Origin of the sequence: Burkholderia diffusa (genome assembly GCF_902499115.1) — a bacterium.
GTDB classification, from domain to species: Bacteria; Pseudomonadota; Gammaproteobacteria; order Burkholderiales; family Burkholderiaceae; genus Burkholderia; species Burkholderia diffusa.
Map to the genome: position 1 here is coordinate 55240 of NZ_CABVPN010000025.1, position 57671 is coordinate 112910.

Genomic DNA, 57671 nt, shown 5'->3' on the forward strand with positions numbered 1-57671 from the left:
GTAGAGGTCCTGCGGCAGCTTGAAGAGCGGCTCGCCGTACAGACGTGCGAACGCCGCGACACCGTCAACCGTGTCGGGCGTCGAATCGGCGCCCGCGGGCGCGGCAATCGCGTCGTCCTGCCGGGCGGCGCTGGCCTCGTCGGCGGCGCTCACGTCGTCAGAAGTTCTGGTAGTAGACGTAGGACGTTTGCTTCACGCGCGATTCCTGCTGCTCGGCGCGCTCGTCGAGGTCGATCGGCTGCTTGTCCCACAACAGCGAACGGCCCTTGCGCTGCTCTTCTTCGAGCGTCGGCTTCTGTTGCTTGAGCTGGTTCAGGAATTGCGTGACGTCGGACTGGTACGGCATGGCTTGGCTTTCCGTTTCGGGCGGCGCACGACGCGCCGGGTTCGCGATGGCGGGATTTTACCGCATCGCGGGGAACAGCCGGCGGCAATCGCGCGTCGAATCCGCTGGCCGACACCCGCGGCCCGACCGGCCGGGCCCGCGCGCGCTTCGTTGCGTCCTGGCGTCAAAGCGGTGCCCGTGCGGGCAGAGCCGTCGCCCTGTGGTCAAATACGGGGTTTTCCACACAATCACGACAACCGAGGACGAGGTCATATTTGGCGGGTCAGGTGAACCAGCAGGCACATACGGCGCATGAGGCGAGCCCGCGCGCGGCGCTTCACCGCGGTCGTCGCGCGCGGCGCGGCGCCGGCGCGGCGGCCCGGGCAGCCCTCGTGGGCTGTCTCGCCGCGTTCGTGGTGCTGCCGGCTTACGCGAAGTACGACGTCGACATCGACGCGCCGCGCGCGATCCGCAAGCTCCTCGAGGCCCATCTCGACATCGCGCGCTTCGCCAAGCGCGACGACATCAGCGACGACCAGTTCGACTTCCTCGTGACCGCCACGCCGCAGCAGGTGCGCGACCTGACCGCGACGGCCGGCTATTTCTCGCCGGTCGTGCGCACCGACGTGCGCACGCGCGACGGCAAGCGCGACGTGCGCGTCGCCGTCGATCCGGGGCCGCAGACCGTCGTGTCGACGGTCGACCTGGCATTCAAGGGCCCGGTCGGCACCGAGGATCCGAAGCAGGAGGCCGCGACCCGCTTCGCGTTCTCGCTGAAGCCGGGCGACCCGTTCACGCAGTCCGACTGGGACGGCGCGAAGGGGGCGGCGCTCAGGCAGTTGCAGTCGCGCCGCTACCTGGGCGCGAAGATCGCGTCGTCGGAGGCGCGCGTCGATCCACGCACGCAGCGCGCGACGCTGGCCGTCACGTTTGACAGCGGCCCGACGTTTACGATCGGCAAGGTCGACGTCGACGGCGTGCGCCGCTATCCGGAAAAGATCGTCACGAACGTCAATCCGCTGTCGGAAGGCGAGATCTACGACGTGCAGCGGATCACCGAGCTGCAGCGGCAGTTGCAGAACACGCCGTACTACGCGAGCGTCGCGATCGACGTCGGCGACGATACGGCGAAGCCCGAGCGCACGCCCGTGCACGTGAAGGTCAGCGAGTTTCCGTACAACAACATCCGCGGCGGCGTCGGCTATGCGACCGATACGGGCCCGCACGTGCAGGGCTCCTACACGTATCTCGACACATTCGGCGCCGCCTGGCCGCTCACCGTGTCGGGCCGGCTCGACCAGATCCAGCAGTACGGCCAGGTCCAGCTGTCGATGCCGCCAGGCCAGAAAGGATGGACCAACAGCGTGCTCGCGTCGTACACGAACACCAACGTGTCGGACACGCGCATCTACAGCGCGCGGGTCGGCGTGCAGCGGACACGCACCGGCCAGTTCATCGACTACGCGTACTCGCTGATGTTCTACCAGGACCGGCTCGACCAGAACGGCGCCGGCCCGACCACGAGCCGCGCGCTGGTGCCGCAATGGGCATGGACGCGCCGCAACGTCGACGATCCGCTGTTCCCGCGCTCGGGCAACCTGATTCACGCGGAGGCCGGCTTCGCGATCAAGGGCGTGCTGACCGATCAGACCTTCATCCGCGGTTACGCGCGCGGCCAGCAGTACGTGCCGATCGGCAAGCGCGACCTGTTCGTGTTCCGCGCGGAGCTCGGCGGCGTGTTCACGAGCGGCAGCTCGAGCGGCGTGCCGGCGTCGCTGCTGTTTCGCGCGGGCGGCTCGAATTCGGTGCGCGGCTATGGCTACCAGAGCATCGGCAACAGCGTCGACGGCTCCGTCCTGCCGACCAAGTACCTGATGACGGGCACCGCCGAATACCAGCACTGGTTCAACCGCGACTGGGGCGCCGCGACCTTCTTCGACATCGGCACCGCGACCGATGCGTGGGGCGAGCGCGTGTTCTACCCGGGCGTCGGCATCGGCGCGCGCTGGCGCAGCCCGGTCGGCCCGATCAACGTCGACGTCGCGTACGGACTGCGCAACCACAGCGTGCGCCCGTACCTGACGCTCGGCATCGCTTTCTGACCTTGTTGCACGAGCCACGACGAACCGCATGACGAAGGATCCGAACGACACGCCGCCGCCCAACGATCCGGACTCGCCCGAGCGCGCGCCGGACGCGCCGCCGCGCCGCGTGCGTGGGGGCCGGATCGCCGCGTGGGCGCTCGTGACGGTCGTGCTGCTCGTCGTGCTGGCGGCCGGGCTCGTGCTGGCCGCGGCGACGACCGAGCGCGGCACGCGGCTCGCGTGGCAGGCGGCCGTGCGCGTGCTGGGCGGCCGGCTGGCGGGCACGCTCGAAGGCGGTTCGCTCGCAACCGGCGTGCGCGTGCGCGGCTTCGCGTGGACGAGCCCCGGCGGCGCCGGCACCGAAGTGCGGATCGACCGGCTCGACGGCCGCTGGGCGCTCACCCGCGCGCCGTGGCGGTTGTCCGTTGACTACCTTCGCGCGGGCACGATCGATGTACGGATCGCGCCGGGTCCGTCGACGCCGGCCGCGACGCCGCAGGACCTGAGCCTGCCGCTGCAGTTGCGGATCGACGACCTGCGCGTCGATCACCTGGCGATTCACGAAGGTGGGTCGACGACGCAGCTCGACCATCTCGCGCTGAGCGGCCGCAGCGACGGCCGTCACCATGAACTCGCGCTCGACGGCGTCGACACACCGTACGGCGCGCTGACCGCCCGCGCGAAGCTCGACGGCGTGAAGCCGTTCGCGCTGACGGGCAACGCGACCTACGTGGGCAAGCTCGCGAACGAACCGGTCAACGCGAGCGCGAACGTATCGGGTTCGCTCGAAGCGCTCGTCGCCGACGTCGCCGCGAGCGGGATGAAGCTGAACGGGCGCGCGCACGTCGAGGCCGCGCCGTTCGGCGCGGTGCCGCTCACGCGTGCGTCGCTCGCGTTCGATCACGTGAACCCGCAGGCGATCGCGCCGGGCGCGCCGGCCGCCGATCTCGCGGTGCGCGCGGAGCTGGCGCCCGTGACCGCGCCGGCCGGCGCCGCACCGGCGAAGGGTTTCGCGGTGACCGGCCCGGTGTCGATCGTCAACGCGAAGCCCGGCACGCTCGGCGAGCACCTGCTGCCCGTCGTCGACGCCCATGCGACCGTCAATCTCGACGCGCACGCGCAGCGGATCGACGGCCTCGCGCTGAAACTGATCCGCGACGGCAGCGTGACCGGCAACGGCACGCTGACGGGCGGCAAGGGCCGCTTCGACCTGAAGGTCGCGAACCTCGACCTCAATGCGTTCGTCGCCGAATTGCGGCCGATGCGCCTCGGCGGCCCGCTCGGCGTGACGCTCGCCGGCGACGTGACGACCGTCGACTTCAACCTGAACGATCCGAAGCTTGCGCTCGGCGCGCGTGCGAAAGTCGCGCTGACGTCGCAGCAGACGGCGCTGACCGATGCGCGCGTGACGGCGGGCAAGGGCCGTATCGACCTGACCGGCGTGTTCCGTCACGACGCGCATTCGAGCTACGACGCGAAGGCGACGCTGACCGCATTCGATCCGCTGCTGCTCGCCGCGATGAGCGCGCCGGGCGCGGGCGGCGGCAAGCCGGCCGCCAGAACGGCGAAGACAGTAGCGAAGGCGCCGGCCAGGCGCGGCGAGACGCGCGTATCGGGCACGCTGACGGCCTCCGGCGCGTTCGAGCCGCAGGTGTCGACGAAGGCGACCTTCAAGCTCGGCGACAGCCTCTACGACGGCGTGCCGCTGACCGGCGCCGGCGTCGTGCAGCTCGTCGGCGCGCGGATCCTGCCGAGCAACGCGAACCTGACGATCGCGGGCAACCATGTCGACCTGCGCGGCAGTTTCGGCGCGCCGGGCGACCGGCTGCGCTTCGTCGTCGACGCGCCCGAGCTCGACCGGCTCGGCTTCGGCGTGCAGGGCCTCGTGCAGGCGCAGGGCGAGCTGACCGGCAGCTTCGCGCATCCGAACGTGACGGCCACCTACAAGGCCCAGCACGTCGTGCTCGGTTCGAACCGGATCGGTGCCGCGCAGGGGCGCGCCGACATCCGCGACGGCGCGCACGGTGCGCTCGTATTCACGGCCGACGCGACCGACATCGCGCTCGGCTCGCTGCAATTGAAATCGCTACGCGCGAATCTCGACGGCACGCGCGCGAAGCATACGCTCGACGCGTCGGCGATCGGGACGGCCGGCGGCCGCGTGATCGACCTGACGTTCGCGGCGAACGGCGGCGTGGTCGAGAATCGCGACGGGATGCGCTGGGACGGCACCGTCACGCGCCTCGCAAACCGCGGCACGCCGGCAGTGGCGCTGCTCTCGCCGCTCGCCGTGTCGGCCGGGGCCGGCCGCGTGACGCTCGGCGCGACGCGACTCACGCTCGAAGGTGCCGCGATCGACCTGAAGTCGTTCGTGTTCGATCACGGCCAGGTGCGCTCGGCAGGCACCGTGCGCGGCGCGTCGGTCGCGCGCTTCCTCGAGATTCGCCAGGAGCTGACGGGCCAGCGGCCGCCGCTGCGCACCGACGTCGTGCTCGATGCCGACTGGGATTTCTCGCTCGGCGCGAACGCGACGGGCTACGTGCAGGTGAAGCGGCGCGGCGGCGACGTGACGATCGAGACCGGGCGCGGCATCGCGTCGCTCGGGCTGACCGACCTGTCGGCGCGCGCGAGCTTTGCGCCGGGCAACCGGCTCAACGTGGTGGCGCTGGCGAAGGCGAACCGGGTCGGCACGCTCGACGCGAACGTCACCGTGCCGTTCGCGCTGCGCGACGGCGTGTTCGGCGTCGTCGACGACGGCCCGCTGGCGGGCCGCATCGACGCCGACATCCCGTCGCTGAAGGCGACCGGCAACCTGTTCGGGCCGAGCTATCTGCTCGGCGGGCGCGCGGCGCTGAAGCTGACGGTCGCTGGCACGCCGGTGAAGCCGAACGTGTCGGGCATGCTGACGGGCGACGATCTGTCCGCGACGCTCGTCGACCAGGGCGTGCAGCTGAAGGACGGCATCGTGCGCGTGAAGCTTGCGGAGAACCTCGTCGAATTCCAGCAGGTCGAGTTCCATGGCGGCGACGGCACGCTGCGCGCGATCGGCCGTGTGCGTCTCGACGGCGAGGCGTCGGACCTGACCGCGAGCATCGTCGCCGACAAACTCGAACTGTTCGCGGCGCCGGACCGCAAGCTGTCGCTGTCGGGCAAAGCGACCGTCGCGAACGACGGGCCGCGCGGCGCGCTGTCGATCGACGGCAAGTTCGTCGTCGACCGTGCGCTGTTCGACCTGCCGGAAGACGCGGCGCCGCACTTGTCCGACGATGTCGTCGTGGTGCGACCGGACGGGACCGTGCGCGGCGAGACGCCGACCGGCACGGCGGTCGCGAAGCCGCAGAAGGTCGAGGACAAGCCGGCGCCGTCGCTCGCGCCGCGCGCGAACATCGACATCGGCCTCGGCAACAACTTCCGCTTCAAGGGACACGGCGCGGATCTCGGGCTGCGCGGCACGATCACCGTGATGAGCGCGCCTGGCGTGCCACTGCGCGCGATCGGCAACGTGCGCGTGACCGAAGGGTCGACGTATACGTCGTTCGGCCGCAAGCTCGCGGTCGAGAACGGCTTCTTCACGTTCAACGGCCCCGTGTCGAATCCGGGCGTGAACATCCTCGCCATGCGGCGCAACCAGGAGGTCGAGGCCGGGGTGCAGGTTACCGGCACGATCCAGGCTTTGACGGTCAAGCTGGTGTCGGAACCCAACGTCACCGACAACGAAAAGCTGTCGTGGCTGCTGTTCGGGCACGGCACCGACCAGGGCAACAACGTCGGCCAGCAGGGCACGATGACGGCGGCGCTCGCGCTGCTCGGCAGCGTGACCGGCAAGCGCGTCGCGCAGACCTTCGGCCTCGACGAATTCTCGATCGGCCGCAGCGACGTCGGTCTGACCGATCCGCAGGTCATCCAGGTCTCGAAGGCGATCAACGAGCGTTTCGTGCTCGGCTTCGAGCAGGGCCTCCAGTCGGCGAGCAACGCGTTCAAGGCGACGATCAACCTGACGCGCTTCTGGTCCGTGTCTGCATACGGCGGCACGTTCCAGGGCGTCGACCTGAACTACACGCGGCGCTTCGATCGCTGGTTCAGCCGGCGGTGACGGCACGCGCTTCGACGCGCATCGGAATCGTCGTCGCGACTCGCATCGCCGTCGCGCATGAAAAAAGCCCCGCACGCATTGAACTGACCCCGTAAAGTTGGACGGGTTATGACGGCTAGGGCTGAGAGGGCTGAGTTCTGTATTGCACGGGACTCAGCCCTTTTAGTTTCAGTTTGATGCGGTCGTGATTGTAGTAGTGGATGTAGCTTGCCAAGCCGGATTGCAGTTCGTCCAGGTTGCGGAACCGATTCAGATGGAAGAACTCGGATTTCAGCGTGCCGAAGAAGCTCTCCATGGCGGCGTTGTCCAGGCAATTCCCTTTATGCGACATGCTTTGCGTGAGCGCTCGTTGCTGCAGTAGGCGGCGATACGCTGGCATCTGGTACTGCCAGCCCTGATCCGAATGCAAGAGAGGCCGCTCGTGTGACTTCAAGCGCGCCAATGCCTTGCGAAGCATTGCGCTGACCATCTCGAACGCCGGGCGCCTCGCGGTTTCATAAGCAATGATCTCGCCGTTGTACAGATCGAGCACTGGTGACAGGTACAGCTTCTGGCCGCCCACGTTGAATTCCGTGACATCCGTTACCCACTTCTCGTTCGGACGCTTTGCGTAGAACCGACGCTGTAAAACATGAGGTGCAACACGTCCGACGCTACCTTTGTAGGAGCGGTATTTCTTCGGGCGCACACAAGACTTCAGCCGCAACTCGCCCATCAGACGCGCCACAGTCTTGTGGTTAATCACCTGTCCCAGATTACGTAGAGCGAGCGTGATGCGTCGATAGCCGTAGCGGCCCTTGTGCCGTTCGAACAGCGAGCAGATTCTCGCCCTTGTATCGGCATACTTGTCGGCTGCTCCGAGCAATTTCTGATGATAGTAGAACGTGCTGCGCGCCAAGCCGGCAACCTTCAACAAGCCCGCAAGCGGATATTGCTGCCTTAGCTCGAGCACGATTTGCGCTTTTTGCGTTGCGCTGATCGCTGCTGCGCTTGAGCCAAGGCTTCGAGCTTTTTTAGGTACGCGTTCTCCATGCGCAGGAAGTTCAACTCGTCGAGTAGTTCCTGTCGGGAGCGCGTATCGTCCTCGGGTAGCGGCGGTGGCGTGATCGGTGGCTTGGGCATCTTTCTGGGGCGCCCCCGCTGGCGCGGCGACAGTGCGTCTATACCGCCTTCATCATACTGGCGTTTCCACTGGCCGATGGCCGTACGGTTCCTAATGTTGAAGCGTGCAGCCGTCTCACGCGCTGACAACCCCTCGCTACGCATTTGCTGCAGTACAAGCAACTTGAACTCTGCGCTGTAGCGCTCGCACTTCTTCTTCAAGCCTGCCGGACCATGTATGCGATGGGCCGCCACCCACTTGCGGATCGTCGCCTCATCGACGCCGTGGCGCTTGGACATCTCACGGAACCCAGCGTGGCCGGACTCGTACTCCTCTGCAATGGATACCTTGAACTGCTCCGTGTACTTGCTCATGAAAAACACCCCAAAGGTTGGATCGATGTCCAACTTTTGGGGTGCAGTTCACGCATCGTGCGGGGCTTTCGTGCGCAACGGGCGGCGCGTGCTACTTACTTCACGCGCATGCCGGGCTTCGCGCCGCTGTGCGGCTCGAGGATGTAGAGGCCCGGCTCGGCCTTCTCGTCGGCGGCCGACGCGGCGAGCACCATCCCTTCGGACAGCCCGAACTTCATCTTGCGCGGCGCGAGGTTCGCGACCATCACCGTCAGCTTGCCGACGAGCTGCTCGGGCTGGTACGCGGACTTGATGCCCGAGAACACGTTTCGGGTCTTTTCCTCGCCGACGTCGAGCGTGAGCTGCAGCAGCTTGTCCGAGCCTTCAACGGCCTGGCACGCGACGATCTTCGCAATGCGCAGGTCGACCTTCGCGAAATCGTCGATCGAGATCGGACCGTCGTCGGCACCGTTCGCGGCGGCGGCCTTCGCGTTCGCCTTGGCGTTCTTGCCTTCCTTCGCGGCGTTGGCCGCGCTCGCGGCAGCGGCGCCGGTGGCCTCGGCCTGCAGCGAATCGCGGTTCGCGGCGAGCAGCGCGTCGATCTGCTTCGGATCGACGCGCGTCATCAGGTGCTGGTACGCCTTGACCGGCTGCGCGGACGACAGCGGTTTCGCGGCGTCGGCCCACGTGAGCGGCGCGATCCCGAAGAAGGTCTCGACGGCTTCGGCCACGCGCGGCATCACCGGCTTCAGCGCGAGCGACAGCAGGCGGAATGCCTCGAGGCTCACGCTGCAGGTTTCGTGCAGCGCGACCGCGTTGGCCGGATCCTTCGCGAGTTCCCACGGCTTCGCGCCGTCGACGTATGCGTTCACTTCGTCAGCGAGTTCCATCGTCTGGCGCAGCGCGCGGCTGTATTCGCGCGCTTCGTAGTGCGCGGCGATCGCGGGAATCGCATCGCGCAGCTTCGCGACGAGCGGATGGTTCATCGCGCTGTCCTGCACGCGGCCGTCGAAGCGCTTGAGCAGGAAGCCGGCCGCGCGGCTCGCGATGTTCACGTACTTGCCGACGAGATCGCTGTTCACGCGCGCCTGGAAATCATCGAGGTTCAGGTCGATATCTTCCATCGTCGCGTTCAGCTTCGCGGCGAAGTAGTAGCGCAGCCATTCCGGGTTCAGGCCGGTGTCGATGTAGCTCTGCGCGGTGATGAACGTGCCGCGCGACTTCGACATCTTCGCGCCGTCGACCGTCAGGAAGCCGTGCGCGAACACGTTGGTCGGCGTGCGATGGCCCGAGAACTCGAGCATCGCCGGCCAGAACAGCGTGTGGAAATACAGGATGTCCTTGCCGATGAAGTGGTACTGCTCGGCGGTCGAGCCCGACCGGATCCACGCGTCGAAGTCGATGCCCTTGCGGTCGCACAGGTTCTTGAAGCTCGCGTAATAACCGACCGGCGCGTCCAGCCACACGTAGAAGTACTTGCCGGGTGCGCCCGGGATCTCGAAGCCGAAGTACGGCGCGTCGCGCGAGATGTCCCAGTCGGCGAGGCGGGCTTCGCCGGCGTCGCCGAGCCATTCGCGCATCTTGTTGGTGGCTTCGGGCTGAGCGAGGCCGCTGACCCATTCGCGCAGGAACGACTCGCAGCGCGGGTCCGACAGGCGGAAGAAATAGTGCGTCGACGTCTTGCGCACCGGCGTCGCACCGGATACGACCGAATACGGATTCAGCAGTTCGGTCGGCAGATAGGTCGAACCGCACACTTCGCAGTTGTCGCCGTACTGGTCCTTCGCGTGGCACTTCGGGCATTCGCCCTTGATGAAGCGGTCCGGCAGGAACATTTCCTTGACCGGGTCGTACGCCTGCTCGATCTCGCGCTCGGCGATCAGGTCGTTTTCCTTCAGCGCGAGGTAGATCTTCTCGCTCAGCACGCGGTTCTCGTCCGAGTCGGTCGAGTAGAAGTTGTCGAACGACACGCCGAAGCTGTCGAAATCGCGCTTGTGCTCGGTCCACACGCGGTCGATCAACTGCTTCGGCGTCAGGCCTTCCTTCTCCGCGCGCAGCATGACCGGCGTGCCGTGCGTGTCGTCGGCGCCGATGTAGTAGACCTCGTGGCCGTGCATTCGAAGCGTCCGCACCCAGATGTCGGTCTGGATGTACTCGACCAGGTGGCCGATGTGGATCTGGCCATTGGCATAGGGCAGTGCGGACGTAACGAGGATCTGGCGGCTGCCTTGCGGCGCCGCAGCCTGCACGGAAGTGAGGTCGGATGCGGACATAGGGTCTGTAGAAGAACGGCGGAAACGACGGAAACTGCGATTCTAGCAGGGGCGCGGGCAGGTCAGCCGGCGCGGGCGCCATGGCGCGGACGCAGGACGGGGCGGGGCCGCCGTGGCGGCTTGCCCGGTGGCGCAATGCTGCGGCGCAGCATACGAATTCCGGGCAAAAAAAACCGGGGCGGATTCGGCCCCGGAGCAACAACGACAAGAGGAGAATGGTGACGCGCCGGCTGCGCCAGCCGCGTACCGTAAAGACAGACCGCGGGCCGCGACAGAAGTTCGAAATTTTTTTCGATTCGTTACGGATCCCGCTGGAAGCCTTGTGCGGCGGGGGCGCGTGCCCCCGTTTCCTCCTCTCGCGGCGATGCTTACTGCTGTGCTGCGCGCAGGTAGATCTCGACGCGGCGGTTTTGCGCACGGCCGGCTTCGGTCGCGTTGTCCGCGATCGGGTTCGACGGGCCCATGCCTTGTGCCGACAGGCGGCCGCCGGCGACGCCGCGCTGCACCAGTGCGTTCACGACGCTCTGCGCGCGGTTCTGCGACAGCGTCTGGTTCAGCTGTGCCGAGCCCGTGCTGTCCGTGTAGCCGACGATCGATGCCGTCACTTGCGGGTTCTGGTTCAGCGTCGTCGCCAGGTCGTTCAGCAGCGGCGTGAAGGCCGGCGTGATCGCGTACTGGTTCGTCGCGAACGTCACCGAGCTCGGCACGTTCAGCTTCAGCGAGCCGTCCGGCTGTTCGGTCACCTGCGTGCCCGTCTTGGCTGCCGACGGTGCGAGCTTGTTCTTGATCGCTTGCCAGTTGTAACCCGTCACGCCGCCGACCAGTGCGCCGACGCCCGCGCCGATCGCCGCGCCCTTGCCGCCACCGGCCAGCGCGCCGATGCCCGCGCCCAGCGCCGCACCCGTGCCGGTGCCGACGGCCGTATTGCTGCCTTGCTGCGTGGCGCAGCCTGCCAGCAGCGCGCCGGCGAGTGCGAAGACGGACAGGCGAGTCGCGATTTTCATGTTCATCTTGGATTCCTCTCTTGGTTGAACGAGTCGACAACGACGACAAACAACAGTTACGGCTCCCTGCACGGCCGCCCGAAAAAGGAAGGGCAGGCCCGTGCCGCGGCAGCCGCCGAGGCGGCCGCATGCCCTGTTCGTCAGCGGGGCTGTTCCGGACAGGGCGACGCATCAGCCTCTACAATATAGGCGGTTAGTGGCCGATTTGGCCCCATAGCATGCCGCACGCGAAGATTGCTCCGACGCGCGCGTTCGCGCAATGGCGTGCAACAGATTCTTTCACTTTTCCCGATTTTCGCAGCGTTATTTGATATTTCTTGACGTTTGCGCGCGAGAAAAACGTTTTCACGGAGTTTCAATGAGCATTGACCGGGCACAAGTCGACGCCGCACTGGCGGCTGTCGTCGACCCCAATACCGGCCGTCCGTACGCGGCGAACAAGGGCGTGCGCAACGTCGCGATCGACGGCGACGTCGTGGCGGTGGACGTGGTGCTCGGCTATCCCGCGCGCAGCCAGCACGACGACGTGCGCGCACGCATTGCCGATGCGCTGAAGGCCGTGCCGGGCGTGCGCGACGCGCGCGTCGCCGTGTCGCAGGAGATCGTCGCGCACACGGTGCAGCGCGGCGTGAAGCTGCTGCCGAACGTGAAGAACATCGTCGCGGTCGCATCGGGCAAGGGCGGCGTCGGCAAGAGCACGACGGCCGTGAACCTCGCGCTCGCGCTCGCCGCGGAAGGCGCGTCGGTCGGCATTCTCGACGCCGACATCTACGGTCCGTCGCTGCCGACCATGCTCGGCATTCACGGCCAGCGCCCCGAGTCGCCGGACAACCAGTCGATGAATCCGCTGGTCGGCCATGGGCTGCAGGCGAACTCGATCGGCTTCCTGATCGAGGAAGACAACCCGATGGTGTGGCGCGGCCCGATGGCGACATCGGCGCTCGAGCAGCTGCTGCGGCAGACCAACTGGCGCGAGCTCGACTACCTCATCGTCGACATGCCGCCGGGCACGGGCGACATCCAGCTCACGCTCGCGCAGCGCGTGCCGGTGACGGGCGCCGTGATCGTGACGACGCCGCAGGACATCGCGCTGCTCGACGCCAAGAAGGGCCTGAAGATGTTCGAGAAGGTCGGGATTCCGATCCTCGGTATCGTCGAGAACATGAGCATCCACGTCTGCTCGAACTGCGGCCACGAAGAGCACATCTTCGGCGCGGGCGGTGCCGAGCGGATGGCCCGGGATTATGGTGTGAACGTGCTCGGCAGCCTGCCGCTCGACATCGCGATCCGCGAGCGCGCCGACAGCGGCACGCCGACGGTCGTGGCCGAACCGGACGGCGCGCTGGCGCGGCGCTACCGCGATATCGCGCGCGGGGTCGCGCTGGCGATCGCCGAGCGCGCGCGCGATATGACGTCGAAGTTCCCGTCGATCGTTGTTCAAAATACGTAAAACCCTTGCGGGGCGGGGCCTCACGCTGTTTACGGCGCCGCGAGGCGCGGTATCATGGCGACTTTCCCCGGGTCCCTTTACCCGCCCGGCATGGCCGCCGTGTCGAACGGCCGCCAGCCGGCATGAGGATCGAATGAACCAACGACATCACGGCGTGCACGCCGGCCGCGCGCGGCGCGCGCTGCTGGCCGCCGCCGCGCTGGGCCTGCTGGCCGGCTGTACCTCTTTTTCCTCGTCGCACGAAAAGCGCGCCGACGCGCAACTGCAGCCGACCGTCGGCTCGCAGGCACGCGGTGCGGTGACGTTCGTCGAACGCCCGGACGGCGTCCAGGTCACGTACAACCTGGCCGGCCTGCCGCCGAACAGCGATCACGCGCTGCAGGTGCATGAGCGCGGCGACTGCAACGCGGGCGACGGCTCGAGCGCCGGCCAGGTGTTCGCGCCGGCAGCCGACCGGCTGCGCGCGGGTGCGCGCGTCGCCGGCGATCTCGGCAACATCCATGCGGATGCGAACGGCGTGGCGGCGGGTTTCATCGTCGCACCCGATCTGGCCCTCGACGGTGTGCGCTCCGCGCTGAATCGCGCGGCGCTGGTGCACCGCGACCCGAGCGACCCGGCGTTTCCGCAGCACGGCGCGGGGCCGGCGCTCGCGTGTGGCGTGATCCGATGACGGACGCCGCATGCGCGGGCCGATGATCGCGTAAAATGTGCGCCTTTCCCGGCCGCGGCCTCGCGGGTCCGGCCCTCACCGACTGTCACGCAGCGTTTCCAGGCGCCCTGTTATGAGCATCAAGTCCGACAAGTGGATTCGGCGCATGGCCGAAGAACACAAGATGATCGAGCCGTTCGTGCCCGATCAGGTTCGCGCGTCCGAGGACGGTCGCAGGATCGTCAGCTACGGCACGTCGAGCTACGGCTACGACATTCGCTGCGCGGACGAATTCAAGATCTTCACGAACATCAATTCGACGATCGTCGATCCGAAGAACTTCGACGAGGGTTCGTTTGTCGATTTCAAGGGCGACGTGTGCATCATCCCGCCGAATTCGTTCGCGCTGGCCCGCACCGTCGAATATTTCCGCATCCCGCGCACCGTGCTCACCGTCTGCCTCGGCAAGTCGACGTACGCGCGCTGCGGGATCATCGTCAACGTGACGCCGTTCGAACCCGAGTGGGAAGGCTACGTCACGCTGGAATTCTCGAATACCACGCCGCTGCCCGCGAAGATCTACGCGAACGAAGGTGTCGCGCAGGTGCTGTTCTTCGAAAGCGACGAAGTGTGCGACGTGTCGTACGCCGATCGCGGCGGCAAGTATCAGGGTCAGCGCGGTGTCACGCTGCCGAAAACCTGATCTGGTTGCATAACGTCTCACCAGTTTCCGGGTGACCGCTGCGCGTGACGCGCCGCGGTCGTTCTTTTTGGAGAATCGCCCATGAAGTTTCGTTTCCCCGTCGTCATCATCGACGAAGATTTCCGCTCCGAGAACATCTCGGGCTCCGGCATCCGGGCGTTGGCCGAAGCGATCGAGAAGGAGGGCGTCGAAGTCCTCGGCCTCACGAGCTACGGCGATCTGACGTCGTTCGCGCAGCAATCGAGCCGCGCGTCGTGCTTCATCCTGTCGATCGACGACGACGAACTCATGCTCGGCGAAACGGGCCCGGACGGCGAGCTGCCCGAGCTCGCGACCGCGATCATCGAGCTGCGCGCGTTCGTCACCGAAGTGCGCCGCCGCAACGCGGACATCCCGATCTTCCTGTACGGCGAAACGCGCACGTCGCGCCACTTGCCGAACGACATCCTGCGCGAACTGCATGGCTTCATCCACATGTTCGAGGACACGCCGGAGTTCGTCGCGCGCCACATCATCCGCGAGGCGAAGGTCTATCTCGACTCGCTCGCGCCGCCGTTCTTCAAGGAGCTGGTGAAGTATGCGGACGAAGGCTCGTACTCGTGGCACTGCCCGGGCCACTCGGGTGGCGTCGCGTTCCTGAAGAACCCGCTCGGCCAGATGTTCCACCAGTTCTTCGGCGAGAACATGCTGCGCGCCGACGTCTGCAACGCGGTCGACGAACTCGGCCAGCTGCTCGATCACACGGGCCCGGTCGCGGCGTCCGAGCGCAACGCGGCGCGCATCTTCAGCGCGGACCACCTGTTCTTCGTGACCAACGGCACGTCGACGTCGAACAAGATCGTCTGGCATGCGACGGTCGCGCCCGGCGACATCGTGCTGGTCGACCGCAACTGCCACAAGTCGATCCTGCACGCGATCACGATGACGGGCGCGATTCCGGTGTTCCTCACGCCGACGCGCAATCACTTCGGCATCATCGGGCCGATCCCGCGCGACGAATTCAAGCCGGAGAACATCCGCAAGAAGATCGAGGCGAACCCGTTCGCGCGCGAGGCGCTGCGCGAGAACCCGGACATGAAGCCGCGGATCCTGACGATCACGCAGAGCACGTACGACGGCGTCGTCTACAACGTCGAGATGATCAAGGACCTGCTCGGCGACCTGCTCGACACGCTGCACTTCGACGAAGCGTGGCTGCCGCACGCGACGTTCCACGACTTCTACCGCGACATGCACGCGATCGGCGACGGCCGTCCGCGCACGGGCGCGCTCGTGTTCGCGACGCACTCGACGCACAAGCTGCTCGCGGGCATCTCGCAGGCGTCGCAGATCGTCGTGCAGGATTCGGAGAACCGCACGTTCGACAAGCACCGCTTCAACGAGGCGTACCTGATGCACACGTCGACGAGCCCGCAGTACGCGATCATCGCGTCGTGCGACGTCGCGGCCGCGATGATGGAACCGCCGGGCGGCACCGCGCTCGTCGAGGAATCGATCGCCGAGGCGATCGACTTCCGCCGCGCGATGCGCAAGGTCGACGCCGAATACGGCGACGACTGGTTCTTCAGCGTGTGGGGGCCGGACAACCTGTCGGCAGAAGGCATCGGCTCGCGCGAGGACTGGATGCTGAAGCCGAACGACCACTGGCACGGCTTCGGCCCGCTGGCGGAAGGCTTCAACATGCTCGACCCGATCAAGGCGACGATCATCACGCCGGGGCTCGATGTCGACGGCGAGTTCGGCGAAACGGGCATTCCGGCCGCGATCGTCACGAAGTATCTGGCCGAGCACGGGATCATCGTCGAGAAGACCGGCCTGTACTCGTTCTTCATCATGTTCACGATCGGCATCACGAAGGGCCGCTGGAACTCGATGGTGACCGAGCTGCAGCAGTTCAAGGACGACTACGACAACAACCAGCCGCTGTGGCGCGTGCTGCCGGAATTCGTCGCGCAGCATCCGCGCTACGAGCGTGTCGGCCTGCGCGACCTGTGCACGCAGATCCACGACGTGTACCGCGCGAACGACATCGCGCGCCTGACGACGGAAATGTACCTGTCGGACATGGAGCCGGCGATGAAGCCGTCGGACGCGTTCGCGAAGCTCGCGCACCGCAAGATCGACCGCGTGCCGCTCGACGAGCTCGAAGGCCGCGTGACGAGCATCCTGCTCACGCCGTACCCGCCGGGCATCCCGTTGCTGATTCCGGGCGAGCGCTTCAACAAGACGATCGTGAACTACCTGCGGTTCGCGCGCGACTTCAACGAGCGCTTCCCGGGCTTCCACACCGACATCCACGGCCTCGTCGCGGAAGAGGTGAACGGCCGCGTCGAGTACTTCGTCGATTGCGTGCGCGACTGATGGCGACGCAGGGACGAATCCGGACGATGCGTGCGGCGTTGGCCGCGCTCGTCGTCTGGGCGGCAGGGGCGGCCGGGCTGGCGGGCGTGGGTGTCGCACACGCGGAAGTCGCGGCGGCCGATCCGATCGACGTCGCGATGCGGCAGTGTCTCGCGCGGCGCGACCGGTCGTCGACGGCCGGCCAGATCCAGTGTATGGGCGAAGCGCAGCAGCAGTGGCAGGCGGTGATGGACGGCGCGTACCAGCGCCTGTCGAAGAATGCGCCGGCCAACGTGAAGCGCGGCTGGCAGGACAGCCAGCGCCGCTGGGTCACGTGGCGCAAGGATGAAGTTCATCTGCTGAAAGCCGTGTACGACACGACGCGCGGCACCGCGTACGCGATGTCGAGCGCCGACATGCAGTTGCAGCCCGTGCGCGATCGCGCATTGGCGCTGCGCGCGGCGGCCGACCGCTATGCGCTGCCGCCTGCCGCCGTGCCGGTGGCGGCCACGAGCGGTGCGCAAGGCGACACCCAGGGCGGTGCGGGCACGGCGCCGGGCACAGCCGCGCCAGCCGGCGGCAAGCCGGCGAACGCGCCGCGCGATTCGGCGATAAGCCGCGTGCGGCCGTGTGTGCAGGATGCCGCGTGCGAGCACGCGCTGTTCGATTTGAACCGCTATTACCAGAAGCTGCGTCGCAAGATGCCCGCGCATTCGGCCGCGACACTCGTGCGCGCGCAGCGCGCGTGGGTCGCGTTCAGCGATGCGACGGCGCCGCTCGTCGGCGAGGACGGACGCGTCGACCTGATCGGCGCGCGCATCGCGACGATGAAGCGGCTGTCGGAGACGGCCGGCAACAACTGACGATCGCCGCGACGCCGGTCATTCGGCGCGGCAACGGAAAACGGGCACCCGAGGGTGCCCGTTTGCATATGGCGTGCCGCGAGCGGCGCCTACCCGGGCTGCTGCGTGTCCAGGCGGCCGAACCACGACGGCACGAACGCGACCGCATCGTCGAGCGACGCGAGCACGTGCAGGCTCAGCGCGACGATCTCGGGCGTCGGTGCCTTCAGGTCGGGCACGGTGACGACCGATGCGCCTGCGCCGGCGGCCGATTGCGCGCCGAAGTCGCTGTCCTCGAACGCGACGCACGCGTGCGCCGGCACGCCGAGGCGTTCGGCCGCGAGCCGGTACACGGCCGGGTCGGGTTTGCCGCGCGCGACTTCGTCGCCGCCCGCGATCGCGTGGAAGAACGGCAGCACGCCGACCGCGTCGAGCCGCGCACGGATCACGTCGCGCGCGGACGACGATGCGACCGCGCACGGAATGCCGGCCTGCGCGAGCGTCTCGAGCAGCGCCAGTGCGCCGGACTTCAGCGGAAATTTCGGATGAGGTTCGGGCGCGGCGAGCCGTTCGCGCACGAGGGTGCGCACGGCGTCGAACGTGTCGGTGTCGCCGATCAGCCGCGCGAGAATGACCTGGCCCTCGGCGAACGAGCGGCCGACGATCTGCAGGTAGTCGATCTCGGTCAGCACGACGCCGTGCGCGGTCGACACGTCGATCCACGTGTTCATGATGGTCCGCTCGGAATCGACGAGCAGGCCGTCCATGTCGAAGAGCGCGGCGGAGAAGGTCATCGGCGGTATCCGGGAAGCGGGAAGGGCGTCGGGCGGCACGACGGCCGCCCGAGTGAAAGACGGACGCCGAAGGCGCCCGTCCGGGCCGGCAGGCTTACTTGTCGAGCGCGGCGCGAGCGGCCTTGACCGCCGCACGCACTTGATCGGGCGCGGTGCCGCCCGGATGGTTGCGGCTCGCGACCGAACCTTCGAGCGTCAGGTAGCCGAACACGTCGTCGCCGATCAGGTGCGCGACGTTCGGCAGTTCCTGCTTCATTTCGTCGAGCGAGAGGTCGGCGAGGTCGATTCCGCGGTCGTCGCAGATCTTCACCGCGTGCGCGACGGCTTCGTGCGCGTCGCGGAACGGCAGCCCGCGCTTCACGAGATAGTCGGCGAGGTCGGTGGCGGTCGAGAAGCCCTGCAGCGCGGCCGCGCGCATCGCGTCCGGCTTCACCGTGATGCCGGCGACCATCTCGGCGAAGATCCGCAGCGTGTCGGCGACCGTGTCGACCGTGTCGAACAGCGGTTCCTTGTCTTCCTGGTTGTCCTTGTTGTACGCGAGCGGCTGGCCCTTCATCAGCGTGAGGAGCGCCATCAGGTGGCCGTTCACGCGGCCCGTCTTGCCGCGTGCGAGCTCGGGCACGTCCGGGTTCTTCTTCTGCGGCATGATCGAGCTGCCGGTGCAGAAGCGGTCGGCGATGTCGATGAAGCCGACGCGCGGGCTCATCCACAGCACGAGTTCTTCGGAGAAGCGCGACACGTGCGTCATCACGAGCGCGGATGCCGCCGTGAATTCGATCGCGAAGTCGCGATCCGACACCGCGTCGAGCGAGTTCGCGCAGATGCCGTCGAAGCCGAGCGTCTTCGCCACGGCATGACGGTCGATCGGGTAGCTGGTGCCGGCGAGCGCGGCCGCGCCGAGCGGCAGGCGGTTCACGCGGGTGCGGCAGTCGCGCATGCGCTCGGCGTCACGCGTGAACATTTCGACGTACGCGAGCAGGTGATGGCCGAACGTGACCGGCTGCGCGACCTGCAGGTGCGTGAAGCCCGGCATGATCGTGTCCGCATTCTTTTCAGCGAGGTCGATCAGCGCGCCGCGCAGGTCGTTCAGGAGGCCGCCGATGCGGTCGATCTCGCCGCGCAGCCACAGACGGATGTCGGTCGCGACCTGATCGTTGCGCGAGCGGCCCGTGTGCAGGCGCTTGCCGGCGTCACCGATCAGCGCGGTCAGGCGCGCCTCGATGTTCAGGTGGACGTCCTCGAGATCCAGCTGCCATTCGAATTCGCCGCGCTCGATCTCGCCCTTGATCTGCGTCATCCCGCGTTCGATCGCGGCGAGGTCGTCGGCGCTGATGATCTTCTGCGCCGCGAGCATGCTCGCGTGCGCGAGCGAGCCGGCGATGTCGACGAGCGCGAGGCGCTTGTCGAAAAACACCGACGACGTGTAGCGCTTGACCAGCTCCGACATCGGTTCCGAGAAGCGGGCCGACCAGGCCTCGCCCTTTTTGTGCAGTTGGGACGTCATGGCGATTCTTCGAAGGGGAGTTGGGCGGCGTGCGCCGCCGAGGGAATCCCGCAATTCTAGCATTCGCGGGGCTGGCGGCCGGCGCGCGCGTCGGCCGCGAACGGGCGCGGATTAACGGGGCCCGCAGGTCAGCGGTCCGATCCGCGGCAGCGTGCCGTCGTCCGGGCGCCGGTACGCGAATTCGACGGCGCAGTCGCGGCCGCCGCCCGAGATTTCGAGGTGATTGTTCTGGACGAGGCCGTCGACGAAGGTCAGGCCGTCGTAGCCGACGATCGTTCGCTGGCCGCTTTCGACGTGGCGAACGTCGAGGCCGGGCGGCATCGGCGTGCCGTCCGGCGCGCGCAGCGTCTGCGCATCGATCACCGCGACGATCAGCTTCTGAGCCGCTTCAATCGCGCACGAGCACGACCAGCTTCAGGTCTTCGCGGTGCGCGGGCTTCAGCGTGATCTGCTGGTACACGAGGCGGCCGTCGGCCGGATGGTCGAACTCGCGCAGGCCGCCTTCGCGCTCGAACACGTCCTGCGACGCCCAATACTGCGCGAATGCATCGCTGCCGGCCATCAGCGCGTCGATCAGCGCGCGGGTCGGCGCATCGGCGAGGTGGCGGATCGAGTCGGCGCGGAATTCGGCCGCGAGCCGGCGCGCGCGGGTTTCCCAGTCGACGATCAACGTGCGCGCGGCCGGCGCCATGAACGTGAAGCGCAGCAGGTTGCGGTCGTGCTCGCCGTCGAGCCAGCCCGTGAACAGCGCGGCGGCCGGCGCGTTCCATGCGAGCGCGTTCCATTGCCGGTCGAGCACATATGCAGGCGTGGCGATCGCGGCGACGGTCGCCGCGAGCGTGGGCGGCAGGTCGCCAGCCGCGACGTCGGGCTCGGCCGGATCGCGCTGCGCGGCCAGTTCGAACAGGTACGCGCGTTCGGCCTTCGACAGTTGCAGCGCAACGGCGATCCGCGCGAGCGCATCGGCCGACGCCGACACCGGGCGGCCCTGCTCGATCCACGTGTACCAGGTCGGGCTGACGCCGCACAGCTGCGCGACTTCCTCGCGCCGCAGCCCCGGCGTGCGGCGGCGCGGGCCGGGCGGCAGGCCGACGGCCTGAGGCGACAGCCGTTCGCGGTGCGCGCGGATGAATTCGCCGAGGGCGCGGGCGGGCGTGGCGTCGAGCGGCGGGGTGGGGGCGGAGGACGGCTGGTTCATGCGGAAACGGCTGAAACGACAAAAAGGGGCGCGCGACGCGCGGCGTAGATCGGGCCGGAAATCAGGCAGGTGTAACAAATACCAGAATAACTGCTTAACTTGTACTGGTACAAGCGCGGCCCTATTGTAGCGATTCGCGCGCTGGCAGGCAGCGGGCGTCCCACCCAACGAAGGAGCGAACGATGAAACACCACGACCAGGTCGCCGACGCATTCGGCACGACGGCCGCCGCCTACCTGACGAGCACGGTCCACGCGACGGGCGCCGATCTGCAGGCGCTGGCAGACGCCGTGCGCGCGACGCCCGCCGCCGCGGTGCTCGATCTCGGTTGCGGTGCGGGCCATGCGAGCTTCGCGGTCGCGCCGCACGTGCGCGACGTGGTCGCCTACGATCTCGCGGCGCCGATGCTCGCGACCGTCGCCGCCGCCGCGCGCGAGCGCGGGCTCGCGAACGTCCGCACGCAGCAGGGGCCGGCTGAACGGCTGCCGTTCGAAGCCGGCACTTTCGACTGGGTAATCAGCCGGATGAGCGCGCACCACTGGCACGACGTGAGCGCTGCGCTTGCGGAGGTGCGTCGCGTGCTGAAGCCGGGCGGCCGCGTGCTGATGATCGATATCGCGGGCAACGATCATCCGCTGCTCGACACGTATCTGCAGGCCGCCGAAGTGCTGCGCGACGCGTCCCACGTGCGCGACTATCGTGCCGACGAATGGCTCGCGATGTTCCGCGGCGCCGGGTTCGACGCGCACGTGCAGAGCCGCTGGCGCCTGCCGATCGATTTCGACACATGGGTCGAGCGCATCCGCACGCCGGCCGACAGCGTCGCGGGCATCCGCGCGCTGTGGGCGCATGCGCCAGACGAGGTGCGCGGCTACTACGCAGTGCAGCCGGACGGGTCGTTCGAGCACGACGCGCTGCTGATCGACGCGCAATGAGCGTATGGGGCGACACGGCGGCCGGCGCCGTCGTGCCGTTCCACGCGAAAAAGCCGCGATACGCGTGGTTGCGTATCGCGGCTTTCGTTTTGCGGCGCGCGTTTCGCAACGCCGGCGCGGCGCGGAGCAGGCCCGCGCCGCGCACGGATCAGCCCGTATTGCGCAGGCCGGCCGCGATCCCGTTGATGGTCAGGTGAATCCCGCGGCGCAGCCGCGCGTTCGTGTCGCCCGCGCGGTGACGCTTGATCAGCTCGACCTGCAGGTGGTTCAGTGGATCGAGATACGGGAAGCGGTTCTTGATCGAGCGCGCGAGCAGCGGGTTGGTCGCGAGGCGGCCAGCGTGCCCGGTGATTTCCGCGAGCGCCTGCGACGTGCGCTCCCATTCCGCGACAATCCGCTCGAACACGTGCTTGCGCAGCTTGCGGTCGGCGACCAGCTGCGCATAGCGCGACGCGACCGCGAGATCGGTCTTCGCAAGCACCATGTCCATGTTCGACAGCAGGTTCGCGAAGAACGGCCACGTCTTGTTCATCTTCTTGAGCAGCGTCAGGCGCTTCGTGCGTTCGGCCGCGTCCGGCGCGCCGTCGAGATAGGCGCTCACCGCGCTGCCGAAGCCGTACCAGCCCGTCAGCAGCAGTCGGCACTGGCCCCACGAGAAGCCCCACGGAATCGCACGCAGGTCTTCGATCCTGCGATTCTTCGGATCCTGCAGCTTGCGCGAGGCCGGGCGGCTGCCGATGTTCAGCTCGGCGATCTCGGTGATCGGCGTCGACGAGAAGAAGTAGTCGGTGAAGCCGGGCGTTTCATAGACGAGCGCGCGATACGACGCCATCGCGGCGTCGGACAGTGTCTGCATCGCGGCTTCGAACGCGGGCAGCTGCGCGGGCGCGTTCGATTGCGGCAGCAGCGACGCCTCGAGCGTCGCGGCGACCACGGTCTCCAGATTGCGCCGGCCGATCTCGGGGTTCGCGAACTTGCTCGCGATCACCTCGCCCTGTTCCGTCAGGCGGATCTGGCCGTTCACGGTGCCCGGCGGCTGCGACAGGATCGCCTGGTAGGTCGGGCCGCCTCCGCGGCCGACCGTGCCGCCGCGGCCGTGGAACAGCCGCAGCGTGATCTTGCGTTCGCGGAACAGGTCGACGAGCGCGAGCTCCGCGCGATACAGCTCCCAGTTCGATGTCAGGAAGCCGCCGTCCTTGTTGCTGTCCGAGTAGCCGAGCATCACTTCCTGCTCGGCACCCTGGTGCGCGATCAGCGCGTCGATGCCCGGCAGTGCGAAGTATTCGCGCATGATGCGCGCAGCGTCGCGCAGGTCCGGGATCGTCTCGAACAGCGGAATCACCATCAGGCCATTGCGCGCGCTGTCGTGAGCGGCGCCGAATGCGCCTTCGAGCAGCCCGGTTTCCTTCTGCAGCAGCAGGACTTCGACGAGGTCGCTGACCGTCTCGGTGTGCGAAATGATGTAGTTGCGTACCGCACGCGGGCCGAACTGCGCACGCACCTCGCGTGCCTTCTCGAACACGCCCAGCTCGCTTTGCGCGAGCGCCGAGTATTCGATGTACGGCGAGCGCAGCGGGCGCGGATCGGCCAGCGCGGCAAGCAGCGCGATCAGCTTGTCGTCCTCGGAGAGCGACGCGTAATCCGCATGTACGCCGGCACGCGCGAACAGCTCGGCGACCACGGCTTCGTGGATGTCGGAGCTCTGGCGCAGGTCGATGCTCGCGAGATGGAATCCGAACACTTCGGCCGCGCGCACGAGCGGTGCGAGGCGCGGCGCGGCGAGCGACGTGCCGTGGTGTTCGTCGAGCGAGGCGGTCAGCACCTTGAGGTCGGCGACGAAGGCTTCGGAATCGGCGTAGGGCACCGCGCGCACCGGCGGCGCGCCGCGGCCGGCGCTGCGCACCGGCACCGTGCCTTCGCCCAGTCGTACGCGCGCGCTTGCGGCGAGCCGTGTGTAGATGCCGATCAGCGCACGGCGATACGGTTCGTCGACACGGTGCGGCGACTGGTCGGGCGACGCGGCCGCGAGCGCTTTCACGGCGTCGTTCGCGCCGACCAGCAGGTTCGACACCGACAGCTCGGCGCCGAGCTTGTGCACCTGTTCCAGATAGTGTTCGAGAATCACCGCGGACTGGCGGTTGATCGCTTCTTCGAGCGTCGGGGCGGTCACGTTCGGGTTGCCGTCGCGGTCGCCGCCGATCCAGCTGCCCATCTGGAAGAATGCGGGCACGCGTGCGGACAGGCCGTGCTCGGCGAGCGCGGCCTCGATGTCGCCATACAGCGCGGGCAGTTCGTCAAGGAACGTCGCGCGGTAGTACGACAGCGCGTTCTCGATCTCGTCGCCGACCGTCAGGCGCGCGTCGCGCAGCATGCGGGTCTGCCACAGCGCGGTCACGCGCGCGCGCAGCATCGATTCGTTGTACGAGCGTTCGCGCGCCGTCAGCGGCTGGTCGCGCTCGGCGAGCAGGCGCGCGATGTCGTGCTGCGCGTCGAGAATGCTCTTGCGCTGCACTTCGGTCGGATGCGCGGTCAGCACCGGCACGATCAGTGCATCGTCGAAGAAGCGCTGCAGCAGGCGCTTCGACGCGTTGCCGGTCGTCTTCAGCTGCTCGAGCGCATACGCGACGGTGCCGGGCTGTGCCGCGGATCCGGCCAGCGCGTGGATGCGGCGGCGGCGGTTGTGATGGCGGTCTTCCGCGATGTTCGCCAGATGCGAGAAATAGCTGAACGCGCGCACGACGCTCACCGTCTGCTCCGGCGTCAGCTTGCGCAGCTTCTTCTCCAGCGTTTGTGCCGCCTCGCTGTCGTCCTCGCGGCGAAACTTCACCGCCGTCTGGCGAATGGTCTCGACGACGTCGAACACGGTGTCGCCTTCCTGTTCGCGCACCACGTCGCCGAGCAGGCGGCCGAGGTAGCGGATGTCCTCGAACAGCGGACCGTCCTTGTCCTCGCGCGTGCGGGCGCCGGGCTTCGCCGCGCCGGCCTTGCGGGCAGCCGGGCCGGCGGCCTTGGTCGCGCGTTTTGTCTGACGTATCGGGTCTTTCGGTTTCGTTGCCGGTTTCGCACGGCCGTTCGCGGCGGTGGCGATGGAGCCCGTCTGGGCGTCGGAGGAGGGCAAGGCAGCATTGCGGCGCGCCGTACGCGCCGATCCGGAAGACTTCACGATGGGTTTCCTTGGGAAAGCTCGAGTCAAAAAGGGACTGCGGGGACTACGGAAACTACGGGAACTGCGGTCAAGCAACCAGCTACGTGCGGCACATCCGCGCATCGGTGTCGCCGCCGGCGCCGAAGCGCGGCGGGCGCAGGCGCCGGGCCCGGGCGGGCCGGGGCGTGCGTGCTACCATTGTTCGATCTTCAATCCCGTCCTTCGATTGTTCCTGCAATGAATTCCGAGATCTCTTCGGCACAATCCCCCGTGACGCTGACGATTGCCTCGCGCGAGAGCCGCCTGGCGATGTGGCAAGCCGAACATGTGCGTGATGCGCTGCGCAAATTATATCCAGCTTGTGACGTGAAAATCCTCGGGATGACGACCCGTGGCGATCAGATTCTCGATCGTACGCTGTCGAAGGTCGGCGGCAAGGGCCTGTTCGTGAAGGAGCTGGAGAATGCGCTCGCCGACGGTCGCGCCGACCTGGCCGTGCATTCGCTGAAGGATGTGCCGATGGCGCTTCCCGACGGCTTCGCGCTCGCCGCGATCATGGAGCGCGAGGATCCGCGCGACGCGTTCGTATCGAACGACTACGCGTCGCTCGACGCGCTGCCTGCCGGCGCGGTCGTCGGCACGTCGAGCCTGCGCCGAGAGGCGATGCTGCGTGCGCGTTATCCGCACCTGAACGTGCTGCCGCTACGCGGCAACCTCGACACGCGCCTGTCGAAGCTCGATCGCGGCGACTATGCGGCGATCATTCTCGCGGCCGCGGGCCTGAAGCGCCTTGGCCTCGAAGCGCGAATCCGCGCGCTTATCGGCGTCGAGGACAGCCCGCCGGCCGCCGGCCAGGGCGCGCTCGGCATCGAAATTGCCGCGCGTCGCACGGACGTGGCCGGATGGCTCGCGCCGCTGCACGACCCGCGGACCGCGCTCGCGGTCGAGGCCGAGCGGATGGTGTCGCGCGCGCTCGGCGGCAGCTGCGAGGTGCCGCTCGCCGCCCACGCGGTGTGGCGAGCGGGCGAGTTGTACCTGACGGGCCGCGTGTCGACGACCGACGGACAGCGCGTGCTGACCGCCGAGGAGTGCGGTGCCGTCATGACCGTCGCCGATGCGGTCGCGCTCGGCCGCGCGGTGTCCGACGAGCTCGAGGCGCAAGGCGCGCGCGACATCGTCAACGCACTGCTCGCCGGCTCGCAGGCCGGCAAGGGCGACGCCTGATGGCGGGCGGCGCGCGCGGGTTCACCGCCGTCCTGACGCGCCCGGACGGCCAGTCGGCCGCGCTTGCGGCCCAACTGGCCGAGGCCGGTTGCGACGTGCTCGAATTCCCGCTGATCGACATCGCGCCGGTCGACGATTCAGCGCCGCTCGACGCCGCGTTCGCGGCGCTTGGGCGTTACGCGCTCGTGATCTTCGTGTCGCCGAACGCGATCGACCGCGCGCTCGCGCAGTACGGGGCGATCTGGCCGAATGCGCTGCCGGTCGGTGTCGTCGGCCCCGGCAGCGTCGCGGCGCTCGCGCGCCACGGCATCGCGGCGCCCGCGCATCGCGTGATCGCGCCGCAGGCGCTCGCCGATGACGGCGTCCCGCATTACGATTCGGAACACCTGTTCGCGAGCATCGAGACCGCGTTCGGCGGCGAGCATGCGCTCGCCGGCCAGCGCGTGCTGATCGTGCGCGGCGACGGCGGTCGCGAGTGGCTCGCCGAGCGGCTGCGCGAAGCCGGCGCGGAGGTCACGCTGGTCGCCGCGTACCGGCGCGTGGTGCCCGAGCCGCGCATCGGCGCGTGGGAGCGCGTGCATGCGCTGCTCGCCGGCGCGCCGCACGCGTGGCTCGTCACGAGCTCGGAGGGCGTGCGCAACCTGCACGAACTCGCGCGCACGCATCTGAATGACGCCGAGATCGAGGCGCTGAAGCATGCGCCGCTCGTGACGCCGCACCCGCGCATCGAGCAGACCGCGCGCGCACTGGGTTTTGATAGGATTACGCTGACCGGCGCGGGCGATGAGCGCATCGTCCGCGCGTTTCGAACGATGGCCGACGAGGCCGTCCAACCGGCGACAGCCGCACCGGTGACTAAACGCATGACAGATACCAACGATTCCAAAGGCGTCGCTTCCCAGCCGGCCGCTGCATCCGCACCGCCGTCCAGTCCTCCTTATCTCGCGTCCGAACCGCATGCGCGCCGCGGTGGCAGCGCGGCGCTGTGGTTCGTCGTCGTCGTGCTCGGCTGCGCGGCGGGGGTGGGCGGCTATGCGCTGAACCGCAAGGTCGACCGGCTCGACGATTCGTTCGTCGCGCGCCAGAAGGCGCTCGATGCGCAGACGGCCGAGACCCGTACGAAGACGGAGCAGGCGCTCGCGAGCACGCATCAGGTCGACACGCAGCTCGCGCAGCTCGACGGCAAGCTCGCCGACGCGCAGAGCGCGCAGCAGGCGCTGCAGCAGCAATACCAGGACCTGTCGCGCAACCGAGATGCCTGGATGCTCGAGGAAGTCGACCAGATGCTGTCGAGCGCGAGCCAGCAACTGCAGCTGACGGGGAATACGCAACTCGCGCTGATCGCGCTGCAGAATGCCGATGCGCGCCTCGCGACGTCGCAGAGCGCGCAGGCCGTCACGGTGCGCAAGGCGCTCGCGCAGGACATCGAGAAGCTGAAAGCCGCACCGTCGGCCGACCTCACGGGCCTCGCGATCAAGCTCGACGACGCGATCGCGAAGATCGACGCGCTGCCGCTGTCGGGCGAGGCGATCGTCCCGCACGCGGCGCCGAAGGCCGTGCCGGCCGACGCCGCGTCGTCGGCTGCGGCCGTGGCCGGCGAGCCGCGCTGGAAGGTGTGGTGGCATGACTTCTCGGCGGGGCTCGGCCAGCAGCTGAAGGGCCTCGTGCAGGTGCGCCGGATCGACAACGCCGACGCGATGCTCGCATCGCCCGACCAGGGCTACTTCGTGCGCGAGAACGTGAAGCTGCGCCTGCTCACCGCGCGGCTGTCGCTGCTCGCGCGCAATGACGGCGCGATGAAGGCCGACCTGCATGCGGCGCAGGCCGCGCTCGGCAAGTATTTCGACCAGGCATCGAGGGACACGCAAACCGTCGAGGATCTGCTCAAGCAGGTCGACGGCGCATCGCTGACGGTTGCCGTGCCGAACCTGAACACGAGCCTGAACGCCGTTCAGCAGTTCAAGAGTCGGGGGTAACGATGACGCTTCGAGGAATCGTCTGGCTCGCGATCCTGTTCGCGATCGCCGCGGCACTCGCCACCGTCGGCCGTTTCGACGCGGGGCAGGTGCTGCTCGTCTATCCGCCGTACCGGGTCGACGTGTCGCTGAACCTGTTCGTGATCTCCATCGTCGTGTTGTTCATCGTCGTGTACGCGCTGCTGCGCATCGTGCGCAACATCTGGCGCATGCCGCAGCGGGTCGCCGCATATCGTGCGCGTTCGCGCAACGAGAAGGCTCAGGCGTCGCTGCGCGATGCGATCGCGAACCTGTACGCAGGCCGCTTCTCGCGCGCCGAGAAGGCCGCGCGCGACGCGCTCGCGGTCGATGCGAACCAGGGCGCCGCAAGTCTCGTCGCGGCGACCGCCGCGCACCGGATGCACGAGTACACGCGCCGCGACGACTGGCTGTCGAAGGTCGACGCGCCGGAATGGCAGGATGCACGGCTGCTCGCCGCGGCTGACATGCGCGCGGATGCGCGCGATGCCGACGGCGCGCTCGCCGCGCTGGCCGACCTGCAGGCGGGCGGCAAGCGCATCCATGCGCAGCAGGTCGCCCTGCGCGCGCAGCAGCAGTTGAAGAACTGGGCCGAGGTGCTGAAGCTCGCGAAGGCGCTCGAGAAGCGCGAGGCGCTGCATCCGGCTGCGGCCGTGCGGCTGCGCCAGCAGGCGGCGGAGAATCTGCTGCGCGAACGCCGGCATGACCCGGACGCGCTGCTCGAGGTGTGGCAGTCGCTGTCGCCGCTCGAGCGCCAGTCGCCGCGCCTGGCCGATCTCGCGGCCGACCTGCTGGTGACGCTCGAGCGCCGCACCGAAGCGCGCCGCATCGTCGAGGACGCGCTCGCGCACAACTGGGATGCGCGCCTGCTGCGCCGCTATCCGGATACGGCCGGTGGCGATGCGTTGCCGCTGATCCAGAAGGCCGAAGGGTGGAAGAAGGATCACCCGGACGATGCCGACCTGCTGTTCGCGCTCGGCCGTCTCTGCCAGCAGCAGCAGCTGTGGGGCAAGGCGCAGTCGTTCCTCGAAGCCGCGTTGAAGCAGGCCGACAACGAGGCGCTGAAGGTGCGTGCGCACCGCGCGCTCGCACGCCTGTTCGAGCATCTTGGCGAAACCGACAAGGCGGCGAAGCACTACCGCGAAAGCGCGCTCGCGATCACCGTGGTCTGACGCGGCGGCGCTTGCCCGCCGCGCGTAAAAAAGCCCCGAACGCCAAGCGGCCTTCGGGGCTTTTTCATGCATTGCCCTGCGGCAGGCACGTCGTCACGTGCCGCGTCACTTGTCGACGAGCCGCTTCGGCACCGACAGCGCGAGCAGCCCGCCGAGCACGAGGAACCCGGCGAGCATGTACATGCCCGCGTCGTTGGCGCCCGTCGCCTGCTTGAGCCAGCCCATCAAGTACGGGCTCAGGAAGCCCGCGAGGTTGCCGATCGAGTTGATCATCGCGATGCCCGCTGCGGCTGCCGCACCGCCGAGGAACGCGGTCGGCAGGCTCCAGAACAGCGGCAGCGTCGTCAGGATGCCCATCGTCGCGAGCGTGAGGCCGAGCATCGCGAGCGCCGTCTGGTGCGCCCATATCACCGACAGCACGAGCCCGAGCGCGCCGAACGCGGCCGGAATCGCAAGGTGCCAGCGTCGTTCGCGCCGCTTGTCCGCGCTGCGCGCGATCAGAATCATCGCGACCACCGCCGCCGCATACGGAACCGCCGACAGCAGGCCGATCATGAAGGTGTCGGTCACGCCGGTCGCCTTGATGATCGTCGGCAGCCAGAAGCCGACGCCGTACAGTCCCATCACGAACGAGAAGTAGATGAGCGCCATCAGCCATACGCGCGGGCTCGCCATTACCGCGCCGAGCGGCAGGTCTTCCTTGGTCGCTTCCTCCGCGTCGACGTTGCGCGCGAGCAGCGCCTTTTCGTCGTCGGTGAGCCATTTGGCCTTCGCGATCCGGTCGTCGAGCGCGAAGAATACGAGCACGCCGGCCAGCACCGACGGGATCCCTTCGAGCAGGAACAGCCATTGCCAGCCGTGCCAGCCGCTCACGCCGTTGAACGCCTTCAGGACGAAGCCGGAGAGCGGCCCGCCGATCACACCGGACAAGGCGACTGCCGTCATGAAGAACGTCGTCATCCGGCCGCGCCGGTGCGCGGGATACCAGTAGGTGAGGTACAGGATCACGCCGGGGAAGAAGCCGGCTTCGGCGACGCCGAGCAGGAAGCGCATCACGTAGAACATCGCGGGCGTCGTGACGAACATCGTCAGGATCGAGATCACGCCCCACGTCGCCATGATGCGCGCGATCCAGACGCGCGCGCCGACCTTGTGCAGGATGATGTTGCTCGGCACTTCGAACAAGAAGTAGCCGAAGAAGAAGATCCCGGCGCCGAGCCCGTAGACCGTGTCGCTGAGATTCAGGTCGCTCGCCATCTGCAGCTTCGCGAAGCCGACGTTCACGCGGTCGAGATACGCGACCACGTAGCACAGCAGCAGGAGCGGCGTGAGCCGCCAGGACACCTTGCGGTAGGTTGCTTCCTCGAATGCGCCGGACGAGCCCGGCAGCGACTGCGTCGATGTTGCCATGTTGTCTCCAGTTCTTGTCGTTGTCCGGAGCCGGCGCGTCGGCGCCCGATCCGGTCGTGCGAAGCAATGATGATGCTTGGATGCGGCGCCGGCCGGCGATGCCGGTGCGCGCAATTACGGCGGTGCGGCTAGATGCAGCGCCCGCCGTCGACTTCGAGGCAGACGCCGGTGATGAACTCGGCTTCGTCGGACGCGAGGTACAGCGCCGCGTTCGCGATGTCCTGCGGCGTCGAGAAGCGGCCGAGCGGAATCGTCGCCAGGAACCGGCGGCGATTCTCCGGTGTGTCCTCGCAGCCCATGAACTCGGTCATCAGGCCGGTCTCGCCGAGCACCGGGTTGACGCAGTTCACGCGGATACGGTCGGCGCCGAGCTCGGCCGCGAGCGACTTGCTCGCGGTGATCATCGCGCCCTTCGTGCTGTTGTACCAGACGAGGCCCGGGCGCGGCCGCACGCCGGCCGTCGAGGCGACGTTCACGAACACGCCGCCGCCCTGGGTGCGGAAATACGGCACGAACGTCTGCACGCTCCAGAACAGGCTCTTCATGTTGACGGCATACACGCGGTCGAACTCGGCTTCCGTCACGTCGAGGACCGGCTTGTTGCGGTGCGTGGTGCCGGCGTTGTTCACGACGATCTGCACCGAATGGAAATCGTCGAGCGCGGCCTGGAGCAGTGCGCGCCAGTCGGTGTCCTTCGACACGTCGCCCGCGACCGCGATCGCCTTGCCGCCCGCCAGCGCGATCTCGCTCGCGACGCGCTCGGCCGCCGCGCCGTTCAGGTCGTTGACGACGACGTTCGCGCCTTCCCGTGCATAGGTCTTCGCGATTCCCTCGCCGAAGCCTGAACCGCCGCCCGTGACGATGGCCGTCTTGCCGCTCAGCCGCATGATGTGTCTCCTGTGTTGGAATCGTGCGTGGTATTTCGGTGCGCGGCCGGTCGTGGCCGGCCGCGTTTGTCTGGTTCAGCCGTGCCGGATCGCGATCGTCTTCAGCGCGGTGAAGCCGTATAGCGCCTCGAAGCCTTTCTCGCGACCATGCCCCGAGTGGCCGACGCCGCCGAACGGCAGCTCGACGCCGCCGCCCGCTCCGTAGTTGTTGACGAAGACCTGCCCCGCGCGCAGGCGGCGCGCGAGACGCAGCTGGCGTGCGCCGTCGCGGGTCCAGATGCCCGCGACGAGGCCGTACGGCGTGCCGTTCGCGAGCGCAATCGCTTCGTCTTCGTCGACGAAACGCATTGCGGCGAGCACCGGGCCGAACACTTCCTCCTGCGCGAGGCGGTGCGATGGCGGCACGTCGCGCAGCAGCGCGGGGGGCTGGTAGAAGCCGCTTTCGGGTGCCTCGGCGACGACCTGGCCGTGCGCGGCCATCGGAATGCCGTCGTGCTGCGCGTCGGAGAGGAAATCCCATACGCGCTGTTGCTGCTTCGCGTTGATCAGCGGGCCGCAGTCGAGATCCGCGCGGCTCGGGCCGACCCGCAGCCCGTTGAAGGCGGTGGCGAGCCGTTCGACGAGCGGCTCGTAGACCGCGCGCTCGATCAGCACGCGGCTGCCGGCCGAGCAGGTCTGCCCGCCGTTCTGCACGATCGCCGACACGAGCACGGGCAGCGCCGCGTCGAGATCGGCGTCGGCGAACACGATCTGCGGCGACTTGCCGCCGAGCTCGAGCGTGACGGGGACATGGTTCTCCGCGGCCATCTGCGTGACCAGCTTGCCGGTCGCGGGCGAGCCGGTGAACGAGATGTGGTCGATGCCGGGATGGCGCGCAAGCGCGGCGCCCGCTTCATGGCCGTAGCCGGTGACGACGTTCAGCGCACCGGAGGGCAGCCCGGCTTCGGCGGCCAGCTCGGCCACGCGCAGCACGGACAGGCACGCATCCTCGGCCGGCTTCACGACGCATGCGTTGCCGGCCGCGAGCGCCGCGCCGACGCTGCGCCCGAAGATCTGCATCGGGTAGTTCCACGGCACGATGTGGCCGGTGACGCCGTGCGGCTCGCGCACCGTCAGCACCGTGTATCCGGCCTGATAGGGGAGGGTCTCGCCGTGCAGCTTGTCGGCGGCGCCCGCGTAGAACTCGAAGTAGCGTGCGAGCGCGGCTGCGTCGGCACGCGCCTGCTTCAACGGCTTGCCGGTGTCGCGCGCCTCGATCGCGGCGAGTTCCTCGAGGTGGTCGGCGACGCGCGCGGACAGCCGCATCAGCACGCGGCCGCGCTCGGCGGCGCTCGCCGCGCCCCACGGGCCCGAGAACGCGTCGCGGGCCGCGGCGACCGCGCGCTCGATGTCGGGCGCGGTGCCGCGCGCGATCGTCGCGAATGGCTGGCCGTCGGACGGGTCGACGACCGGAATCGTCTCCAGTTGCGCGGGCAACGTCCATTCGCCTGCGATGAAGTGCTTCGCCTCTTCCATGCCTGCTCCTGTCGACCCGAGTTAGCGCTTTAGCGCTTACTCGGGTCCCATGCTTCGCGGTCGACCCGAGTTAGCGCTTTAGCGCTTACTCGGGTCCCATGCTTCGCGGTCGATCCGAGTTAGCGCTTCAGTACTTACTCGGGTCCCATGCTTCGCGGTCGATCGGACTTGGCGTTTCAGCGCTTGGTCCGGTCCCATGCAAATCTGTCGGTGCTTCAGCGGTTACCCGGATCCCATGCAACGTCGCCCGTGGTTCGGCGGCCGGACATCCGGAACGATTATCGCGCCGATCGTCATCCGGACGCCACCGGTCGATTGGCTATAATGGCGCATTCCCTGCGGGGACGCCCGCGGCGGTGCATCGGCCGCGGCGCCCTGTCCTGAATTCCCATCGACCAACAGAGAGCGCTATGAGCTTCAATCATGTTCCGGCCGGCAAGGACCTGCCGCACGATTTCAACGTGATCATCGAGATCCCCGCGCAAAGCGATCCGGTGAAGTACGAGGCGGACAAGGAGCTGGGTCTCCTCGTCGTCGACCGCTTCATCGGCACGGGCATGCGCTACCCGGTGAACTACGGCTACATCCCGCAGACGCTGTCGGGCGACGGCGATCCGGTCGACGTGCTGGTGATCACGCCGTTCCCGCTGCTGGCCGGCTCGATCGTGCGTTCGCGCGTGCTCGGCATGCTGCAGATGACCGACGAGTCGGGCGTCGACGCGAAGCTCGTCGCCGTGCCGCACGACAAGGTCTGCCCGATGACGGCGAACCTGAAGTCGATCGACGACGTGCCCGAGTACCTGAAGGACCAGATCAAGCACTTCTTCGAGCAATACAAGGCGCTCGAGAAGGGCAAGTGGGTGAAGGTCGAAGGCTGGGCCGGCATCGACGCCGCGCACAAGGAAATCGCCGACGGCGCCGCGAACTACAAGAAGTAAGCCGGCAGGCCGGCCTCGCGGCCGGTTCGTTCGGAACGCAAACCGCGCGTGTCTCCTCAGGAGGCCGCGCGGTTTTGTTTTGCGCGCGGGATGGCGCGTGCGAGGGTTTTCTTGCGGGCCGCAGCGGGCTGGGCGCCCGCACTTGCCGCAGTCTTCGCACGTTTCGCTTCCGTTGCGCGGCGTGCGGGGGCAACGGGGGGCGCGACGGCCTCGATGATTTCGGCGGCGCCCCTCCTTGCCGGCGAACGCACGCGCGCCGTGGCGGAAGCAGGGGCGGCGCGTCCGTCCGCGGCGGGCTTGCCGCCGGTTGCCGCCGCTTTCCGTTTCGGCGATGCGTTCGTGACCGGCTTGCCCCGTTTTGCCGGCGTGCCGCGTGAGGCGGTCTTTTTCCCTTCCGTGTCGCCGGCGGTCCTGGCACGTTTCAAGGCGACCGGCGAGGCTTTTGCCGACGTTGGTGCCGTTGCGGCTCGTGCGTGCTTCGGGGTTTTCGCGGCCCCGGGCTTTTTTCCGGCAGTTTCGCTCTTCGCGGCTTTATCGCGAGCCTCTCTGGTCTCGGCCGGCTCGTTCGCAATGTCGGCGCGCTTCGCCTTCACCTTCACCTTCTTCCTTCCGCGTGTGCCGTCCTGCGGCTCGGCGGCGTCGACGTTTCCGTCGAGCGACATCCCGGCCGGCAACACCGATTCGAGCGTCCTGATCCCGGCCGCCAGCTCGCGTTTCTGCGCGGCCGTGAGCCGCTTCACCCAGTACTCGGCGCGCGATGCAATCGAACGGTCGGGTAGCGGGAACGATGCGAGCACGGCGCGCGGCTTGCGCGAGCGCGTATAGCGCGCGCCCTTGCCGGACGCATGCTCGTCGAAGCGCGCGGCGACGTCGGTCGTGATACCCGTGTAGACGCTGTCATCGGCGCACTCGATCAGATACAGAAACCAGGACATGGGAAGGCGGCGGGATGCGAAGCCGTCAGTGTCTCAGAAATGGCGTACGTCAACGCCACCGATCGCCGTGACCGTCGCGCAAGCGGCTCGTCGGCTGGATGAAGATTGCGCTGCAGCCGGGCGAGGCGCGCACCGTCAGCATCGCGGTGCCGGCGCAGCGCTTCGCGGTCCGGGATGCGAATGCGCACGCGTGGCGGATCGGTGCAGGCTTACGGGCTGTCGGCGGCCGCGTCGTCGCGCGACCCGCGGGCGGTGTCGCAGACGGTGACGCACGTCGCGCACTGAAGAGGACGGGCAGATGGTCGCTGTGCCGGTGTGCCGATGCTACCCGGCGCCCCGCCGAAACGGATCGTGTTCGCGCAGCTCGTCGACGTACGCGTGGATATGCTCGGTCTCGCGTTCGAGAAAGCGCGCGACCGCATCGGAGAACGCCGGATGCGCGAGCCAGTGCGCGGAATGCGTGACGGTCGGCAGGAAGCCGCGCGCGAGCTTGTGCTCGCCCTGCGCACCGCCCTCGAACGTGTCGAGCCCGGCCTCGATGCAGAACTCGAGCAACTGGTAGTAGGCAGTTTCGAAATGCAGGCAGGGCACGTGTTCGAGCGCGCCCCAGTAGCGGCCGTACAGCGTGCCGCCGATGCCGTTCGCGCCGCGCCGGTACACGGCGAGCGAGCTCGCGATCGGCTTGCCGTCGGCCTCGGCGATCACGAGCAGCAGGTTCTCCGGCATCGTCGCGCCGATCGCGCGGAAGAAGTCGAGGTTCAGGTACGGGCTCGAATAGTGCTCGCGGTAGGTCTGCCGGTAGCAGCGCGTGAAGAAGCGCCAGTCGGCGTCGGTGATCTGCTCGCCGGCGAGCCGCCGGAACGTGACACCGGCATCGCGCACCTTGCGCCGTTCCGCGCGGATGTTCTTGCGCTTCTTCTGCTCGAGCGTGCCGAGGAAGTCGTCGAAGTCGCGATAGCCGTCGTTGAGCCAGTGGAACTGCACGCCTTCGCGCAGCATCATCCCCATCGATTCGAGCAGCCGCGCTTCGTCGCCGGTCGGGAACAGCACGTGCAGCGACGACACGTCGCTCTGCTCGGCGAACGCCAGCAGCGTGGCCGCGAGCCGGCGGCGTGCGTCGTCGTCGGCGGCGAGCAGGCGCGTGCCCTGCACGGGCGTGAACGGCACCGCGCACAGCAGCTTCGGGTAATAGGGCAGGTTGTTGCGCTGGTACGCGTCGGCCCACGCCCAGTCGAACACGTATTCTCCGTACGAATGCTGTTTCGCGTAGACGGGGGCGGCGGCCGCGAGCCGGCCCGTGCGCGCGTCGGTCAACGTGACGAAGTGCGGCGACCAGCCGGTGTCGTCGACCGCGCAGCGCGCGACGTGCAGCGCGTCGAGGAATTCGTGGCGCAGGAACGGCGTCGGCTGCGCGTCGCGCTCGAGCAGCGCGTTCCATTCGTCGGCCGGCACCTCCGCGGGGGACGACAGGATGCCCGTGCGATAATCGATGCGTTCGTGTTTCAAGCGTGAATCCGTACTGTTGGATGCCGCCGGATGCGTGCCGCCGTGGCCCGCGTCCGGGACGATTTCGTCAGCCGTTCAGGGCGCGCCACCGGGCTGCGCCAATCCCGTCATGAAGACCCGACTCGCTCTCGCCCAGATCAACGTCACCGTCGGCGATTTCGCCGGCAACGTCGCGCGGATCGTCGCTGCCGCCCGCGCCGCGCACAACGATGGTGCGCACCTGATGATCGCGCCCGAACTCGCGCTGTCCGGCTACCCGCCGGAAGACCTGCTGCTGCGGCCCGCGTTCTACACGGCGGCGGCCGCCGCGCTCGACACGCTCGCCGATGCGCTGCGCGCGTTCGACGGGCTCGCGGTGCTGGTCGGCCATCCGTTGCGGAGCGCAGGCGGCGATGCGTCGGGCGGCGATCCGCACGCGCCAGCCGTCGATGGTAATGCAAACCGCCCGATCGAGCGCGGCGTGCCGCCGACCGACACCTACAACGCGGTGTCGCTGATCGTCGGCGGCGAGATCGTCGGTACGTACCGCAAGCAGGATCTGCCGAACGCAGACGTGTTCGACGAGAAGCGCTACTTCGCGACGGACACCGAGCCGCTCGTGTTCGAGCTCAACGGCGTCAGATACGGCGTGATCATCTGCGAGGACGCCTGGCATGCGTCGGCCGCACAGATCGCGAAGGCTGCGGGCGCGCAGGTGCTGCTGATCCCGAACGGTTCCCCGTACCACATGAACAAGGAAGCGCTGCGCATCGACATCCTGCGCGCGCGGATCCGCGAAACCGGGCTGCCGATGGTGTACGTGAACCTCGTCGGCGGCCAGGACGAGCTCGTGTTCGACGGCGGCTCGTTCGTGCTCGACGCGCAGGGCGCGCTCGTCGCGAAGATGCCGCAGTTCGACGAAGGGCACGCGATCGTCGAATTCGACGGGCCGCGCCCGCTGCCCGGCGCGATCGCGCCCGAGCTGCCGGTCGACGCGCAGGTCTATCGCGCGCTCGTGACCGGCGTGCGCGACTACATCGGCAAGAATGGTTTTCCCGGTGTGCTGATCGGGCTGTCGGGCGGCGTCGATTCGGCGCTGGTGCTCGCGGTCGCCTGCGACGCGCTTGGGCCGGAGCGCGTGCGCGCGGTGATGATGCCGTCGCGCTACACGGCCGACATCTCGACCACCGACGCGGCGGAGATGGCGCGGCGCGTCGGCGTGCGTTACGACGAGATCGCGATCGCTCCGATGTTCGACGCGTTCCGTGCGGCGCTCGCGGGCGAATTCGCGGGCCGCGCGGAGGACGCGACGGAAGAGAACATCCAGGCGCGCATCCGCGGCACGCTGCTGATGGCGCTGTCGAACAAGTTCGGCTCGATCGTGTTGACGACCGGCAACAAGAGCGAGATGGCGGTCGGCTACTGCACGCTGTACGGCGACATGGCCGGCGGCTTCGCGGTGATCAAGGACATCGCGAAAACGCTGGTCTACCGGCTGTGCCGCTATCGCAACGCAACGACAGAGTACGAACTGCGCGACGTGATTCCCGAGCGGATCCTGACGCGCGCGCCGTCGGCCGAGCTGCGCGAGAACCAGACGGACCAGGACAGCCTGCCGCCGTACGACGTGCTCGACGCGATCATGCGGATGTACATGGAGGAGGACCGGCCGCTCGCGGAGATCGTCGCGGCCGGCTATGCGGAGGCCGACGTCGCGCGCGTGACGCGACTCATCAAGATCAACGAATACAAGCGCCGCCAGGCGCCGATCGGTATTCGCGTCACGCATCGCGCATTCGGGCGCGACTGGCGCTATCCGATCACGTCACGCTTTACCGAACGTCTCGACTGAGCCGTGCTGGGCCGTACGCGGCCGGCCGGCTTACAATCGGGATCGCGATTTTGCATCCAAACGAGCATTGAGGGACAACCATCATGAAACGCATCACCGCCATCATCAAGCCGTTCAAGCTGGACGAAGTCCGCGAAGCGCTCGCCGAAGTGGGCCTCACCGGCCTGACCGTGACGGAAGTGAAGGGCTTTGGCCGCCAGAAAGGGCACACCGAGCTGTATCGCGGCGCCGAATACGTGGTCGACTTCCTGCCGAAGATGAAGATCGAGGTGGTCGTCGCGGAAGCGCAGGTCGACCAGGTGATCGATGCGGTGATCGGCGCGGCGCGCACGGGCAAGATCGGCGACGGCAAGATCTTCGTGTCGGACGTCGAGCGCGTGATCCGCATCCGCACCGGCGAAGAGAACGAAGCGGCGGTCTGAGCGCCGCTTCGGGCCGTGGATCGCTCGATCCCGGCTCGCCAATAAAAAACGGTGCGGATACCCGGGTGGGTACCGCACCGATACGCGCCTCTCGCAGCAGCGTGGAAAGTGTTGTCGAATCGTTCTCTGGACGGCGCCTGATCAGAACAGGTGCTGGATGCCGGCGTAGACGCCGGTCTGGCTGCCGCCCGGATGCGGGTTGCCCGTCGAGACGGCCGTGCCGGCGCCGTTCGCGTTCAGGCCGAAGTTGGCCGTCGAGCTGTTGCGCACCGTCGCGACCTGCACGTCGAACAGCGTGCGCTTCGAAATGTTGTACGAGCCGCCGACCGTGTAGATGTTCGCGTTGCCGCCGCCGTGGTTGGCGTTCACGTGGTACACGGCCGCGATCAGCGCTGCCGCCGGCGTTGCCTGCCACGTCACGCCACCCCAGACCTGCTGGGTGCCGGTGATGCCGTTGTTGACGGCCGGGCCGCCGCTGCCGTCCGCGTGCGACGACTGGTAGGCCGCCTGCACCTTGAACTGGCCGAGGAACACGTTCACGCCCGCAAAGTATTCACGCGAGTAGTTGAACACGTCCGAGAAGCGGCCGTTGCTGTCGCGCGTTTCGTCGTAGATGCCGCGCAACTGGAACAGCGAGTTCGTGTAGGTAACCTGCGCGCCGGCTGCACGACCCGGCTGGCCGGCCGTCGTGTTGCCGTTGAAGCTGGTCGAGTTCGAGAACGCGAACTGGCCGTAGAAGTCGAAGCCGTAGAACTGCGGCGACTGGTACGACACGTTGTTGCTGGTCTTGTTCCAGTTGCGGCCGCGCACGAGCGATGCCGACGACCAGCTCGACTGGCCCAGCGGATCGAAGTCCCACACGCCGTTGGCGATCGCGAGTTCGCGACCCAGCAGCAGCGTACCGTAGCGGTCGTTCGAAATGCCGACGGTCGCGAAACGATCCCAGATCGAGCCGCTGAAGCCGCCCGTCATCGTGTTGAACGCGCCTTCGAGGTGGAACAGGACCTTATTGCCGCCGCCGATGTCCTCGCTGCCCTTCAAGCCCCACAGGCTCGTGCCCCAGTCGCCGCTTTCCGCGCGCACTTGGTGGCCATTCTGCAGGCCGTTCAAGTACTCGATGCCGGCATCCAGACGGCCATACAGCGTGACGCTGCTCTGCGCGTGCGCCGTAACCACCCCAGCAGCCATCAGCGCGGCCGCGACCAAAGCTTTCTTCATCATCTCCTCCATACCCTGTCAAAAAGTCAACCCAGACTGCACGAGATGCCCGGAGCAGCGAGCGCCGGGCAAAAGCGAAAAGCGGGATAACCAGGGAGACCTCGTGCAGGGCCGGTAAGCGCGGCACGCGGGCAAGCGGACGGAAAACCGTTGAGCGGTCCCGCGCGGCCGGGTCGGCTTGCGGGGTCTCCTTGTTGTGTCGTGAAGCTAAACTACATTTCACGAACTTCGTTTTGCTACTTTGGTTACTAATTTAGCAAAAATACAATTTTGTGGCGACGGAAATCGTTGTTTGACTAACACGTGTCGCCAATTTGCCATGCAACACGGTGCGCGGCGGGCATCGCGGAGCCGGTCGATTACCGGAAAACCCTTGTCCGGCAAGGCAGACATGGATTCCGCGGCGATGGGTCAAGGATTGCCACTATTGACGTTGCCGGAGCGCGAGCGTAAGCACGGAAGCGACAAAATTGGTAAGTATTTCGTAATAAGTAGGCGGCGGCCTGCTGCGGCCGGCGTGATGCCGGAAACGGTCGGGCGGCAGGGTGGCAGCGCCCGTCGTACAAGCGTTTCCGACTCAACCTTGCTCGGGCCGTGCGGCGAGCAATTGCGCGTGAAGCCATCGGTGCGCGTCGCTGCGCGCGTGCTTCGCGTGCGAGTAGACCTTCACCGTGTAGCGCGGGATCTCGAACGGCGCGGGGAAGATGCGGATCGGCGCCGCGTGGCGCAGCGCCTGCGCGGCACGGTTCGGCACCGTCATCAGGAGTGCCGATTCCGCGATCACGAACGGTGCGGCCAGCACGCTCGGCAACTGCACGGCGACCTGCCGTGCGAGGCCGAGGCGGTCGAGCACGTAGTCGATGACGCCGCGCGACTCGTTCCACGGCGTGACGACCACGTGGCGTGCCGCGAGGTACTGGTCGAGCGTCAGGCGCCGGTGGATGTCGGGATGCGTGGCGCTCGCGATCACGATGTAGTCGTCCGAGAACCAGTCGAAATCCTCGATACCCGGCGCGTCTGCGGCCGACTCCTCGTGATAGCCGAGCGCGAAGTCGATCCGGCCGGCCGCGAGTTCGTCGATCGAAATCTTGCGGTCGGAGTGGACGACGCGGATCCGCAGCCGCGGCGCGACCTGCTCGATGCGCGCGAGCAACGCCGGCAGCACGGCGAATGCCGTGTAGTCGCTCGCGGCGAACACGAACGTATGGTCACTTTGCGCGGGATCGAAGCGGCGTGCGCGGGCGAGCCCCCTCGACATCGTGTCGAGCGCATCGCCGGCCCAGGTGGCGATGTCGTCGGCGCGCACGGTCGGCTGCATCTCGTTGCCGAGCCGCACAAACAGCGCATCGCCGATCGCGTCGCGCAGCCGGGCGAGCGCGTGGCTCAGCGCGGACGGGCTCATCGCCAGCTCGTGCGCGGCCGCGGCGACCGACCGGTGGCGGTACAGCGCGTCGAACGCGAGCAGCAGGTTCAGGTCGAGACGGCGCAGGTCGGGATGCATCATGTTCATGTCAGGATGAAGAAACTGCACTTCCTGCAGTTGAGCCGTGAACGTAGCATGTCGATCTGTCCGACGCCAGGCGCGCTTGCGCGGGTGCCGCATTCCGTTTTCAATCCGGGCCGAAGGAGGGCTCCCCACCGTGCAAATCGACATTCGTTCCGCCACCGTCGCCGACGTGCCGCAAATCCTGCGTTTCATCACCGAGCTGGCCATCTACGAGAAGGCGGAGCATGAAGTGGTCGCGACGCCCGCGTCGCTCGAGCGCAGCCTGTTCGGCGAAGGGTCGCCCGCGCGCGCGCTGATCTGCGAGGTCGACGGCGAGCCGGCCGGCTTCGCCGTGTATTTCTTCTCGTATTCGACGTGGCTCGCCCGGCAGGGGCTCTATCTCGAGGATCTGTACGTGTCGCCGCGCTTTCGCGGCGCGGGTGCCGGGCTGCGGCTGCTGAAGGCGCTCGCGCGCATCGCCGTGGACACCGGATGCGGGCGCTTCGAATGGAGCGTGCTCGACTGGAACGAGCCGGCGATCCGTTTCTACGAGAGCGTCGGCGCCGCGCCGCAGAGCGAATGGGTGCGTTACCGGCTCGCGGGCGATGAACTGCGCGCATTCGCCGACAGCGAACCGGTGAGCGCCGCGTAAACGCAAAACGGGCGCCGCGCGGCGAACCGCGGGCGCCCGTTCGCGTGTCGCGCGCGTTACTTGAGACTACCCGACAGGAACCCGCGCAGGCGTTCGCTCTTCGGGTTGGCGAACACCTCGGACGGCACGCCTTCTTCCTCGACGCGCCCCTGGTGCAGGAACATCACGTGATTCGACACGTTGCGCGCGAAACCCATCTCGTGCGTGACGACGATCATCGTGCGGCCTTCCTCGGCCAGCTTCTGCATCACCTTCAGCACTTCACCGACCAGTTCCGGGTCGAGCGCCGACGTGGGCTCGTCGAACAGCATGACGTCCGGATGCATCGCCAGCGCGCGCGCGATCGCGACACGCTGCTGCTGCCCGCCCGACAGGTGCGACGGATACTGCTTCTCGACGCGCGGCGCGAGGCCGACCTTTTCGAGATACTCGCGCGCACGCTCTTCGGCTTCCTTCTTCGGGATGCCGAGCACGTTGACGGGCGCTTCCATCACGTTCTCGATCACGTTCATGTGCGACCAGAGATTGAAATGCTGGAACACCATCGACAGCTTGGTGCGCACGCGCTGCAGCTGCTTCGAATCGGCCGCGCGCAGCGCGCCCGTCTTGTCCGGCGTGGTGCGCACTTCCTCGCCGTCGACGATGATGCGGCCCGCGTTCGGCTGCTCGAGGAAGTTGATACAGCGCAGCATCGTGCTCTTGCCGGAACCGGACGAGCCGATCACGCTGATCACGTCGCCCGAGTTCGCTTTCAGCGACACGCCCTTGAGCACCTCGTTGTCGCCGTACCGCTTGTGCAGATCGTCGACGAAAAGCTTCTGAGTCTGGGAATTCATCAATAGTCCTGCGAAAACTTACTTGCCTTGCGGGCGCAGATACGCGAGCCAGCGACGCTCGGCCTGGCGGAACAGCCACACGAGCGTGAACGAGATCACGAGATAGAGCAGGGCGGCGATCCCGAATGCGTGGAACGACATGTAGGTCGCCGAGTTCACGTCGCGCGCGATCTTCAGGATATCCGGCACGGTCGCGGTGAACGCGACGGTGGTCGCGTGCAGCATCAGGATCACTTCGTTGCTGTACAGCGGCAGCGCGCGGCGCAGCGCCGATGGCAGGATCACGCGGCGATACATCGTGAACGGCGTCATCCCGTATGCGCGCGCGGCTTCGATCTCGCCGTATGACGTCGCCTTGATCGCGCCCGCGAAAATCTCGGTGGTGTACGCGCAGGTGTTCAGCGTGAACGCGAGCAGCGTGCAGTGCATCCCGTCGCGGAAGAACGCATCGAGTAGCGGCGTGCCGCGCACGACCTGCAGGCTGTAGAGGCCGGTGTAGCAGAGCAGCAATTGCACGTACAGCGGTGTGCCGCGGAACACGTACGTGTAGAGCCACACGGCGCTCGACAGCCACTTCCTTTTCGACACGCGGGCTACCGCGAGCGGCACCGACAGGCAGAAGCCGAGTCCGATCGACACGACCAGCAGCCACAGCGTGATTGCGACGCCGGTGATCCGGAAGCCGTCGGTGTAGAGGTAGTTGCGCCAGTATTCTTGGATGAGTTCGATCATAGGTCAGCCTTGCGGACACCGGTCGAGTAGCGCTTTTCGAGCCACATCAGCACGAAGTTCGAGATCGTCGTGATGGCGAGGTAGACCGCTCCCGCGATCAGCGTGAAGAAGAAGAACCGCAGCGTGCCCTTGCCGGCGTCCTGTGACGCCTTCACGACGTCCGCGAGGCCGATGATCGACACCAGTGCGGTCGACTTCACGAGCACCTGCCAGTTGTTGCCGATGCCTGGCAGCGCGAAGCGCATCATCTGCGGGAACATGATCCGCGTGAACACCTGCCAGTTCGTCATTCCGTATGCGCTGCCGGCCTCGAGCTGGCCGCGCGGCACCGACAGGAACGCGCCGCGGAAGGTCTCGGTGAAGTACGCGCCGTAGATGAAGCCGAGCACGAGCACGCCGGCGAGGAACGGGTCGATGTCGATCTGGTCCCAGCCGAGTGCATCGGTCGCCATGTTCAGCCAGATCTGCAGGCTGTAGAACAGCAGCAGCATCAGCACGAGGTCGGGCACGCCGCGGATCAGCGTGGTGTAGACGGTGCCGGCGCCGTGCGTGAAGCGGTTGCGCGACAGCTTCGCGCCCGCGCCGAGCAGGCCCAGCAGGAACGAGAGCGCGAGCGAAAGCACCGCCAGTTTGACGGTTTGCCAGGTGCCTGCGAGGATCAGCGGGCCGTAGCCTTGTAGAAACATATGTGGTCCCTGGTGTGGTCCCGGACGGCGCACGCGGTGCGCCGCGAAAGACGCGCCCGCCAAGCTGCGCGGAACGCCCCGTGCGTATCATGTCCGTCCGCCCCCGGCAACGGTGCCGGGCCGGCCCGTCGCGGGGAGCGGCGGGCGAGGCGCGGGCGGCGCGTGGTTGACTGCCTGTACTGCCGGACGCGGGGCGCCCCCGCATCCGCTTCCCGTCATTGTCGGCGCTCAGCGAGCCGAGTAGACGCTGAACGAGAAATACTTGCGCGACAGTCGGTCGTACGTGCCGTCCTTGTGCATGTCGGCCAGCGCCTTGTTGATCTTGAGCTTCAGGTCCGTGTCTTCCTTGCGCAGGCCGATCGCGGTGCCGTCGCCGATCGTCTTCGGATCCTTCACTTCCGGACCGGCGAACGCGAAGCCCTTGCCGCGCGGCGTGCGCAGGAAGCCGTAGTCGGCCTGCAGTTCATCCTGCAGCGTCGCGTCGAGGCGGCCCGAGCCGAGGTCGGCATAGACCTGGTCCTGGTTCTGGTAAGGAATGATCGTCACGCCTTGCGGTTCCCAGTACGCCTTCGCGTAGGATTCCTGCGTCGAACCTTGCTCGACGCCGACGTGCTTGCCCTTGAGCGACGCGACCGTCGGCAGCAGCGGCGAGCCGGCCTTCGCGATCATCCGCGCGGGTGCGTCGTACACCTTGTCGGAGAAGTCAATCTGCTCGCGACGCTTGTCCGTGACGGTCAGCGACGACACGATGACGTCGTACTTCTTCGCCTTCAGCGCGGGGATGATCCCGTCGAGATCTTGCGCGACCCACACGCACTTCACGTTGATGCGCTTGCAGATTTCCTTGGTGAGATCGACGTCGAAACCGACGATCTCGCCGCTCGGCGCGGTCGACTCGAACGGCGGGTAGCTGGCGTCGACACCGATCCGCACGGTCTTCCACTCTTTCGCGAAGGCGCTGCCCGCCACGAGGGCGAGGGCGGCGCACAGGGCGGCCTTCTTCATTTCCATCCTTTTGTCGCTCACTTCCGGGAGGGCGCTCGCGGCCGGTCGGGCCGGGCGCCGCGGCGTATTCTAGACGGCCAAAATTCGTGTTTCGGCGCGCTGGCAACGGCGCTCGCCGGACGGGCGAACGCCAAAAGGGCGGTATTTTACCCGAACGCGATACCCGGAAAACGGCAATCCGGCGTGACCGATGGATTCTTCGATCTGCTCGTTGCGGCAATCGTGGTATTCGCAACGAGCATTGCGTCGATTGGTTTCGTGAGTGCAACGATGCGGTGCGCGGACGGCGGATTGTGGCGCGCTTGGCGCGCCCCTACAGTGCAGGTAAACCCGAAGAAAGAATGTCTGCCCTGCCGGAGTGCCCGCCCCATGTTCCAGATCCGCCGCGCCGCCGACCGCTGCCACACGCGCCAAGGCTGGCTCGAGTCGAGTCACAGCTTTCCGCTTGTCGGCCACGCCGAGGCCGCGCATCCGCCGTTCGGCGCGCTGCGCGTGCTGAGCGAGGACCGGATCGCGCCGACGCGCGGCTTCGGGATGCAGCCGCGCCGCGACCTAGAAATCGTCACCTACGTATTGGACGGCGCGCTCGCGCATCGCGACAGCCTTGGCAACGGCGCCATCGTGCGGGCCGGCGGCATCCAGCGGATGAGCGCCGGCACGGGGCTCATGCACAGTGAAACCAATGCGTCGCGCGACCGGGTGCTGCATCTGCTGCAGATCTGGCTGCAGCCGGCCGAGCGCGGCGGGCGGCCCGGTTACGCTCAACGGCGTTTCGCCGACGACGAGAAGCGCGGCCGCCTGCGGCTCGTCGCGTCTGCGGACGGCGACGACGGCGCGCTGTCGATCGGTGCGGATGCGCGGATCTTCGTGGGGCTGCTTGACGGCGACGAGGAGGTGGCAATCGGCGTGCCGGCCGGACGCGGTACTTATGTGCACGTCGCGCGCGGCGACGTGGAAGTCAACGGCCACGCGCTGGCCGCGGGCGACGGCGCGCGGATCGCCGGGGTGGACGCGATCGCGTTCGCACGCGGCCGGGCGGCCGAGGTGCTGCTGTTCGACGTCGCCTGAAACGAAACAGGGGACGCGGGCCGAGTACCCGCGTCCCCCGCGATGCCGCCCGGGGAGGCGGCCCGCCGGCTTACTGCGCCGGCGCCGACGCGGCCTTTGCCGCGCGGTGCTGCTGCCAGCGTTCCTTCATCGTCTCGTGACGCTGCTCCATCCGCGCGAATTGCTGCTTCAGCGCGGTGCTGACCGTCGTTTTCTGCTGGTCGTTCAGTCCGTTGTAGAACGCGAGCCAGGCGGCCGAACTCTGCTCGCGCAGCTGCGCATTCTGCTGCTCGGCCTGCTGGCGGGCGGCGTGCATCGCGTTCAGGTCGAGGATCGGCTGATTCTGCTGCGCCTTGAATTGCTCGCGCATCTGCTCGTGGCTCTTGCGCATCGCCTCATGGTTCTGCTTCATCGTGTTGACGGCCGTCTGCCATTGCTGCTCCTGCGATGCGTTGAGCTTCAGCTGATCGTGCAGCTTCATGATCACGCCGAACGGGCCGCCGTCATGGCCGCCGTGCATCTGGTGCATGCCGGGGCCGCCCGGCGGCGGCATGTCGGTGGGCTGCGCGGCATGCGCGGTGCCGAATGCGAGAGCGAGCACAGTGGCGGCCGCAATGGCCACGCGGGAAGTGTTCTTATACATTTCAGAAACTCCTGTATCCAAAGGGTCCGGCGATGCGGTGCGCGGGTGACGCGAATGCCGCATCCGGTAAGACGCAGGTTAGCGGCGCGTGCCCCGGCGGATGTTACGTGGGGTGGCTGCCGGGTTACGGTGCATTACAGTTCCCTTGCGTCGTAACCCGCAGTAACCCTTTCGTTCCTTTGAACCGTTCTTCGACTCCGCGCTCGCGCGGTAAACTTCGAGCCATGACTACCCAGATCCTCATCGTCGACGACGACCAAGAACTCCGTGACCTGCTGCGCGACTATCTCGTGCGCCAGGGGATGGAAGTGTCCGTGCTGCACGACGCGGCGACGCTCGAGAAGCGTCTCGAGCGCGAGCGGCCCGACCTGATCGTGCTGGACCTGATGATGCCCGGCGTGGACGGCCTGACCGCGCTGCGCCAGCTGCGCGCGGCCGGCGACGACATCCCCGTGATCATGCTGACGGCGCGCGCGGACGACGTCGACCGCATCGTCGGGCTCGAACTCGGCGCGGACGACTACCTCGGCAAGCCGTTCAACCCGCGCGAGCTGCTCGCGCGCGTCCAGGCCGTGCTGCGCCGCCGCCGGGCGACGCCGTCGGCGGCGGCACCCGAGCAGCGCGAGCCGTTCGCGTTCGGCCGCTTCGTGCTCGACTTCCAGGGGCGCACGCTGTCGGTCGACGGCAAGCCGGCGACGCTGTCGAGCAGCGAATTCGCGCTGCTGAAGATCTTCGTGAACCACTCGCTGCGCACGCTCACGCGCGAGCGGTTGCTCGAGCTGCTGCACGGGCCCGAGTACGACGGCACCGACCGCGGCATCGACGTCCAGGTGTGGCGCCTGCGCCGCATCCTGGAAACGGATCCGTCGACGCCGCGCTTCATCCAGACGGTCCGCGGGCGCGGCTACGTGTTCGTGCCCGACGGCGAGGCCCATGCGCAAACCCATTGATTCACTGTTCGGACGGCTGGCGCTGCTGGTCGTCGGCGTGCTGCTCCTGTCGCACTTCGCGTGGTTCTTCGCGATGCGCCTCGAGCGCAGCCAGATGCAGACGCGTTACGCGGTCGAGGAGGCCGCCTTCCTCGTCGACGCCGTGCGCCAGCACGTCGAGCGCACGCCCGACCAGCCGCTGCCGTCACGGGTGCGGCTGGTGTCGCCGGACAGTCCCGACGTGCCGACGAGCGCAGGCTCGAACCTGCCGGCGCCGCTCAAGCGTTTCCGCGACGACGTGAGCGAGCGCATGCCGGCCGGCACCCGGGTCGAGATCGGCGCGCCGGGCCATCCGCCGGTGCTGTGGGTCAAGGAACCGACCGATCGCAACTGGATCGTGGTGCCGGTGCAGCCGCTGCGCCCGCCGCGCTCGCTCGACCGGATGCTGCTGTGGCTCGGCACGATCTTCTCGGCAGGCGTGATCGCCGCGCTGTTCGCGGCCTGGCAACTGCAGCAGCCGCTGCGCTCGCTGGCGCGCGCGGTCGCGCGCTTCGGCCGCGGCCAGCCGGTGCCGCCGCTGCGCGAGCGCGGCCCGCGTGAGCTGCGCCAGCTCACACACGGCTTCAACCAGATGGTGGAACAGGTGTCGCAGGCCGAGAGCGATCGCGCGGTGATGCTGGCCGGCGTCGCGCACGACCTGCGCACGCCGCTCGCGCGGATGCGCCTGCGCGCGGAAATGATGGACGACGCGCGGCTGCGCGACGGTGTGGTGCGCGATGTCGACTCGATGTCGCACATCGTCGACCAGTTCCTCGTGTTCGCGCACGGCGGGGCGGACCGCAGCGAGCCCGTGCCGGTCGACCAGACCTGCGAGCGGATCGCGCGCAGCTATCGCGCGGTCGCACCGAACGCGCCGGCGGTCCAGACGCATCTGGCCGCCGACGAAGGTTTCTGCCTGCCGACCGCGACGCTCGACCGGATCCTCTCGAACCTGCTGGACAATGCGCATGCGTACGGCGCGCCACCCGTGCTCGTCGAGACGGCGCGTACGCCGACGGGTTACGTGCTGTCGGTCAGCGACAGCGGCGGCGGGATCGCGCCGCGCGACCTCGCGGCCGCGACGCGGCCGTTCGTGCGGCTCGACCCGGCGCGCGGCGGCAACGGCCACAGCGGGCTCGGGCTCGCGATCGTCGAGCGGTTGGTGCTGAGGCTGGGCGGGGCGTGCGAGATCGGCAATCGTCCCGAGGGCGGCCTGCGCGTGGCGATGACGTTCCCGTTCGACGCGGTGCCGAAGGACGAACTGCACGCCCAGGCCGCATAAGCGGCGGATGCGGCGCCTGCCGGGCAGGCGCCGCGTGGCATCATTCGCCGAACAGCGTGCCGAGCGTCTCGGCGGCGTTGCTGTCGATGGTGTTGTAGGTCACGCTCGTGGCCTCGAAGATATAGACGGTCGTGTAGCGGCCGAGGCGCTCCAGAATCTCCTCCTGCAGCGATTCCGGCACGATGTTCATGTTCAGGTACCATGCCGTCGACGACAGCCGCGTCTGGAACGACCCATACTCCTGCATCAGCTCGTAGAACGCATCGGCATCCTGATCGCGGCAGACGATCACCAAGTTTCCTGCCATTCCCTTCCTCCCGCTGGTCGGTCGATCCCTGGCGGCTGTGGTCAACACCGACGCCAGGGGCTAGCCCCGATCATACCTGCTTCGCCGCAATCGTCCGCTGACGTCCGGCACGGTTTGCGTCCGCGTGCGGTTGGCGGGTTCCCGGCCGGCCCAGATCACGGCATAATTCGGGGCCTGCATGCCGGCCGGAGGACCGCGGTCGGGCTGCTCCGTATCCCACGCCTGTTGTTCGCCCGCGTGCCGGGCACGATCCGTGCGCCGTTCGCGCGTCGCGCGGCCCCGCGCCGGCCCCGGACGGTTGAACCTGAAATACAGGTTGGTGTAGTGTCGTGCCGTCGCGGCCCGACTCGCCGCGCCGGGAGCGCAGCCTGCACGCACGGCGCCTCGCGCCGGCGTCAGATCGTGAATCAATCGAATTACCGCGTCGAATTACCGCGCCCGTGCGCTTTGCCATGAATCAACATCGTCTGCCGGCTTCGTTCGGCCTTACCGGGGAGGGCGCCTGATGGACGTCGGATTCTTCAATCCGAACCGGACCGCCAACGCGTCCGCGTGGCGCGTTCTGCCGAACCGGTGGGACTTCATCGCGTTCCCGCTGATCATCTGCCTGATCGCGATGGCGGTCGTCGGCTTTCATGAAACGATGGCGCCGATCGGGACCCTTCAGACCCAGAAGATCTCGCTCGATCCGTCGAACCTGCCCGAATACGCGTTGCGCACCACGCTGCGGATGCTCGCCGCGATGGTCGCGTCGCTCGCGTTCACGCTGATCTACGGCACGCTCGCCGCGAAAAGCCGCCGCGCCGGCATGGTGCTGATCCCGATCCTCGACATCCTGCAGTCGGTGCCGGTGCTCGGCTTCATCTCGTTTACGGTGACGTTCTTCCTCGCGCTGTTCCCGAGCCGCGTGCTCGGCGCCGAACTGGCCGCGATCTTCGCGATCTTCACGAGCCAGGCGTGGAACATGACGTTCAGCTTCTACCAGTCGCTGCGCACGGTGCCGCGCGATCTGGACGAAGTGTCGCGCGGCTTCCACCTGACGTCGTGGCAGCGCTTCTGGAAGCTCGAGGTGCCGTTCTCGATGCCGGGACTGATCTGGAACATGATGATGTCGATGTCGGGTGGCTGGTTCTTCGTCGTCGCGTCGGAGGCGATCACCGTCGGCAACCAGACCATCACGCTGCCCGGGATCGGCGCGTATCTTGCCCAGGCGATCTCGGACAAGAACCTCGGTGCGATCGGCTGGGTGATCCTGACGATGACGGTGGTGATCCTGGCCTATGACCAGTTCCTGTTCCGCCCGCTGATCGCGTGGGCCGACAAGTTCCGGATGGAGAACACCGCGTCGGGCGACGCACCGCAATCCTGGCTGCTCGACCTCGTGCGCCGTACGCGCCTGATCCATCAGCTGCTCGTGCCGGCCGGCTGGTTCTTCGCGAAGGCCGCGCGGATTCCGCTGCGTCTGCCGCTGTCGGGCGCGATGCGCTTCACGCTGCCCAAAGTCGAGAAGAAGGCGTCGCGCACGGTCGACATCGCGTGGGCGGTGTTCTTGCTGCTCGGCACGGCCTATATCGTGTGGCGTGTCGTCAGCTTCGTGTCGACCGGCGTGACGATGGCCGAAGTCGGCCACGTGATCATGCTCGGGCTCATCACACTGCTGCGCGTGGTCGTGCTGATTTCGATCGCGTCCGTGATCTGGGTACCTGTCGGCGTGTGGGTCGGGCTGCGCCCGAAACTCGCCGAGAAGCTGCAGCCGCTCGCGCAGTTCCTCGCCGCGTTCCCGGCGAACCTGCTGTTCCCGGTGTTCGTGATCGTGATCGCGCGCTTCCATCTGAACGCCGATATCTGGCTGTCGCCGCTGATCGTGCTCGGCACGCAGTGGTATATCCTGTTCAACGTCATCGCGGGCGCGACGTCCTATCCGAACGACTATCGCGAAGCCGCGACGAACTTCCGGATCCGCGGCTGGCAGTGGTGGCGCCAGGCGATCCTGCCCGGCATCTTTCCGTATTACGTGACCGGCGCGATCACCGCATCGGGCGGCGCGTGGAACGCGAGCATCGTGTCGGAAGCGGTGCAGTGGGGCACGACCAGGATCGAGGCGCACGGCCTCGGCGCATATATCGCGCAGACCACCGCCGCCGGCGACTTTCCGAAGATCATTCTGGGCATCGCCGTGATGTCACTGTTCGTTACCCTGTTCAACCGCCTGCTGTGGCGCCCGCTGTATGCCTTCGCCGAAGCGAAGCTGCGGCTCGACTGAGACCGATTGAGAGCGAAACGCGATGCACAATCCGAATGCCATAAACGCCCCCGTCCAGACGTCCCAGCCGCCGCGCCTCGGTGAGGAAATCCTGCGTGTGGATCACGTCTGCCGCGGCTTCAACAAGACGCAGGGCGAACTGCTCGTGCTCGACGACGCGAACCTGTCGCTGCGTGAAGGCGAGATCGTCGGGCTGCTCGGCCGTTCGGGCTCGGGCAAGTCCACGCTGCTGCGGATCATCGCGGGGCTGATCGAGCCGACCGGCGGTGAAGTGACCTACCTCGGCAAGCCGCTGACCGGCCCGGCCGAAGGCGTCGCGATGGTGTTCCAGACCTTCGCGCTGTTTCCGTGGCTCACCGTGCTGCAGAACGTGGAAGCCGGGCTGGAAGCGCTCGGCGTCGGCGCACGCGAGCGGCGCGAACGCGCGCTCGCCGCGATCGACCTGATCGGTCTCGACGGCTTCGAGAACGCCTACCCGCGTGAGCTGTCGGGCGGCATGCGTCAGCGCGTGGGCTTCGCGCGTGCGCTCGTGGTCGACCCGACGATCCTGCTGATGGACGAGCCGTTCTCGGCGCTCGACGTGCTGACGGCCGAAACGCTGCGTACCGACCTGCTCGACCTGTGGACGCAAGGCCGGATGCCGATTAAGTCGGTGCTGATCGTCACGCACAACATCGAGGAAGCGGTGTTCATGTGCGACCGGATCCTCGTGCTGTCGTCGAACCCGGGTCGCGTGATCGCCGAGATCAAGGTGCCGTTCAAGCATCCGCGCAACCGCCTCGACCCGGCTTTCCGCAAGCTCGTCGACGACATCTACGCGAAGATGACCGCGCGCCAGACCGGCGAGGCGACGAAGAAGGGGCTCGAGCTCGGCAGCTGGCTGCCGCAGGTGTCGACCAACCTGATGGCCGGCCTGATCGAGACGCTCGCGATGGCGCCGTACCACGGCCGCGCCGACATGCCGGAAATCGCACGTACGCTGCATCTGGAGGTCGACGACCTGTTCCCGATCGCTGAAGTGCTGCAGTACCTCGGCTTCGCCGACGTGCGGGAAGGGGACGTGTTCCTGACGCCGCCGGGGCGCGTGTTCGCGGAATTCGGCACGCAGGAGCGCAAGCTGATGTTCGCGGATCATCTGCTGAAGCACGTGCCGCTCGCCGCGCGGATCAAGAAGGTGTTGAACGAGCGCCCCGGCCATCGCGCGCCGCGCGTGCGTTTCGAGCAGGAGCTGGAGGATTTCCTGTCGGACGGCGCGGCCGAGGAAACCCTCGACGCGGTGATCGACTGGGGCCGTTACGGCGAGATCTTCTCGTACAACGACCAGACCGAAATCTTCAGTCTCGAGGACGTCGAGTCCTGATGCGGGCGGGGCGATTCCGGTGCATCCACCGGAATCGTCCGGATGCTCGCTGCGGCGGGATTCGGCCGCAGCGGGCCAAGAGCCTGCGGCTCGATCCTGGCGTCCGCAACGGGCGCCGGGTCATGGATCACCTGATTGTCGGATCGTGGCCCTGCGGGGGCGCTGCGGATGGCGTTCGCCGAGGATTCGCGCGCCCGGTTTCACTCTTCGACGGCAACGCTTCGTTCACTTCCGACGCCGTCCTTCCCTTCACCACGCGTTGAATGCCTGCCGCATCGGTGCGGCGCGCGATCGCACCCGTCCACCAGCAATAAGTATCGGGGATCGATCTGCTGATCGATCGGACTGCTTTCGGCGCTGAATATCGAATGCTGACAAGTGGTTATGAATTTCCCTACAGTTTGATATATTTGGCGCCACCAAGGCGGCTGAGAGCGCCTTGGTGGTGCGATGGCGACCGGATTGCGGCGGGTTCGCCCGACAAAAAAGAACGAGGTTAACGATGAGTTTCGCAGCAAACGGAAACCCCGACGGGATGGGAGGGGGCGGTGCGGCTTTGGTCGGCGGTTTGAGCAACCTGGGTTCGCTTGCCGGCATGGCAGGCCAACTGGGGGCGCTGACCGGCATGCCAGGCGCGGGGCTGCTGGGCGGTGCCGCGAGCGCGGTGCAACTGGCGCAAACCGGCTTGTCGCTGATGGGTAAGGCCCCGGAGTCGATCGCCGAGGCCATCAACAGCCTGACGGGTGCGCTTCCGCGCCTGACCCAGGACAATCGCTTCATCACGATCGAAACGCCACTCGGCCCGGACGTGCTGCTGGTCAGCGCGGCGATCATCGACGAACACGTCAATCAGTTAACCGAAACACATCTCGACCTGCTTTCCCATCGCAACAATATCGAACCGCAGGAAATCGTCGGGCAGCGGGTCAAGATCACGCTCGAGCCCCAGAGCCGCCATTTCAGTCTGACGCGGGTCGTGACGTCGGCGGCGGATACCGAGACGAAGCGATATTTCGACGGTTACGTTGCGTCGTTCGGCCGCGTCGGGAAATCGGGTTCGGTGACCCGCTACGAAATGTCGGTCGTGCCGTGGCTCTGGTTTCTCACCCGCTCGACCGATTGCCGAATCTTCCAGAACCAGACGCCGCAGGACATCCTGAGCGACATTTTCCGCGAGATGGGTTTTTCGGATTTCGAGTTCGCGATGCAGGGCGAACGTCCGAAGCTCGAATACATCGTCATGTACGACGAGTCGTACTACAGTTTCTGCTCGCGCCTAATGGAGCAGGAAGGGCTGATCTGGACGATCCGTTACGAAAAGGACAAGCACATCCTCGTGATCGGCGACACCAACGCGGTGTTCCAGCCGATTCCGAACCTGAAGACCATTCCGTACGAAGCCAACAGCGCGGCCAGCGAGCAGAACGGCATCGATCGATGGGACGAGGCATTCAGTTTCCGGGTCGGCAAGATCACGTACCGGGATTTCAACTACAACCAGCCGTCGTCGCAACTGATGCACGTCGAGGTGCCGACCGTCAATCTGAAGCACCCGAACATCCAGACGACGGAGCGTTACCAGTTCCATTCGCTGTATGACCACGGCGACGACGGGCAGCGTTACGCGTGCTACGCGATGGAAGCGGAAGAAGCGCTCGCGCATCGTTTCAACGGCGCCGGTCATGCGCACGGGATGACGACGAGCGGGCGCTTCACGCTGGTCAATCACGGCACGTCCGCCTACAACAACAAGGATTTCGTGATTCTTCGCGTTCGTCACCAGGTCGCGAACGACTATACCCAGCAGACCTCCAAACTGCCGTACCACAACACGTTTACGTGCCTGCCGATCGACATTCCGTTCAGGCCGGAGCGGCGTACGCCCAAGCCACACATGCAGGGCACGCAATCCGCGATCGTGGTCGGGCCGAAGGGCGAGGAAATTCACACCGACGGCAGCCGGGTCAAGCTCCATTTCCTGTGGGACCGGCGCGGCAAGCTCGACGGTTCCGATTCGATGTGGGTGCGCGTATCGCAACCATGGGCAGGCAAGGGATGGGGTGGCTCGGCGATTCCGCGGATCGGCCAGGAGGTGCTCGTCTCGTTCAATCAGGGCGATCCGGACAACCCCATCGTCGTCGGCCGTGTGTTCAACGGCGATTCGGGCAACCCGTATCACGGCAGCGGCGGCCAAACGATGGGGATGCGCAGTCAGACGCACAAGGGCGAGGGCTTCAACGAACTGCGATTCTCGGACGTGAATGGCGCCCAGGAGGTTTTTCTGCATGCGCAGAAGGACATGAAGACGATCGTCAAGGACAGCGAGTCTCACACGGTCGAATCCGGTGCGCGGAACGTGTCGGTGCTCAGAGGCGACGAGAGCAAGCATGTCGCAGAAGGCAGCCTGTCGGAAAAGATCGCGAAAGCGCGCTTCACGACGGCCAACACCGTTGGCGTGCAAGCGCTGGCTGGCGACGCCGGACCCGGCAAGCAGAGCTATCAGGCGACGGACGAGATCGAGCATCGGGTCGGCGCGAGCATCGTGACGCTGAAGCCGGACAGCATCAAGTTGTCCCACGGCGCATCGAGCATCCTGATCAATCAGAGCGGCATTTTCCTCGATGGTCCGGTGATCCACCTGAACCAGGGGCTTTTCGTCACGCCCGAGCAGGCGATGGCGATCGAGTGGGCGAATCAGCAGGCCGTCATCGCCGCGGGTCTCGCGTCTGCCGATCCGAAGGTGCAGGCCGCGGCACGCAAGCTTCAGGCGACGGTGAAGGCGCAGCAACTGGCCAAGCTGGCGGAAGCGGTGTACACGCCGGGGACGGCGCCGCCGGGATGGAAGAACGTGTCGAACGATCCGGAAGCGCTGAAGAAGTTCGGCATGCGGCCGCAAGATCTGAAGATCCCCGGCAGCAATTTCGGCGCGCAGGTCTACGCACCCGATCCCGCGGTGTTCGGTGACAGCATGAAGCCGACGCTGGCATTCAAGGGCACGCAGCCGACGGTCAAGGAGGACTGGTCGAACAACCTCAGCCAGGGGCTGGGCGACAATTCGCCGTACTACGATCGCGCCGTGACCCTCGGCAAGAAGATCTACGGCTCCGGTAATGCGGGCGGCCTCGACCTCACCGGCCATTCGCTCGGCGGCGGGTTGGCGTCGGCTGCATCGCAGGCCAGCGGCGCCGGCGCGACCACCTTCAACGCGGCAGGCCTCAATCCTGAAACGTTGCCGCTGTACGGAGCCACGCCGCGGGCGTCGTCGATCACGAACTATCGCGTCGACGGCGACATCCTGACGGGCTCGCAGGAAGGCGGGCTCGGCCCGATCAGCGATGTGACGTCCCACCTGATGCCCAAGGCCGTCGGCGAGCAGATCACCATTCCGGGCACCAGCGTGACGACGGTCCAGCGGCACATGATGGGGCAGGTGACGAGCGGATTGAATACGACCGTCGCGGAGCAGCAATCGTCGCTGCTCGGTCAACTTCAGGGACATTGATGAAATACAGCAAGGTCATCGCCGCGGGCGCGGTTGTCGCGGTAATCGGTTTGTCGTCGCCGTTCTGGTGGCCGACTCAAGCACAGGAAACAAAAATGGCAGACTTCAAACGTTACCCGCCCGAAGATTTTTTCACGGGACAGCCGCTCGAGCTGGCGCGTGCCATTCGCGACGGGAATCTGGAGCAGGTCAAGGCGCTCGCGCCGCATACCGATCTCGCTGCCCTGGGCAACAGGAAGGCGAGCCTGTTGTCGTTCGCAGTGCAGGAAGCCGTGCCGGTGAAGACGGACGCCGCCAACGTGCGCCTTCAGATCGTCAGCGAACTGGTGCGGGACGGCGCGAAGCCCGAACAACCGTTCGGCGAGAATGGCGCGAACGTTGCATATCTGGCCGCGCGGGCCGACACGCCGAACCTGCTCAAAGCGTTGCTCGCCGGCGGCATGAATCCGGATCTCAAGTACGACGGCGATACGCCGCTGCTCTTCGCGACCTGCAAGGACACGCTGTTGCCGCAAATGCGCGTACTGGTCGAGCACAAGGCGAACGTCAATGTGCGGGATTCGATGAAAGAAACCGCGCTTTTTGAAGCGACGCGCCTGCGGCAATGGGACGTCGTCGATTATCTGCTCGCGCACGGCGCCGATCCGTCGGTGAAGAACGACAACGGTCTCGCGTACGCGAAGGTCCTCGGCGACGAACTGCAACAGACGCCGAAAGGTTCGCCGCAGCAGGGCCGCATCGAAGCCATTCACAAGCGTCTGGTCGCGGCTGGCGTGCGGTAACGTCGCCCCGTGACGGTTGCGCCGGCTGCGGCCGTGCAGCCGGCGAACAGTGTCAATCCGGCACCGGCCCCGACGGGCCGGCCGAACCGAGAAGAGCATGTCCGAATATCAGATGAACGATGCCGTCATTCAGTTGCCGGCGCACTTCAAAGACAAGACGATTCACCTGTTTACGGTCGATGAAACGGGTAGCGGTAGTAGCGGATTCACTTTCGTGGTTTCGCGCGCGCCGATGGAGCCGGACGACACGGTCGATACGTTCGTGACGCGGCTG

The 57671-nt window shown here is 67.2% G+C and carries 45 protein-coding genes and 2 pseudogenes (2 of these 47 only partly in view); 24 read left to right on the forward strand and 23 right to left on the reverse strand.

Going from position 1 to position 57671, the window contains the following annotated elements; all coding sequences use genetic code 11:
- On the reverse strand, window positions 1-153 hold the start of the coding sequence (locus BTE28158_RS23925; RefSeq protein ID WP_059527573.1) for a segregation and condensation protein A. The gene continues 720 nt to the left of window position 1, outside the view; the window shows 153 of its 873 coding nt (coding positions 1-153); the start codon lies at window positions 151-153; its stop codon lies off the left edge, out of view.
- A 4-nt stretch (window positions 154-157) separates the two neighbouring features.
- On the reverse strand, window positions 158-346 hold the full coding sequence (locus BTE28158_RS23930) for a DUF3460 family protein (protein WP_044849219.1): 189 nt from the start codon (window positions 344-346) through the stop codon (window positions 158-160).
- A 254-nt stretch (window positions 347-600) separates the two neighbouring features.
- Here BTE28158_RS23930 and BTE28158_RS23935 point away from each other — a divergent pair, with 254 nt between their 5' ends.
- Together BTE28158_RS23935 and BTE28158_RS23940 are read left to right on the forward strand one after the other, a co-directional pair.
- Window positions 601-2427: an autotransporter assembly complex protein TamA gene (locus BTE28158_RS23935; RefSeq protein ID WP_174920129.1), complete on the forward strand. Its 1827-nt coding sequence runs from the start codon at window positions 601-603 to the stop codon at window positions 2425-2427.
- 28 nt (window positions 2428-2455) lie between these two features.
- Entirely contained in the window at window positions 2456-6502 is a 4047-nt protein-coding gene (locus BTE28158_RS23940; protein ID WP_174920132.1) for a translocation/assembly module TamB domain-containing protein, read from the forward strand.
- 115 nt (window positions 6503-6617) lie between these two features.
- On the opposite strand, the gene BTE28158_RS23945 is transcribed toward BTE28158_RS23940, so the two are convergent.
- From BTE28158_RS23945 to BTE28158_RS23955, 3 genes are all read right to left on the reverse strand, one after another.
- Window positions 6618-7978 (reverse strand): IS3-like element ISBam1 family transposase gene (locus BTE28158_RS23945; protein ID WP_151050144.1). Its coding sequence is split into 2 segments (ribosomal slippage): window positions 6618-7519 and window positions 7519-7978, totalling 1362 coding nucleotides; the frame shifts between segments, so codons are not numbered across the junction.
- 95 nt (window positions 7979-8073) lie between these two features.
- Complete coding sequence (gene metG, locus BTE28158_RS23950) at window positions 8074-10230, reverse strand: methionine--tRNA ligase (protein WP_151050146.1); 2157 nt, start codon at window positions 10228-10230, stop codon at window positions 8074-8076.
- A 368-nt stretch (window positions 10231-10598) separates the two neighbouring features.
- Window positions 10599-11240, reverse strand: a complete 642-nt coding sequence (locus tag BTE28158_RS23955) for a YiaD family glycine zipper/OmpA-like lipoprotein (RefSeq protein WP_059603759.1) — start codon at window positions 11238-11240, stop codon at window positions 10599-10601.
- Between the two features lie 352 nt (window positions 11241-11592).
- On the opposite strand from BTE28158_RS23955, the gene apbC reads away from it, so the two are divergent.
- From apbC to BTE28158_RS23980, 5 genes are all read left to right on the forward strand, one after another.
- Window positions 11593-12684 carry an iron-sulfur cluster carrier protein ApbC gene (apbC, locus tag BTE28158_RS23960; RefSeq protein WP_151050147.1) on the forward strand — a complete coding sequence of 364 codons (1092 nt, stop codon included), beginning with the start codon at window positions 11593-11595 and terminating at the stop codon, window positions 12682-12684.
- A 133-nt stretch (window positions 12685-12817) separates the two neighbouring features.
- Complete coding sequence (gene sodC / locus BTE28158_RS23965; protein WP_124621629.1) at window positions 12818-13354, forward strand: superoxide dismutase [Cu-Zn]; 537 nt, start codon at window positions 12818-12820, stop codon at window positions 13352-13354.
- Between the two features lie 112 nt (window positions 13355-13466).
- A complete protein-coding gene (gene dcd, locus BTE28158_RS23970) occupies window positions 13467-14036 on the forward strand; it encodes a dCTP deaminase (RefSeq protein ID WP_006398615.1) in 570 nt (189 codons plus the stop codon).
- A gap of 81 nt (window positions 14037-14117) precedes the next feature.
- Complete coding sequence (locus BTE28158_RS23975) at window positions 14118-16397, forward strand: arginine/lysine/ornithine decarboxylase (protein ID WP_059603751.1); 2280 nt, start codon at window positions 14118-14120, stop codon at window positions 16395-16397.
- Complete coding sequence (locus BTE28158_RS23980; protein ID WP_059603749.1) at window positions 16397-17239, forward strand: lysozyme inhibitor LprI family protein; 843 nt, start codon at window positions 16397-16399, stop codon at window positions 17237-17239. Before BTE28158_RS23975 ends, BTE28158_RS23980 begins: the two co-directional genes overlap by 1 nt.
- An 89-nt stretch (window positions 17240-17328) precedes the next feature.
- Here BTE28158_RS23980 and BTE28158_RS23985 read toward each other — a convergent pair whose 3' ends face one another.
- From BTE28158_RS23985 to BTE28158_RS24000, 4 genes and pseudogenes are all read right to left on the reverse strand, one after another.
- Window positions 17329-18012, reverse strand: coding sequence for an HAD family hydrolase (locus BTE28158_RS23985; protein WP_151050149.1), 684 nt, complete (start codon window positions 18010-18012; stop codon window positions 17329-17331).
- Window positions 18013-18106: 94 nt separating this feature from the next.
- Window positions 18107-19516: an argininosuccinate lyase gene (gene argH / locus BTE28158_RS23990; RefSeq protein ID WP_124621635.1), complete on the reverse strand. Its 1410-nt coding sequence runs from the start codon at window positions 19514-19516 to the stop codon at window positions 18107-18109.
- Between the two features lie 111 nt (window positions 19517-19627).
- Window positions 19628-19861 (reverse strand): annotated as a pseudogene (locus BTE28158_RS23995) (FimD/PapC C-terminal domain-containing protein); the annotation flags it as partial.
- A gap of 43 nt (window positions 19862-19904) precedes the next feature.
- The gene (locus tag BTE28158_RS24000) at window positions 19905-20714 is read right to left on the reverse strand and encodes a helix-turn-helix transcriptional regulator (RefSeq protein ID WP_011657642.1); all 810 of its coding nucleotides are present in this window, start codon (window positions 20712-20714) and stop codon (window positions 19905-19907) included.
- 182 nt (window positions 20715-20896) lie between these two features.
- On the opposite strand from BTE28158_RS24000, the gene BTE28158_RS24005 reads away from it, so the two are divergent.
- Window positions 20897-21649 carry a class I SAM-dependent methyltransferase gene (locus tag BTE28158_RS24005; RefSeq protein WP_151050151.1) on the forward strand — a complete coding sequence of 251 codons (753 nt, stop codon included), beginning with the start codon at window positions 20897-20899 and terminating at the stop codon, window positions 21647-21649.
- A 148-nt stretch (window positions 21650-21797) separates the two neighbouring features.
- On the opposite strand, the gene ppc is transcribed toward BTE28158_RS24005, so the two are convergent.
- Window positions 21798-24812 carry a phosphoenolpyruvate carboxylase gene (ppc, locus tag BTE28158_RS24010; protein ID WP_124621641.1) on the reverse strand — a complete coding sequence of 1005 codons (3015 nt, stop codon included), beginning with the start codon at window positions 24810-24812 and terminating at the stop codon, window positions 21798-21800.
- Between the two features lie 219 nt (window positions 24813-25031).
- On the opposite strand from ppc, the gene hemC reads away from it, so the two are divergent.
- The 3 genes from hemC to BTE28158_RS24025 are packed head-to-tail and all read left to right on the forward strand — an operon-like array spanning window position 25032 to window position 29184.
- Window positions 25032-26018 (forward strand): hydroxymethylbilane synthase, encoded by a 987-nt coding sequence (gene hemC / locus BTE28158_RS24015; protein ID WP_059680466.1) that lies wholly within the window; start codon window positions 25032-25034, stop codon window positions 26016-26018.
- Window positions 26018-27994, forward strand: coding sequence for a fused uroporphyrinogen-III synthase HemD/membrane protein HemX (hemDX, locus tag BTE28158_RS24020; RefSeq protein ID WP_174920134.1), 1977 nt, complete (start codon window positions 26018-26020; stop codon window positions 27992-27994). Before hemC ends, hemDX begins: the two co-directional genes overlap by 1 nt.
- 2 nt (window positions 27995-27996) lie before the next feature.
- The gene (locus BTE28158_RS24025) at window positions 27997-29184 is read left to right on the forward strand and encodes a heme biosynthesis protein HemY (protein ID WP_124901057.1); all 1188 of its coding nucleotides are present in this window, start codon (window positions 27997-27999) and stop codon (window positions 29182-29184) included.
- 105 nt (window positions 29185-29289) lie between these two features.
- Here the strand turns inward: BTE28158_RS24025 and BTE28158_RS24030 are convergent, their stop codons facing one another.
- The 3 genes from BTE28158_RS24030 to BTE28158_RS24040 all read right to left on the reverse strand — a co-directional run bounded on the left by BTE28158_RS24030 (window position 29290) and on the right by BTE28158_RS24040 (window position 32996).
- Window positions 29290-30594, reverse strand: a complete 1305-nt coding sequence (locus tag BTE28158_RS24030) for an MFS transporter (RefSeq protein ID WP_151052220.1) — start codon at window positions 30592-30594, stop codon at window positions 29290-29292.
- A gap of 128 nt (window positions 30595-30722) precedes the next feature.
- The gene (locus BTE28158_RS24035) at window positions 30723-31481 is read right to left on the reverse strand and encodes an SDR family oxidoreductase (protein WP_151052218.1); all 759 of its coding nucleotides are present in this window, start codon (window positions 31479-31481) and stop codon (window positions 30723-30725) included.
- A gap of 75 nt (window positions 31482-31556) precedes the next feature.
- Window positions 31557-32996, reverse strand: coding sequence for an aldehyde dehydrogenase family protein (locus tag BTE28158_RS24040; protein WP_174920136.1), 1440 nt, complete (start codon window positions 32994-32996; stop codon window positions 31557-31559).
- Window positions 32997-33406: 410 nt separating this feature from the next.
- Between BTE28158_RS24040 and ppa the strand changes: the two genes are divergently transcribed.
- The gene (gene ppa / locus BTE28158_RS24045) at window positions 33407-33934 is read left to right on the forward strand and encodes an inorganic diphosphatase (RefSeq protein ID WP_011885693.1); all 528 of its coding nucleotides are present in this window, start codon (window positions 33407-33409) and stop codon (window positions 33932-33934) included.
- Window positions 33935-33990: 56 nt separating this feature from the next.
- Here the strand turns inward: ppa and BTE28158_RS24050 are convergent, their stop codons facing one another.
- Window positions 33991-34869 carry a GIY-YIG nuclease family protein gene (locus BTE28158_RS24050; protein WP_151051063.1) on the reverse strand — a complete coding sequence of 293 codons (879 nt, stop codon included), beginning with the start codon at window positions 34867-34869 and terminating at the stop codon, window positions 33991-33993.
- 80 nt (window positions 34870-34949) lie between these two features.
- Between BTE28158_RS24050 and BTE28158_RS32985 the strand changes: the two are divergent.
- Window positions 34950-35154, forward strand: a pseudogene (locus tag BTE28158_RS32985) (fibronectin type III-like domain-contianing protein); the annotation flags it as partial.
- 39 nt (window positions 35155-35193) lie between these two features.
- On the opposite strand, the gene BTE28158_RS24060 reads toward BTE28158_RS32985, so the two are convergent.
- The gene (locus BTE28158_RS24060; RefSeq protein ID WP_151051061.1) at window positions 35194-36375 is read right to left on the reverse strand and encodes a GNAT family N-acetyltransferase; all 1182 of its coding nucleotides are present in this window, start codon (window positions 36373-36375) and stop codon (window positions 35194-35196) included.
- 109 nt (window positions 36376-36484) lie between these two features.
- Here BTE28158_RS24060 and BTE28158_RS24065 point away from each other — a divergent pair, with 109 nt between their 5' ends.
- Window positions 36485-38206, forward strand: a complete 1722-nt coding sequence (locus BTE28158_RS24065) for an NAD+ synthase (RefSeq protein ID WP_151051059.1) — start codon at window positions 36485-36487, stop codon at window positions 38204-38206.
- Between the two features lie 83 nt (window positions 38207-38289).
- Window positions 38290-38628, forward strand: a complete 339-nt coding sequence (locus BTE28158_RS24070; protein ID WP_006398637.1) for a P-II family nitrogen regulator — start codon at window positions 38290-38292, stop codon at window positions 38626-38628.
- A 141-nt stretch (window positions 38629-38769) separates the two neighbouring features.
- Here BTE28158_RS24070 and BTE28158_RS24075 read toward each other — a convergent pair whose 3' ends face one another.
- Window positions 38770-39849: a porin gene (locus BTE28158_RS24075; protein WP_059603994.1), complete on the reverse strand. Its 1080-nt coding sequence runs from the start codon at window positions 39847-39849 to the stop codon at window positions 38770-38772.
- Between the two features lie 574 nt (window positions 39850-40423).
- Window positions 40424-41350 carry a LysR family transcriptional regulator gene (locus tag BTE28158_RS24080; protein ID WP_151051057.1) on the reverse strand — a complete coding sequence of 309 codons (927 nt, stop codon included), beginning with the start codon at window positions 41348-41350 and terminating at the stop codon, window positions 40424-40426.
- A gap of 136 nt (window positions 41351-41486) precedes the next feature.
- Between BTE28158_RS24080 and BTE28158_RS24085 the strand changes: the two genes are divergently transcribed.
- Window positions 41487-41984, forward strand: coding sequence for a GNAT family N-acetyltransferase (locus BTE28158_RS24085; protein ID WP_059603708.1), 498 nt, complete (start codon window positions 41487-41489; stop codon window positions 41982-41984).
- A gap of 56 nt (window positions 41985-42040) precedes the next feature.
- Here BTE28158_RS24085 and BTE28158_RS24090 read toward each other — a convergent pair whose 3' ends face one another.
- The 4 genes from BTE28158_RS24090 to BTE28158_RS24105 all read right to left on the reverse strand — a co-directional run bounded on the left by BTE28158_RS24090 (window position 42041) and on the right by BTE28158_RS24105 (window position 45243).
- Window positions 42041-42820, reverse strand: a complete 780-nt coding sequence (locus tag BTE28158_RS24090) for an ABC transporter ATP-binding protein (protein WP_151051054.1) — start codon at window positions 42818-42820, stop codon at window positions 42041-42043.
- An 18-nt stretch (window positions 42821-42838) separates the two neighbouring features.
- Complete coding sequence (locus BTE28158_RS24095; RefSeq protein WP_124621664.1) at window positions 42839-43552, reverse strand: ABC transporter permease; 714 nt, start codon at window positions 43550-43552, stop codon at window positions 42839-42841.
- Complete coding sequence (locus BTE28158_RS24100) at window positions 43549-44238, reverse strand: ABC transporter permease (RefSeq protein WP_059603702.1); 690 nt, start codon at window positions 44236-44238, stop codon at window positions 43549-43551. The genes BTE28158_RS24095 and BTE28158_RS24100 overlap by 4 nt, the downstream gene beginning before the upstream one ends.
- 228 nt (window positions 44239-44466) lie before the next feature.
- On the reverse strand, window positions 44467-45243 hold the full coding sequence (locus BTE28158_RS24105) for an ABC transporter substrate-binding protein (protein ID WP_059603989.1): 777 nt from the start codon (window positions 45241-45243) through the stop codon (window positions 44467-44469).
- 369 nt (window positions 45244-45612) lie between these two features.
- Here BTE28158_RS24105 and BTE28158_RS24110 point away from each other — a divergent pair, with 369 nt between their 5' ends.
- Window positions 45613-46311, forward strand: coding sequence for a pirin family protein (locus tag BTE28158_RS24110; protein WP_151051068.1), 699 nt, complete (start codon window positions 45613-45615; stop codon window positions 46309-46311).
- A gap of 70 nt (window positions 46312-46381) precedes the next feature.
- Here the strand turns inward: BTE28158_RS24110 and BTE28158_RS24115 are convergent, their stop codons facing one another.
- A complete protein-coding gene (locus BTE28158_RS24115; RefSeq protein WP_124621666.1) occupies window positions 46382-46933 on the reverse strand; it encodes a Spy/CpxP family protein refolding chaperone in 552 nt (183 codons plus the stop codon).
- Between the two features lie 224 nt (window positions 46934-47157).
- Between BTE28158_RS24115 and BTE28158_RS24120 the strand changes: the two genes are divergently transcribed.
- Both BTE28158_RS24120 and BTE28158_RS24125 read left to right on the forward strand, forming a co-directional pair.
- Window positions 47158-47883 carry a response regulator gene (locus tag BTE28158_RS24120; protein WP_059603692.1) on the forward strand — a complete coding sequence of 242 codons (726 nt, stop codon included), beginning with the start codon at window positions 47158-47160 and terminating at the stop codon, window positions 47881-47883.
- Entirely contained in the window at window positions 47867-49183 is a 1317-nt protein-coding gene (locus BTE28158_RS24125; RefSeq protein WP_174920138.1) for an ATP-binding protein, read from the forward strand. Before BTE28158_RS24120 ends, BTE28158_RS24125 begins: the two co-directional genes overlap by 17 nt.
- A 40-nt stretch (window positions 49184-49223) precedes the next feature.
- On the opposite strand, the gene BTE28158_RS24130 is transcribed toward BTE28158_RS24125, so the two are convergent.
- Window positions 49224-49490: a double-stranded DNA-specific endonuclease gene (locus BTE28158_RS24130; RefSeq protein WP_014896379.1), complete on the reverse strand. Its 267-nt coding sequence runs from the start codon at window positions 49488-49490 to the stop codon at window positions 49224-49226.
- Window positions 49491-49995: 505 nt separating this feature from the next.
- Between BTE28158_RS24130 and BTE28158_RS24135 the strand changes: the two genes are divergently transcribed.
- The 5 genes from BTE28158_RS24135 to BTE28158_RS24155 form a co-directional block, all read left to right on the forward strand.
- Window positions 49996-51753: an ABC transporter permease gene (locus tag BTE28158_RS24135; protein WP_059603683.1), complete on the forward strand. Its 1758-nt coding sequence runs from the start codon at window positions 49996-49998 to the stop codon at window positions 51751-51753.
- Window positions 51754-51775: 22 nt separating this feature from the next.
- Window positions 51776-53113, forward strand: coding sequence for an ABC transporter ATP-binding protein (locus BTE28158_RS24140; protein ID WP_059680481.1), 1338 nt, complete (start codon window positions 51776-51778; stop codon window positions 53111-53113).
- 502 nt (window positions 53114-53615) lie between these two features.
- Window positions 53616-56615 carry a type VI secretion system Vgr family protein gene (locus tag BTE28158_RS24145; protein ID WP_151050287.1) on the forward strand — a complete coding sequence of 1000 codons (3000 nt, stop codon included), beginning with the start codon at window positions 53616-53618 and terminating at the stop codon, window positions 56613-56615.
- A gap of 95 nt (window positions 56616-56710) precedes the next feature.
- A complete protein-coding gene (locus BTE28158_RS24150) occupies window positions 56711-57397 on the forward strand; it encodes an ankyrin repeat domain-containing protein (protein ID WP_244108016.1) in 687 nt (228 codons plus the stop codon).
- Between the two features lie 97 nt (window positions 57398-57494).
- On the forward strand, window positions 57495-57671 hold the 5' portion of the coding sequence (locus BTE28158_RS24155) for a DcrB-related protein (protein WP_151050291.1). It continues 645 nt past the right edge of the window; 177 of the gene's 822 nt are visible here — the first part of the coding sequence; the start codon lies at window positions 57495-57497; its stop codon lies off the right edge, out of view.

Coding starts and splice junctions, on each gene's coding strand:
- BTE28158_RS23930 (WP_044849219.1), bottom strand. CDS start 346: ATGCCGTACCAGTCCGACGTCACGCAATTCCTGAACCAGCTCAAGCAA.
- BTE28158_RS23940 (WP_174920132.1), top strand. CDS start 2,456: ATGACGAAGGATCCGAACGACACGCCGCCGCCCAACGATCCGGACTCG.
- metG (WP_151050146.1), bottom strand. CDS start 10,230: ATGTCCGCATCCGACCTCACTTCCGTGCAGGCTGCGGCGCCGCAAGGC.
- BTE28158_RS23955 (WP_059603759.1), bottom strand. CDS start 11,240: ATGAACATGAAAATCGCGACTCGCCTGTCCGTCTTCGCACTCGCCGGC.
- apbC (WP_151050147.1), top strand. CDS start 11,593: ATGAGCATTGACCGGGCACAAGTCGACGCCGCACTGGCGGCTGTCGTC.
- sodC (WP_124621629.1), top strand. CDS start 12,818: ATGAACCAACGACATCACGGCGTGCACGCCGGCCGCGCGCGGCGCGCG.
- dcd (WP_006398615.1), top strand. CDS start 13,467: ATGAGCATCAAGTCCGACAAGTGGATTCGGCGCATGGCCGAAGAACAC.
- BTE28158_RS23975 (WP_059603751.1), top strand. CDS start 14,118: ATGAAGTTTCGTTTCCCCGTCGTCATCATCGACGAAGATTTCCGCTCC.
- BTE28158_RS23980 (WP_059603749.1), top strand. CDS start 16,397: ATGGCGACGCAGGGACGAATCCGGACGATGCGTGCGGCGTTGGCCGCG.
- BTE28158_RS23985 (WP_151050149.1), bottom strand. CDS start 18,012: ATGACCTTCTCCGCCGCGCTCTTCGACATGGACGGCCTGCTCGTCGAT.
- argH (WP_124621635.1), bottom strand. CDS start 19,516: ATGACGTCCCAACTGCACAAAAAGGGCGAGGCCTGGTCGGCCCGCTTC.
- BTE28158_RS24000 (WP_011657642.1), bottom strand. CDS start 20,714: ATGAACCAGCCGTCCTCCGCCCCCACCCCGCCGCTCGACGCCACGCCC.
- BTE28158_RS24005 (WP_151050151.1), top strand. CDS start 20,897: ATGAAACACCACGACCAGGTCGCCGACGCATTCGGCACGACGGCCGCC.
- hemC (WP_059680466.1), top strand. CDS start 25,032: ATGAATTCCGAGATCTCTTCGGCACAATCCCCCGTGACGCTGACGATT.
- hemDX (WP_174920134.1), top strand. CDS start 26,018: ATGGCGGGCGGCGCGCGCGGGTTCACCGCCGTCCTGACGCGCCCGGAC.
- BTE28158_RS24025 (WP_124901057.1), top strand. CDS start 27,997: ATGACGCTTCGAGGAATCGTCTGGCTCGCGATCCTGTTCGCGATCGCC.
- BTE28158_RS24030 (WP_151052220.1), bottom strand. CDS start 30,594: ATGGCAACATCGACGCAGTCGCTGCCGGGCTCGTCCGGCGCATTCGAG.
- BTE28158_RS24035 (WP_151052218.1), bottom strand. CDS start 31,481: ATGCGGCTGAGCGGCAAGACGGCCATCGTCACGGGCGGCGGTTCAGGC.
- BTE28158_RS24040 (WP_174920136.1), bottom strand. CDS start 32,996: ATGGAAGAGGCGAAGCACTTCATCGCAGGCGAATGGACGTTGCCCGCG.
- ppa (WP_011885693.1), top strand. CDS start 33,407: ATGAGCTTCAATCATGTTCCGGCCGGCAAGGACCTGCCGCACGATTTC.
- BTE28158_RS24050 (WP_151051063.1), bottom strand. CDS start 34,869: ATGTCCTGGTTTCTGTATCTGATCGAGTGCGCCGATGACAGCGTCTAC.
- BTE28158_RS24065 (WP_151051059.1), top strand. CDS start 36,485: ATGAAGACCCGACTCGCTCTCGCCCAGATCAACGTCACCGTCGGCGAT.
- BTE28158_RS24070 (WP_006398637.1), top strand. CDS start 38,290: ATGAAACGCATCACCGCCATCATCAAGCCGTTCAAGCTGGACGAAGTC.
- BTE28158_RS24075 (WP_059603994.1), bottom strand. CDS start 39,849: ATGATGAAGAAAGCTTTGGTCGCGGCCGCGCTGATGGCTGCTGGGGTG.
- BTE28158_RS24080 (WP_151051057.1), bottom strand. CDS start 41,350: ATGATGCATCCCGACCTGCGCCGTCTCGACCTGAACCTGCTGCTCGCG.
- BTE28158_RS24090 (WP_151051054.1), bottom strand. CDS start 42,820: ATGAATTCCCAGACTCAGAAGCTTTTCGTCGACGATCTGCACAAGCGG.
- BTE28158_RS24095 (WP_124621664.1), bottom strand. CDS start 43,552: ATGATCGAACTCATCCAAGAATACTGGCGCAACTACCTCTACACCGAC.
- BTE28158_RS24100 (WP_059603702.1), bottom strand. CDS start 44,238: ATGTTTCTACAAGGCTACGGCCCGCTGATCCTCGCAGGCACCTGGCAA.
- BTE28158_RS24105 (WP_059603989.1), bottom strand. CDS start 45,243: ATGAAGAAGGCCGCCCTGTGCGCCGCCCTCGCCCTCGTGGCGGGCAGC.
- BTE28158_RS24110 (WP_151051068.1), top strand. CDS start 45,613: ATGTTCCAGATCCGCCGCGCCGCCGACCGCTGCCACACGCGCCAAGGC.
- BTE28158_RS24115 (WP_124621666.1), bottom strand. CDS start 46,933: ATGTATAAGAACACTTCCCGCGTGGCCATTGCGGCCGCCACTGTGCTC.
- BTE28158_RS24120 (WP_059603692.1), top strand. CDS start 47,158: ATGACTACCCAGATCCTCATCGTCGACGACGACCAAGAACTCCGTGAC.
- BTE28158_RS24125 (WP_174920138.1), top strand. CDS start 47,867: ATGCGCAAACCCATTGATTCACTGTTCGGACGGCTGGCGCTGCTGGTC.
- BTE28158_RS24130 (WP_014896379.1), bottom strand. CDS start 49,490: ATGGCAGGAAACTTGGTGATCGTCTGCCGCGATCAGGATGCCGATGCG.
- BTE28158_RS24135 (WP_059603683.1), top strand. CDS start 49,996: ATGGACGTCGGATTCTTCAATCCGAACCGGACCGCCAACGCGTCCGCG.
- BTE28158_RS24140 (WP_059680481.1), top strand. CDS start 51,776: ATGCACAATCCGAATGCCATAAACGCCCCCGTCCAGACGTCCCAGCCG.
- BTE28158_RS24145 (WP_151050287.1), top strand. CDS start 53,616: ATGAGTTTCGCAGCAAACGGAAACCCCGACGGGATGGGAGGGGGCGGT.
- BTE28158_RS24150 (WP_244108016.1), top strand. CDS start 56,711: ATGGCAGACTTCAAACGTTACCCGCCCGAAGATTTTTTCACGGGACAG.